Raw genomic sequence first — 42,169 nt, forward strand, 5'->3', positions numbered from 1 at the left:
TATCCAACCCCTACGGTTATCCTCACTCACAACATAAAACCTGCCCCTATACCCCATCTCAACCTTAAACTTCTTACCATCACCTAACTTCCCAATAACCCTACCATCATCATCCTCCAGCACCAACTCTCCCCTCACAACAAACACATTATCACCTCCCCAGTCTATACCTACCTCCCCCTTCTCCTCAGATACTCCTAAAAAAACCAAGACACCTACAGCTAGACTGACCGCTGAAATACTCCTAATAACACCTCTTAATACCATACTTTTTCAAGATTATCACCTAACAAACTACCATCTGGCAACTTAACAAGTTGCCTTCCAACTTCGGCTTTTCTTATATTTAGAAAGGTTTTGAGAACAAATGGCATGAGAAAACTAAGAGTAAAGTATACGGAATTTGACTATGAGAGAATAGTAAAGGAAAAGAGAAAAAGAGGTGATAGGAGAAAACCTTACGAAATAGACCGTGATAGAATAATACACAGTAGCGCCTTCAGAAGACTTCAAGCAAAAACTCAAGTGTATGGTGCAGGACTTATGGATTTTTACCGCACTAGGCTTACACATTCAATTGAAGTAGCACAGATTGCAAAAGCAATAGGCCTTAAACTAGGAATAGATACCGAACTTCTTGAAGCCATTTCTCTTGCTCACGACATAGGACACCCTCCTTTCGGACACACAGGTGAAGAATGCCTGAACAGACTCAACAATTTTGAAGGGTTTGACGCAAACGCCCACAACATCATAATCCTCTGCTTCTTAGAAACCAAGATTGAAGATAAGGGACTCAACCTAACAAGAGCTACTCTTGATGGGCTTCTAAAATACAAAACTACTAAAAATGAGAATAAACAAAAATTCCTCTACACATACGACTTCTTCAGCTCAATAATAACATGGATTGATCCTAATTGGTTGTCCAACAAACCTATTGAGAACAAAAGAAGCATAGAATGTCAGATTGTAAACTGGGCTGATAGCTCAGCTTACTCCGTCCACGACCTTGAAGATGGCATAAAAAGCGGACTCCTTAAAAGTCACTTCTTTAACAACAGTCTTCTTGAAAAAGTCATAAAACATTTTCGTGAACCACCAGACAAAATTGAGAGAATATTCGGTAGAGTAAGAAAGATAGTAGAATTTATTGAAAACTCACCCTCGGAAGTTGAAAGAAAAAGAAGACTAAAAGCCATAACATCAAAACTAATAAACGACTTCGTAATGGGAGTAGAGTTGGAAAAAGTAGACGAAAAGAACACTAGGTATAGCTATAAACTTAAAATCAGAGAAAATGTAAAGTTGAAAAACAGAGTCCTGAGAGCAATTGAAGATGAACTTATCTACAAAAGCAAAAACATCCTCAGAACAAGGGAAAAGTGTGAGATGATAATTGAGAAGTTATTTGAGGTATTTACAGATAAAAACGCAAGAAATCTTTACCCCAGAGAATACCAAGAATACTGGGATAGGTTTAATGCAAATAATAGTGAAGAATGGAGAGTAAGACTTGCTTGCTGGTATATTGCTGGAATGACCGACAATTTCGCCATAAAAACCTACAAAGAATTTTTTGATCCTAATACCCTGATAGACATATTTATAAGCGTATAGACAGACCAAAAACCCAAAATCATCCAAGCAATAATACCAAACGTTCTTTTCAAAGATTAAAACCACCTAAAAACTCCTGAAGTCTGACAAAAAGTTTCGCAATAACTTCCTGTTACTTCCAACCTACTAAAATCTATACTTCAACCTCAGACTTTGGCCTTGATATACCAATAAATCCAAAATCTTAACTAAGATGTAGTTTTCCTTTTCATTATCCTCGCAGTCCCTGTCGGGACTGGGTGAATACTTTTCTTAATAAATAAAAGGCTTAGTGCAAAGTGAAATTTGTGATTGATGAATGCTATCTAGAAACAGAGAGAGTGAGTAAACAAAAAGTTAAATCTTATCTATCACCTAACGGAAATTGGAATTTATTGTTTGATATATCTTCCTAGATGACTTGGTAAAACTAAGTTGTTTATACTTTAAATCGTGGTTAACAAGGAATTTCTAAAACAAATACCAGAAACTACTGGTGTATATGTAATGTATAGTGAGACCGGAGAAGTGTTATATATTGGAAAATCGGTAAACCTAAAAAACCGCATAACCTCTTACTTCACTTCCAAAAACCATTCAAGGAGAATTCAAAACCTAGTTAACAAAGTTGCAAAGATTGACTATATAGTTGTAAACACCGAGTCTGAAGCACTAATACTTGAAGCAAACCTTATAAAAAGACATAAACCAAGATACAATGTTTTAATGAAGGACAGTAAGTTTTTCCCCTTTGTCAAGTTATCAAAGGATGAGTTTCCTTACATAAACGCTACACGCAAATACGAACCCAGCCATGAATTTGAATACTTCGGGCCATTTACAGATAGCACCTTGCCTCATAAACTAGTGGATGTCATACAGAGAGTCTTCAAGATAAGAACTTGTAGAAAAATGCCTAAAAAAGCCTGCCTAAACTATTACATAGATCGCTGTTCTGCTCCTTGCGAGAAAAAAATCTCACCAATAGAATACATAAACAATGTTGAAAAAACCAAAAAGGTGTTGAAAGGTGAGATAGACGAAGTCATAGCGATTCTAGAAAAAGAAATGAAAGAAAGTGCAAAAGATCTTAACTTTGAAAAAGCATCCTTTCTAAGGGATAGCATAAACGCACTAAAGGAAATTGAGACACAAAAACAGTTTGTTTTTTCGGCTGATGAATTTACAACCGCTGATTATATTTCCTTCTCTGAGACCGAAGATCTCATAAACTTCTACATAGCCCACATAATAGGAGGAAAGTTCCTAGGGAAAGAAAGTATAACCTTAGAGAAGAAGGAAGAAGAGAATCCTTTAGAGAAGTTCTTATCCTCAATATACTTGTTAAGTAGTGAGGATCTCAAAATCAGTAGGATCTTTGCAGAGGTTGAGATGTTACATGGAATTAGAAGCTTTTTTGACAAGATTAAAGACAGTATCAGCTATCCTATTGATATTCTAGCTCCTCAAGAGGAGAAAGACAGTAAAATTTTGGAAATATGCAGAAAGAATTCAGAGATCACCTTAAACGAACACTTGGCTAGGATTGACATGGAGAACAAAGAATTAGAAGAGCTATGTAACATACTAGGTATTGAAAGCATCTCGGTAATAGATGGCTTTGACGTTGCAAACTATGGTGATGAAATATCAGTAGGTTCCAGCGTTAGATTCATAGATGGAGTTGCTTCAAAGAAATACTATAGGGTATTCAAGATAAAGACTGTTGAAGGGCAAAATGATTTTGGGATGATAGAAGAGATCGTATACAGAAGATATAGTAGGGAAAAGGAAGATGGGCAACTACCAGAGCTTATACTCGTTGATGGTGGGAAAGGGCAATTAAATTCTGCTACAAGATCTCTTAAGAAGTTAGAATTAAACATCCCCGTCATTGCTCTTGCAAAGCAAGAGGAGAAAATAATACTTCCTAATGGCGAGGAGTTAAAGCTCCCAAGAAGCTCCTACGCCCTAAGGTTGCTACAAAGAATCAGAGACGAGGCTCACAGGTTTGGTAATACCTTCATAAGAAACATCAAGTCAAAGAGAATGAGTAGGTAAGGATTATTATTCTTAAGAACTTTAGTAGATTTCCGAAAGTTAATAGTGCTGTGAGGGATAAACGTTATGATGAGGTCACTTTATTCGGGTGTATCTGGTCTAATTAACCATCAGGTCAGGATGGACGTTTTAGGTAACAACATTTCCAATGTCAATACTTATGGGTTTAAGAGAGAAAGAGTTACATTTCAGGACATTATCTCTCAGATGATGGAAGCATCTGCTAAACCTACTGATGAGCGAGGGGGTATTAACTCCAAGCAGGTAGGATTAGGAATGACAGTTGCAAGCATTGATAAGATTATGACGCAGGGTAGTATACAAACAACAGGAATTAATACCGATCTTGCTATTGCTGGAGAAGGGTTCTTTGTCCTGAAAAAGGGTGAGCAATTGTTTTACTCAAGAGCTGGTAATTTCTATATTGATAAAGATGGTACACTAGTCAACTCAAGTGGTTTTAAAGTACAAGGGTGGAAAGCACAGAAGCTTGAGACTGGTGAAATAATAATAAACCCATCTGGACAGATAGAAGATTTAGTTATACCCAGAGGAGCCAAAAGCCCCGCAGCAGCTACTACCATAGTCAAATACAGATCAAATCTTGACAGTAGAACACCCATCTTAACCCCAGAATCAAGCTTGCTTGACAGAGAGAAATATACCCATAAGACAAGTGTTGACATATTTGATTCCTACGGAAACAGGTATAGAATGTTCGTTGACTTTGTTAGAAGCGACCTTAACACTTGGGTTGCTACGGTAAATGTGGAAAACGCTAGCGGTGTTGTTGTTAGTGTAGGTGAAGAGAAAGTTGACAATAACAACCAATTTACCGTACTCTTTGATAATAAAGGAACTCTAAGAAGTGTATCCGACAACAGTATAAATCCTACGGTTCTGGATGCTGGAACCCTAATGGCCAATGTAAGTTTCACTTTACCTGATGGAACAAGGCAGACTGTTAAGATAGAGCTTGGAGTTGCAGGTAGTATAGAAAACAGTATCACTCAATTCTCTTCACCCTCAACTGCATCAGTTTACGACCAAGATGGACATGCTATGGGATACCTTGAAAGCTTTAAGATTGACAGTTCTGGGACAATAATAGGTGTTTTTACAAACGGTCTACAAGAGCCTCTTGGGCAAATAGCTTTAGCTGGCTTTACAAACCCTCAAGGATTAGAAAAAGTTGGAGAGAACCTTTATATTGAGACTATGAACTCAGGACTAGCGGATATCAGTCCTGCTGAGCTAAAAGGTAAAGGGAAAATATATTCTGGTGCATTAGAAATGTCAAATGTTGACTTATCTGATGCCTTCGTTGATATGATCGTTACTCAAAGAGGCTTTCAAGCAAACTCAAGAACAATAACAACTACTGACCAGATGTTACAAGAAATACTGAATCTCAAGAGATAGGTATCGCACCGCCTACTTATTAGGGGGGACATAATCCAGTCCCTCCTATCACATTAGCAGGATTTTCAGCCTGTCAACTTCTTCCATCTCAGTAATCACCTTTACAATGTATCGGTGCGGATCTAGCTGTAAATTCAGCTTTATCTTACTACTAACCCTCCCCAGCGAATTCTCTATTATCAAAACGCTTGGTTTCATTGAATACTCAGAATCTTTCTGGAGTATTACTCCCTTCTCTCCAGTATTCAACAATACAAAGGCTCCAGGAATATAAGGAGATGGTAGACCGTAAAGCTTTGACAGCTCAATTATAAACTTCTGTGCCAGAAGAGGCTCAAAGTATATTCCGGACTTCTTCATTATAAAGTCTAACGCTTGAGGTATAGTCATCCCACCCTTATACGGCCTTTCTGATGTTAAAGCATCAAAAACATCCGCTAAGCTTACAATCTGTGGATACCTACCAATCCTGTCAAACTTTATCCCCAATGGATACCCATTACCGTCGTATCTTTCATGATGGAATAAGACGATCTTCTTAGCATAAGTGCTTACAGTGGGTTCATCTTTTACCGCAAAATACCCTATTATTGGATGCTTTTTTATAACAGTAAACTCTTCTTCCGTAAGCTCTTCAGGCTTATAGAGAATAGAGGTAGGTATTTTGATCTTACCCACATCATGTAGTAAAGCACCCGTTCCTATCTCCTTTATGACAAAGTCACTAGCCCCCAAAAACTTTGAGAAAAACATTGACAGTATCGTGACATTTATAGAGTGAATATAGGTGTATTCATCGTAGTTCTTTACCACCGAAAGGTTTATCACCGCTTTCCCCAACTTCTGTATCATCTCTCTAAAAAGCTGTTCTATAATCTCTTTAACTTGCTGAATTTCTATTTTCTTATCTTCTTTTACTTGCTGTAAAACATTATCTATCACCTCCTTAGCACTTTCCTTAACCTCCTCCGAAAACATAGGAGGACGAAACTCTGAGAGATCTTTCTTTATCTCCCTGGTGTAATACAACTCTTTTATTCCTTGAGCTTTTATTTGATTTATGAAACTCTGGGTTATTGGCCTTCTAGCAGGCCAGAGTAAAACTCCTTCTTTAGAAAAAAGATCTCCCGCCAACATCATTCCCGGCTTTAGAAAATCTACCACTATATCGTGTTTAACTCTATCTTTCTCACCTTCTTGCATAAACTCTAACTTTAAATAAATTATTAATATAACTCTCATCACATTTCAAGAGAAGCCTACCCAGAGCAACAAATTCCAAATTACTTTCCTGTTTCCAACTTTCTCAAGAATTTTCTTGTTAACCCTTCCCATAGTAATTCCACGATTATGCACCTTACTAGCTATATGTATTAGAATCTTTTCTTCTTTCTTGGACCCTTTATACTCAGAAGTTGCTGGTTCCTAGATTTTTTAAATATTTGCCAAGGTGTTCTACAATGTTTTCATTCTCACCCACAACCCTAAACCAAATTACTGAGCATCATACAAAGAATTTTAGACTCTACTGCACCTAGAGTTTGGTGAATAAGACAGTTGCCGTTGAAAGAGAAAACCATTACATTTATCATTCTTATGGAATCGGAAAGGGTTTTAAACTAAGGATAACACCCTTCCGATAATCCTATAAGCAAAAGGAGGATGTTATGAGAAGAGTAGCGATTTCCGTTTTGCTCTTAATAGTAACAGTTGGAGTAGGGTTTGCAGAGATTGAAAGAACTCTCATTGACTTCGGTTCATACGAACAAAAAATTGGCCAGTATCTGGCAAGAGAGAAGCAGAATCTCCAGAACCTAGTTGATAGCTATAAGAAAGAAGGACTAGACTTATACAGAGAATGGTTCTACTCCCAGGAAAACGCCCAAAAGCTTCTGGACATTTGGTTTGATCCAGCAACATGGAAAATAAATAACTGGAAAGTTGAATTGGTCTCATCTGCAAGGTTTGTTCCAAACATTGTCAATTCATACGTGCTGAAGGTCCAAAGTGCGAAATGGGGAGATGTAATGGGTGTGAGAATAAAATTTCCAGCAACACCATTCCTCTCAAACGCTAAAATAATTCCTCCATTCAGATTTACTCCTTACTACCTTGACGGTACACCAGTAGATCCTGAAGGAGACTTCTCAAAAAAGCAGTTTACCGAGGAAGAGAAAGTAAAAAGCGGAATACTGATGAATGTTCTCCAGATCAAGAGAGTTTCCGTATGGGTTGCAGGTAGAAACTATAAACACCTTATGTCTGTTATCTTTAGAAATGAAGACGGTGCAGAAGAAGAATACTTTATGGGAGCATTATATTTCCAAGGATGGAGAAGACTAGCCTGGGAAAACCCAAATTATATTGAACAAGTCAATCAAAGAATTTTACAAAGACTTCCTTTATACCCAAGACCATTACCTTACAAAGAACTGGCTTACTTCAAAATCTACAAACCCCAGGAGGAACAAGGTGGCGACTTCGTTGTATACTTCAAGGACGTCGCTGTTTCATTTGACAGAGCTATAGTTTATGAAGAACTTGACATTGACGATGAGAAATATTGGCAAATACTCTCAAAAGAAAAGATTGAGTATACCAAAAGAATGCTAAGAAAAATAATAGACCAAGTTGAACTTGTTGAATTGGAGAAGAAGAGAAAAGTAGCATCTCAAGAACCAACTACCAGACAATAATTCTTCCTAAAGGGTAGCCTTGCTACACACCAACAGCTAGCTACCCTCTTTCTCATCTTCTATAACAGCTTCTCACCTTCCTTAAAATTCCTCAATCTCCTCAATAAAGTCTGATACTTCCGAAGTTGTAAAATCATCACTAGAAAATGAAGTAGATAAAGCCACCCTATTCCAGTGTTTCAGGTATATTGTATCAAATGGTTTCCTTTCGTTCACTATCTCAGGATACACCACAAAACATTCATCGTTTTCAAAACAAATTCTTTTTTCATACTCCGAAATAAGCTTCTCATGGATTTTCTCACCAGGCCTAGGTTTAGACTCAATAATTCTCGCCATAGGATATAATATCTTAACAAGATCCAATACCCTTGACGCTTGCATTTTAGGAATAAATATCTCTCCACCTTCCATCAAGGACAAACACCTAACTACAAACCTAGATGCTTCTTCTATAGTTATCCAGAACCTCGTCATATTTTTATCAGTCACATAAACAGGTTCCATATTTCGCTTTTTCTCTTTCACTACTTCAAAAATACTCCCCCTGCTGTTTATAACATTACCAAGCCTAACTACTGAAAATTTGGTTCTAAAGTTATTCCTTTCATCTATATTTCCAGAGATAAATATCCTCTCCGCACAGAGCTTTGTTGCTCCATAGGTGCTAGATGGCTCAACTGCCTTATCAGTGCTCACCATCATAGCCCTCTCTATCCCACTTTCAATACTTGCATCAACTAAATTCTTTGTCCCTTCTATATTAGTCTTCACTAGCTCATAGGGATAGTATTCTCCAAATTCTACCCTCTTTAAAGCAGCTGAATGAATCACCAAATCTACACCTGAGGTATACCTCTTAATAGCTTCAACATCTCTTATATCCCCTAATTTAGGAACTACCTTCCTGTAATCCTTAAGATCTTCAACCAACTTTGACAGCTTATACTCATCTCTACTTAACACTCTTATCTCCTTGACAAGCTCATAAAAGTTACTAAGTATGTATTTTAGGATACCACCACCTATAGTGCCAGTAGCACCTGTGATGAGTATTACTTTATTTTCAAATAACAACCTCTCAATGAGCATCTTTACCAAACTCCGGAAGAATTATAACACCAAATTTCTTCTCATATTCAACTATATTGTTAGACAACAGACCAGCAAGCCTCTTTGCATTCCTCGGATTAAGGACTATCCTAGACACTACTCTAGGGTTTCTGTTACCAGGCATAATCCTAGCAAAGTCAAGAATAAACTCATCCTCATTGAACGAAACTATTATCAAATTTGAATAATGAGTAACTTCTAAATTCTCTGGGACTTCCAGTTGTAGCTCCTTCTTCTCCATTACTCACCCCCAACAATAACTGTCGCAAGCTCAGTCGGACGAAGATATTCTCTTGCAACTCTCTCTATATCCTCTCTTTTAATTACGGAAATTCTTTCAACATCTTTAATAAAATAGTTCTCCTTTAGCCCAAAAAGCTTCTCATACAGTAAAAACGAAGCAATGGTGGAGAAACTTTCCATACCAAGTAGTATGGAACCCTCTGAAAAGCCTTTAGCTTCCTCTAACTCTTTCTCTGTAATACCATCTCTTACTAGACTCAAAATCTCGTTCGTTATAATTTCTACAACTCTAGAGATATTCCTACCCTCGGTTTGCGTCCCAACGAAAAAATACCCGTTGAGCTTCCTATCAATATAGAAGTTACTAAACACCCCATAAGCAAGACCTTCCCTTTCTCTTATCTTCTCCATCAACCTAGAACCAAACCCACCACCCCCGAGAATAAAATTCAACACCTTCAGCTCTACTCTATTGCGATCCTTAATATTGGTTGACAAGTGTCCAACCCTTATAGTAGCCTGCTTCAACTTCTTGCTTATCCTAACCTCCCTACTTTTGGACACATTAGTAACCTCCGGTAGCGAAACTTCAGCTCTTTTCCCTTTCCACCCGGAATACTTTCTCTTTATAAACTCCACAAGTTTCCTCTTCTCCACCCTACCAACTATCACCAAAACCGCATTATCAGGTGTGTAGAAATCCCTAAAAAACTTCTCCACATCCTCAGGTTGAATAGCACTTATACCACTTTCCTCTCCCTCAGGCTCTCTCCCATAAGGATGGTCACCATAAAGTTCCTTTAAAAACACTCTCCTCGTATACTCCCAGGGATCATCCTCCTTAACCTTAAGCGCAGAGATTATATTTGGCCTAACTATATTCAACACCTCACCATCCACTTCAAACCCAGTCAAAACATCAAATAACTTTGAAAGAGATGTGTAAATATCCTCATACAGGCACTTAATGCCTATAGTGGCTATATCATGCCCAGACGAAGTATCTATACTCCCACCCAAAGACTCAACATGGTTTGGTATCTCCAGCATTCCATATCTTCTATTCTTAAATAGAAGCACCTGCGAGGTGAGATAAGCCAACCCAGGTTTACTCTCATACAAACTACCAGCTTCAAACCCCAATAGTATATTCACACTTCTAGCATCACTAACATTCAATATCACAACTCTAAGACCATTATCAAGAGAAAAATCAGTTCTGTTTTTGCTTAAAGTCTTCAATACTTCAGAGATTCCCCCTCCCATGCCTATCTCCCCCATCAATATCATCAAAACCAATACACACCAAAATACACACCTCATAACCTGCACTAAGTATATTTAATCCTAAGTCTCCTTATCAAAAATAGCTAAGCCTGATAAGTTAAAAATACTGTAAGCAGAAAACCAATCGGTGAATTCAAACTATTTTGCATCAGCCCTAGAAATCTAGCTTAGTCTCTTATGATCGTTTTTACCAAATTCTTCCTGCTATCAAATATCTCCACCTTCATCGGCATCTGCCCGATAGCATGTGTTGAACAGGAAAGACAAGGATCAAAACATCTTATTCCAGCTTCAATTCTGTTCAGCATTCCCTCCTTTACATCCCCATTTTTTATGTATGCCTTAGCAATCTGCAAAACAGTTTTATTCATTGCAAGGTTATTGTGTCCCGTTGCAATTATAAGGTTAACTTTCTGTAATATGCCATTCTCATCAACCCAATAATGATGAAACAGCGTTCCTCTTGGTGCTTCGGAAACCCCAACACCCACCTCTTTGTTCACTCCACCATAAACTCTGTATTTTCCTTTATAAATCACAGGATTCTGCACTATCTCTTCTATCTTCTCAAGGCAATGGAGGATCTCAATAAGCCTTGCATAATGATACATGAATGAGCTTAGCACAACCCCATTCGGTGAAAGAGATTTAAACTCCTTTAGTTCCTTATCTGCTAAAGGAGTTCCCATCCTATTTACTATATTAAGCCTTGCAAGCGGTCCAACCCTATACATTCCACCAGGATATCCAACAGACTTAAGATATGGGAACTTTAGGTAAGAATACTCTGAGCTTGCCTCACCTATATACTCATAGTATTTCCTAGGATCAATTTTATCCAGAATCACATTTCCATTAGCATCAATAACTCTTAGAAGCCCATCATGATGGTTATAGGAGCCATCCTCATTCACAAGCCCAACAAAATAGCTTGAAAAGTTTCCAAAGTTCTCTACAGTATCTTTGTTTTTATCAATATAGGACTTGAAAAACTCAATTCCTATTCGCGTAGTTTCCTTTGCCTCAGGAATCTGGTCTAGTATCACCTGCTTTTTATCTTCCGATAAAGGCTCTCTAACTCCTCCGGGCACAGCCCAGGCTGGATGAATCTTTTTGCCACCAAGCATTTCTATAATATCCTGCCCAAACTTCCTAAGCCTGATACCTCTCTTTGCTAGGTCAGGAAACTTCTCTATAACCCCAAAGATGTTTCTTTTCGCTGGATCTGAATCAAACCCTAATAACAGATCTGGTGATGATAGATGGAAAAAACTAAGAGCATGAGACTGAACAAACTGTGCAGAATTCATTAAATATCTTAGAAGCTTTGCTGCTTCTGGAACCTCAATTCCCATAATATCGTCACCAGCCCTAGCAGATGCCAGAAGATGACTAACTGGGCAAATCCCACATATCCTCTGCGTTATACCTGGCATCTCGGTATACAATCTCCCTTCACAAAATTTCTCAAACCCTCTAACCTCAGTAACATGAAAATGAACATCCTCAACATTACCATTATCATCAAGATATATACTTATCTTCGCATGTCCCTCTATTCTTGTAACAGGGTCAACTATTATCCTTTTCACCATACTTACCTCCTAACCATATCTATAATGCTCTTCCGTAAACTTAGGTTGTCTACCTTCAAGCAAACATTTTATAGTATACCAGATTGTATCAGCAGAAGGTGGACAACCTGTAATAAAGTAATCAACCTTCACAACATGAGAGATAGGCACAACTTTATTCAAAAGTTTAGGAATGACTGTCTTATCTGACGGAACCTGCTGATTGTAACTCGCTTTTTCCAAATATACTGCATTCAGAACATCATCTACCCCAAAAAGATTTCTATAAGCAGGCACATTACCCGAAACCGCACAATCTCCAAACGCTATAACTAGCTTACTTCTCTCTCTCACGATCTTGAGAACTTCAACATTATCTGTATTCACAACAGCTCCTTCAACTAAGGTAATATCAACTTCTGGGTAATCCTGATACTCCTTGATAGGTGTATGGAGCTTCCAATCAGTAATTGGCGAGGACATAAACTCAGCATACTGAGCAAGCTCAAGTAGCCTTTCGTCTAGATCTAGAAACGACATATGACAACCAGAACAACCACCTAACCAAACAGTGCCTATTCTTATCTTGCCCATAGTTTAGCCTCCCTTCCTTCAAGAATTCTTTGCAAAAAGCTCCTATCTTTAACCATTTCAGATGGAGTCGCAGTTTTATCAAACAAAGCTCCCACAGGACATACCTGAACACATTTGCCACACTGAGTGCACTCTTTAACCTGCCCCCAAGGCTGATTTAGCCCCGAGACAATTCTAGTTGCAATTCCCCTACCCTTAAGATCCCAAACATGCGCTCCCTCAACCTCATCACAAACTCTTATACACCTTGTGCACTTCACACATTTACTTTGATCTGCCACAAACCGAGGATGAGACGCATCTATCTGGAAAGACTGCCAAAGGTAATCAAACCTTACATGATCCATTTCTACCATAAATCCAAGTTGCTGTAAGTCACAGTTTCCATTTACCACACAAGAAGCGCATACATGATTTCCCTCAGCAAACAGTAATTCAACTAATATCCTTCTATAAGTCCTCAGTTTCTCAGTATCCGTCTCAATAAACATTCCTTCCTGAATTTTTGTAGTGCAAGCTGGAACTAGTTTAGAAATCCCTCTGACTTCAACCAGACACAACCTGCAAGCACCCACAGGAGTAAGTCCTTTTAAATTACACAAAGCAGGAATAGGAATATTGTTCTCTCTTATAACATCAAGAATCGTCTGTCCTTCTCTTCCAGTGCACTCAATACCATTTATGGTTAAAGTTAAAACACTCATAATATGACCTCCTAAACATAAGAATTTATAGTATCAAAAGATTTTATTTCACAAACCCCAGCAATACATCTCTTTTCGTTGATATGAGCTAAATACTCTTCCTCAAAATATGTAATAGAACTTAAGACAGGATTAGGAGCAGTCTGCCCAAGTCCACACAAGCTCATCTCTCTAACAGCAAAGGCAAGATCTTTAAGATTGCGATAATCCGTCATAGTAGCCCTACCCTCTGTTATTTTCTGAAGTATATTCCTTAAAGTTACAGTTCCTACCCTACAAGGTATGCACTTACCGCAAGACTCCTCAGCGCAAAACTCCATAAAAAACTTCGCAACATCAACCATACAAGTATTTTCATCCATCACTATAAATCCACCAGATCCCATTATAGAACCAACTTGCTTCAAGCTATCGTAATCAATAGGAAGATCAATATATTTCTCAGGAATACAACCACCAGAAGGTCCACCAGTCTGAACAGCCTTGAACTTCTTTCCGCCTTGTATTCCTCCACCTATCTCGTATATCATTTCTCTTATAGTTATACCCATAGGAACCTCAACAAGCCCAGTATTATTTATCTTCCCTGCAAGAGCAAAGATCTTAGTCCCCTTACTTCTCTCAGTTCCGATAGACGAAAACCAATCTCCACCATTTTCAATGATTGCGTAAATATTCGCAAAAGTTTCCACATTGTTTATAAGAGTTGGGTATCCCCAAAGTCCTTTCTCCGCTGGAAACGGTGGCCTTTGCTTAGGCATTCCTCTCCTACCCTCAATTGACGCAATCAAAGCGGTTTCTTCACCACATACAAAAGCTCCAGCTCCAACCCTAATGTGTATATCAAAGCTAAAATCAGTATCCATTATATCAACACCAAGTAATCCAGCCCTTCTTGCTTCCTTTATAGCCTTATTTAACCTCTCTATCGCAAGTGGATACTCAGCCCTTACATATATAAACCCTTGCGTAGCACCAACCGCATAAGCTGCTATAGTCATCCCTTCTATCAATCTATGGGGCATACTCTCCATAACACTTCTGTCCATAAAGGCTCCCGGGTCTCCCTCATCACCATTACACACGACAAACTTAAGCTCAGAGGACTGTTTAGCAACTGTTTCCCACTTTATACCTGTCGGAAATCCTGCACCACCTCTCCCCCTCAAACCACTCTTTTTTACCTCCTCTATAACATCCTCCCTACTCATCTCTGTCAAGACTTTAGCCAAAGCTGAATATCCACCAGTAGCAATATACTGTTCAAGACTTGCAGGATCAACCTTATCAAAATCCTTCAACACTATATAAAACTGCTTTCTGTAAAAAGGATCATCCCTAGTTATGATATTCCTCTCATCAGGAGTCCCCCTAACAAAATGCTTTTCCACTATCTCCGGCAAATTTGCCTCAGAAACGTTAGTGTAGATCTTCCCATCTGGCTCAACAAGCATAAGTGGACCCTTTCCACAAAGTCCCAAGCAACCAACATTTATCACCGCAACCTGATCCCTTATACCATATTTCGCTAATTCATCCTCAATAACCTTCTTGAAAGAGTTACTACCCAGAGAATAACAGCTAGCCCCACTACATACCAAAATCCTATACTTATACTTACTCAAACTCTCAATCTGCTTTTCTGCTACTTCCCTCAGTTCCTCCGAAGTCACTTTTCCCTCCTCTAGATTACCTAAATTTTATATATTTTAAGCGAGAAGTTTAACGAACTTGCAAAATAATACATAACTTGTAGCATTTGTTATAAAAATTGTTAAATACAACTCAACCTTCACCAATATCAATGTGCAAGAGCCTCCTCAAAATGAGATAATTCACACACCCCTGCTCTACATATCCTTTTCTCAAAGTGTTCTTCAAACTCTTCCCTAAAATACTTAAGTGCCGAGATTAGTGGATTCACCGACCCTTGTCCCAATCCACATAGACTACACTCTCTTATAACATCTACTAGCTGGAGAAGGTTATCAAAATCCCTTTGAGTAGCACTTCCCTTAGTGATCTTGACCAATATATCTTTTATCACAGTATCTCCCACTCTGCATGGCACACACTGTCCACAAGACTCGTCTGCACAAAACTCTATGAAGAACTTCGTCACATCTACAATGCAACTACTATCATCAAGAACTATAAATTCTCCCGACCCTAGGTTAGCTCCTACCCTCCGCATACTCTCAAAATCTGCTGGCGTGTCTATCAGCGCCTCAGGAACAAAGCTACCTAAAGGTCCCCCTATTTGTAGTGCCTTAAACTTTCTCCCATTAGGAATACCCCCACCTATGTCAAATATTATCTCCCTGAGCGGAGTTCCAAGAGGAACCTCCACTAACCCTATGTTGTTTACCTTTCCAGTAATACTAAAAAGTTTGGTGCCAGGGCTATTTTTAGTGCCAAAACCCCTAAACCATTCACCGCCGTTCTCAATTATAGCATAGATGTTTGCAAATGTCTCAACGTTGTTTACTACAGTAGGACGCCCATAAATTCCCTTCTCCGTTGGAAATGGTGGCTTCTGCCTAGGATTTCCCCTTCTACCTTCAAGAAGTGAAATAAGCCCTGTCTCCTCACCTGTTATGTATGCACCCACTGCTATTCTAACATCTATCCTGAAATTGAAATTAGTGCCGAATATTCTAGTGCCCAAAACTCCTAACCTCTCGGCAGAGTTTATAGCTTTAATTATCCTATCAATCGCCAAGGTATACCTTGAGTTTATGCAGATAAACCCATGAGAAGCTCCTACCGCATACCCAGCTATTGCCATACCCTCAAGAACCCTATGCGGTAAGCTTTCTAGTATTCCCCTATCTACAAATGCACCAGGATCACCTTCCTCCGCATTGCATATTATATACTTTATCTCACCTTCCTGCTTTGATACATTCTCCCATTTCACACCAGTTGAGAATCCAGCTCCACCTCTTCCCTTTAAACCACTCTTTTTAACCTCTGAAATCACCTCCTCAGGCGTCATTTCGGTAACCGCCTTATAGAGAGCACCATACCCACCAACCGCAATATACTCCTCAATACTCTCAGGGTCAATTTCTCCACAATGATCTAATACTATCCTAACTTGCCTCTGATAGAAAGGTATATTAGTATCCAGAAGATTTCTCTCATCAATCTCCTTATCAACAAGATGCTTCTTCATTATTCTCTCAACATCATCAACAAACACTCTCTCATACACTACCCCATCAGGCTCTATCTTCACCAGTGGCCCCCGACCACACAACCCCAAACAACCAACTTGACTTACATCAACTTTATTCTCAAGATTATATCTCTTAAGAAATTCTCTTATAACATCAATCACTTTCTTACTACCCTTTAATAAATGATCACAACTTGCACCTCCACAAACTAATACTCTCTTCTCAAATCTGCTTCTCCTATCCTCAACCTTAGCTATCGCTTCTCTCAAAACTGGATCCATACCCATACCCCTCTCTACCTGAAATATAAATAAAGCCCAACTAATAGTCAATCTTTTACAATATCAAAAGTCCTCAAAAACCATCACAGCACAAAACAACAGCTAAACCTTACGCTCACAAACTTGAAAAAACTGGAAGTGCTTACTGAAAATTAGACAAGCTTAATTCCTAAACTTATGAGAAAAATAGTAAAAGTAATACCTTTGGTTGTAGTTACAAATTTTATCCTCACAAATGTTTACAGCGTAATAACCATTGACAGAACCTACATGATCTCACCTCTAAAAACACCGATTGGCGAAAAAGAATTCAACTTTCTTACCTTCACCGCTGCAACTGCCGAGTTTGGCAAATATCTCCCCGAACCTTTTACCGATTTCAACCACTTCTGGATAGCAAAAGCTAGCGTTTTTGGAGAACTTTTTAGGTATAAAAACCTCTTCAGCATCGTTCTCTTTTCTGACATTGAACTTATTGCTTCTTCAAACAACATCATCTATTTTGATCCAAGGTCATTTTATTGGCAGGAGGGAATACTATTCTCCTACAAGTATGGAACTTTTAACTTCCAAGGAAGCTTTACGCATAGGTGCAAACACGACATTGACAATGCCGATCTCGTAACACTCTATGACGAAGTCAGAGCTAGAGTCATAATATGGGATAGTGTGTGGCTTAGGTTTTTTCCAGATCCACTAGAAATATACAATCTAAACAACTTTATGGTCGTTGAAGCTATACCATTTATAAGAAACGACTTCTATGTTATGAGTGTTGATGAGACAGTGTGGTACAAAACCTACCCCTACACATCATTCAAATCAGACTCAGAATACAAAGTCAACAAGATAGTTGACTCCTTTTCAATAGGAATGATTGTAGATGTAGAGTTGTTCAAGAATTTTGGGTTCTACGCCAAAGGCTATTGGTGGTTTGATCTTTTGGGAGACAACGAGATTTGGAAATGGTCCAAAATAGAGAATATCGTCACTGAGCATTATGCAGAAATAGCGCTCTACCTCAAAGACAAAGGAGGTAAAATCTTCATATTCTTACAAAACAATCTCGTTAGAGATCCAGCTATCGAACCTTTTGACCAAGGTAGTCTAAATGTCTTTCATTTCGGAATCAGAGCGATAAGCGAGATGTTTTCATTATAGATAAGAAATGAGAGGTGCTGATATGGAAAAGCTTTTTTTGAGAGTTTTTGCTCTCCTTGTCATTTTGTCAATTACAGGGTGTATTCCCAGCAGAGAAGAGGTAAAATACATCTATGACTACGAGGCAGGTAAAACCTACACCTACGACCTCAACGTTGACGGAAGTGGCGTACTATCATACTTTATGTTCTCTTCATCTGGCAAATTCAACCTAAAAGCAAATATAGTTATCGCTGTCTCATATTACAAAGACAAGAAACTGTATACTCTAGCTATAAGTAATATCGTATTCAAACCTTCTATTGACATAAACAATGAAATCCAGAAGCTTCTAGCAACTACCAATGTAGTTATTTCCTTCTATATGGACGAGAAAGGGAATAAAGAAATTTTTGGGAATCCAATAGGAATCAAAGCAATACTAGACCTTTTAATACCAGCGCTACCAGAAGTGGGAACAACTAATGAACTCACCTTCACCTCTTTTAATTTTTCAGTAGGAGACATTGAAGTAAGAAACGAAAGTAGTAACATACTAACTGTTACATCCGGAACTCCGAGAAACTTCTACTTCCAAACTATAGGTGAACTAAGAGCTACTGAGCTTGAAACTATGGATATCACTGTGGTGAAAATAAGTTCTAAAGGAAATGGTAATGTGAAAAACTATGTCCTCTCAGAGTACGTACTAAACCTAGAATCAGAAACCACTATTCCCCTATACAAAGGTAGTCTAACTAGAGTAATAGGTTTCAAAGGCAGTGCAGTAATAGTACTTAGGTTAAATAAAGTTCTCTAACCAGATTCCTAGATTCGGGGCGCCCGGACTTGAACCGGGGACCTCATGCTCCCAAGGCATGCGCTCTAACCATCTGAGCTACGCCCCGAACAGTGAAAAACTAATTCAGCTCTATACCATGTTTAGAAATAAAACTAAATATTCTTGATTTTAACCTTGCAACCTTGTTCTTCTTGAAAACATTCTTAGTATAGGTTTTGTCAACCAGAGACTGATACTCCTTCAACATCTTCTTCAATTCCTCTTTATCAATATTTCCAGATAGAACATACTTCACTATCTTTTTCCTAAGCACCTTCACCTTCTCTTTCCACACCCTGTTTCTAATATACCTTTTCCTACTTTGCCTTGCCCTCTTCTCATTTGACTTTATATTAGCCATTACTCCCTCCTTGCTATGAGAATTTTAAACAACTATAAGGAAATCTAACAACTTATCAATAAGTTCCACAACAAAGTCCAATTCATAGTAGATAAGGTTTTAAACTTTTTGTCTGCTTACTTCCCCAATTCTAGACAGTATTCGTCAATCACAAAACTCCGCTTCACACTGAGCCCCTTAGATGCCTACTTAAGAAGAGTATTCACCCAGTCAACAGTGATGCAAGAAGAAGAATAAAAGAAAAGCATTAACTAATCGTTAAATCTTGGAATTTATTAGAAAATGTCCAACATAATCTGTAATTTACGATTGGGTATAGTTTCTTCTTTCCTTTGCAACTCCTGAAAATCGGATAAATACTTTTAAAAACAAAGAAGCTTTGTGCAAAGTGAATTTTATAAGCAACGAGCACCTTAGAGGCAAAAGGAATAGACAAGCAGAAAGCTTAGATTCTCAGCTACTCACCTAACGGAAACAAAGACTGCGAGAAAAACAAAAGAAAAAATCATACCTATTGGAATTTATTGACACCTTCTTGGTTGATTTGAAAAGAAGAATACTTGACCTTAATAATAGTAATAAACAAAATATGTTTGAACTTCTTATAGCTCAGATCCTCAATGGTATAACACTTGGAAGCATTTATGCACTAATAGCTCTTGGATACACAATGGTTTACGGAATATTGTTTATGATAAACTTTGCTCACAGTGAGATTTTTATGCTTGGTGCATACATATCCCTGGGAACCTTTATTCTTCTCTCTACCCTTTCCACAGCTTTTGGCATTATTCTCCCAATTTCGGTGATAGTCGCTGCAACAATTGTAGGAATGGTAGGAGTAATGATAGAAATAATCGCTTACAGACCTCTTAGAGCATCACCAAGACTTACACCACTTATAAGCGCTATAAGTGTCTCAATAGTGTTACAGAACATTGTTTTCATATTCGTCAGTAGTTATGCAATACCTTACCGTATCATTTCAGATTTGTTCCCTCAGGGAAATTTCCTAGGATTTGAGTACAAGGGAATTTTAATCACTTTAGTAACTCTTCTCCTGATGCTAGCACTAGCTTTATTTTTATCAAAAACAAAGCTTGGCATAGCAATAAGAGCAACTTCTCAAGATAGAAATACCGCAAGTCTTATGGGAATAAGTATCAACAAAGTAATATCCTTAGTGTTCTTCATTGGGGCATTCTTGGGAGCAGTAGGTGGTTTCTTCTACGGAGCTTACTACTCTATGATAAGGTATGACATGGGATTTATACCAGGGATAAAGGCTTTCACATCTGCAGTTGTTGGTGGAATAGGCAGTATCCCGGGAGCTGTATTAGGAGGTTTCCTGATAGGTATATTTGAAATCTTCGCAGAAACTTACATATCCTCCGCATACAAGGATGTAATAGTGTACTCAATACTCATACTAACTCTTCTCCTAAAACCAGAGGGAATATTAGGAGAGAAAATGACAGAGAAAATCTAAGGTTAGGAAATATGAAAAAAACGAACTTTTGGAGTGCAGACATAAGATTCCTATCGGAAGAGGAAATATCAGAGAAAGTTTTTAAAAACCTACTTACTAAAGAGAAATTCTCTATCCTCTTTCTAGAACCTAACACAATGTATCATCTTCTTTTTGATAGAGAATTTCAAAATGCTCTACTTCCTCACACTATTTTTGTTCCATCCTCAAAGTTTATTGCATCGCTTGTTGGTAATCTCAAAGAGTCCAACAATGTTACGTATGTCAAGGAGTCCTCTGCTATTTTTAGGTCACTCAGGCATATCTCGGATTACCACTACCGAATACTTCTTATAGACAGCTCAGACAAGATCGTATCAAGATTTAAAAAGAATATTAATTCCTCAATTCGTGGTTCTTCGCTAAACATCATTGGTATCCACAATATATACACCAAGAAGCATAAGAACCAAAAAATTGAAACAATCAGGAAAATTGAACCCGATATAGCCATAGTTGGAGATAATGTAATCAAGTTCATCAAACTTATTCACAAAGATAGAGAGCTCCTAAAGAATTCTTCTCTCATATTTTCCAATAGTGGTGTTAAAATCATAGCAGGAAGCTTCGGAATTAAAACGATCTTTAGCAAAGCGAAAAGATTTCTTGAATCAGTGATGATATTCCTCTGGTTTCTTAAGGAAAGAATTCTTATCACCTTACGAGGCAAAAAATGGAAGTGATAGATTACCGAAGAGGTGTCCTAAGAATACTTGACCAAAGGTTACTACCTGAGAGAGAAATCTACCTAGAGTGTAGGACCATTGAAGAAGTAGTCTCTGCTATAAAGAGTCTAGCAGTGAGAGGAGCGCCACTCATATCAATCTCTGCTGCTTATGGAGTATGCATAGGACTTTTTCAGTATAAAACACTAGAGAAGCTTGACTACATACTATTCTCGCTGAGAAACTCCAGACCCACAGCTTACAATATCTTCACAATCCTTGATAGGATTGAGAATAGGATAAGAACTCTCAATACCAACGATTACGAGAAGGCGCTTGAATTAGCTGAAGCTGAAGCAATAGCTATCCACAACGAAGATAGAAACCTATGCAATAAAATTGCAAAAAATGGTCAAAAGGTAATACCAAACAATGCTAATGTAGTAACAATATGTAATACTGGCATGCTTGCAACTGGTGGTATAGGCACAGCACTAGGAGTAATATATGAAGGGTTTCAAGATGGAAAAATAAAGCACGTCTTTGTCTTAGAAACTCGTCCACTTTTACAGGGAGCAAGACTAACCGCCTACGAACTTGCAAAAAACAAAATCCCAGTTACCCTTATAACCGATAACATGCTGTCATTTCTATTTTCAAGAAGCAAAATAGACCTAGCAATAGTCGGTGCAGACAGGATAGTCAAAAATGGAGACACTGCAAACAAAATAGGAACACTCAACCTAGCAATAGTGTGTAAGTATTTCGGAGTGCCATTTTACGTCGCTGCACCATACACAACAATAGACCTCAGCCTAGAAGATGGATCGCAGATACCAATAGAGGAGAGGGATCCCAACGAGGTAAGATTCTTCCGAAACCAACTTATTGCTCCTCCGGAAGTAGAAGTTTGGAATCCTGCTTTTGATATTACACCAGCAAGCCTTATCACTGGAATAATAACTGATAGAGGTATCTTCAAACCTAATGAGATCTTTGCACTAAAAATTCAATAAAGCTTAATTTCAACAGTGTCACTTTACACCAAGCTTCAAGATTTTATTGAGAGGACATCACCTCCGGTCCCGAAAGAGACTGTGGCAAGGGAAGTAAAGGGAAAAACATACCTAGTTGTTAAATCTTGGAATTTATTGCTGAAAATTTAACAGATCTGACTATAAGGTTATAAGCTCGGTTCCTAGTTTCGTCAAAGTTTCACAGGAATTCTTCCTTATCAAGACCATATTTTCTGTCCTTATTCCAAACTCGCCAGGAATGTAAATACCAGGCTCTATGGTTATTACCATCCCTTCCTTCAACTCTTGAGAATTGTCCTTACTGATAAAAGGAAATTCATGTACCTCTAACCCTACACTGTGCCCCGTTGAGTGTGTAAAGTGTTCTCCAAATCCATAGCGCTCTATAACGCTTCTAACTTTATTATCAAGGTCCTTTGCCAGAACACCTTCTTTTGCAAAAGATATACCTTCACTAAGAGCCTCAAGCACCACATTGTAAGCATCTTTAAACTTTTGAGGAGGAGTTCCCAAAAATACTGTCCTGGTCATATCTGTACAATACCTGTCCTTCTTTATACCAAAGTCTATCACTATGGGTTCATTGTTTGATACTACTTTTGAAGAAGCTCTAGCATGTGGCAAAGAGGATCTAGTTCCAGAAGCAACTATAGTTGGAAAAGCCATCTCTTCAGCTCCCTTAGACTTTAGATAGTATTCTAGCTCTGCACATATCTGAGCTTCAGTCACCCCAGGCTTTATGAACCTGAGAATGTATAAAAACCCCTCATCGGATAAAAGATGGTTGTCTTTGATTATTTCAATCTCCCCCTCTTCCTTCACCATCCTAACTTTGTGAGTCAAATATTCCTTAAAATACACCTTTATATTCCCCACAGCAAAGTGATCCTCCCTAAGAGAAAGAAGTTTTTTATTCAACCCCAGAAGTTTCTTTTCCTTAGCTAACTCTATCACAGATATAAACTCGTTTAGCTTAGTATCCGTTGAAGAGATAAAAATCTCACCTATCTCTAAACTTGTGAGTATCTCTATTATCCTAGAAGGTATCTCCTTCTTATCAGTTATATGCACATCAAATATAGAGCTATCAACCTCCTTTAAAACATTCTCCTGAAACATTTTAGTAGTTATTATGTAAGACTTAGGTTGTGAAATAATGACAGAGCCACAATCACCAGTGAAGCGGGAAAAATAAAAAAGATCTTCGCACTTGGAGGTTATAAACGGATTACCTGCAGTGCTGATCAAAAGTTTGTCAATTCTGGATCTAATTACAGACCTCATTTTACTTCACCAAAGGGTATTGCAGAAATTATAAACCCTCTAAGTCCCCTTTAGCAAGTAGAAAGCTTTGATCACTCATATTCCTTTCTCTTGCAGTCTACTTTGCAAACCAAGTAAGCACTATACTCAAATTTCGCTATTTAGAAAAATTCCAAAGATGTTGTATATAATTGTTTCAGAGATGAACAAAATAAGCGCCTACAGTTTAATAAAAGCAGGAAAGATAACAGAAGCATTGAGATTCTTTGAAGACACACTCAGAAAAGGTGTAGACGAAGAGTCAGAGTGCGGTATAAAGATAGTAAAGTATATTCTCTCAAAAATCAAAAGGATAAGAGAGATGGGTGATCCTCACAAAATCGGAGATATGTTGATAATTGAATGGAAGAACCTACAGCAGTGGATTAACACAAATAACTGTAGCAGGTTTTCCGACCTTGTTGAATCTATGAAGTACTACATTTTTTTACTTGCGTTGAAATATTACCAATCAATAGTTGATAATATAAATGCGAACAACAGTGGTAACGTTATAGATATTGATCTGATGGTGAAGGTCAGTAAATGCTACAGGGAGATAGGGGAAGTTGTCAGATGTATTGACATATTGGAAGATGTTAGGGAATACAGACCTTACGACTCAGGAGTTCTAGCTAATCTTGCGGACGCTTACTTTGAGATCGGTGAGATAGACACTTCAAAGCTTCTCTTTAGAGAATCTTTTTTCTGGAATCCTCAGGAGGTGGAGATATTTGAGATGAAGTCTATGATAATAAAAGGGCTTATAAAAATAGTGGTAAGCAATGGCTATAGGGCAGAAGAGATAAACGAGTGGATACCCATCTACGGAGTAATAGAAAACCTATTTGACGTAAGAAGAGAACTATCTCAAGAGGAAGTAAACTTGATTTTAGAGAGAGTTAAGACAATGGAAAGAGAATACGAGAGCAATAGAAGGTGGAGAAACATCCTTGAGCCTAGACTCATCAATAGCTACATATGGCTTATAGATTACTACTCTTTGCAGATTGAGGACTACGCTCTTGCAAAGGAAGTTGGCAAAATTCTGCAGAAATTCTCTCCAAACATATATAACAAACTAAAGTTGGGGGTATATAAATGGCTTTGACTAACACTAATGTTGAGTATAATGAAGAAATGATCAAACTTCTTAACGAAGAAAGACTATCAAAGCATTCTCTTGATGACTACTCTAGAAAAGACTTTGTCAAAATTGAGAGCATAGTTGATCAGGTAATACTGGCAGGAAAGGAAAAGGATCTTCAATTTCTATGTGAAGAGCATCTTAAAGAAAATCCTAACAGCATATTTGCTCTTTACACTGTAGGCTTGATACTACTGAAAAAAGGTTCAATTGATACCTACTATATGCCTGAGATCTTACTAAGGTTTAGCGAGCACAAAAAACTCTCAATGTCAGTATTCGTTGCTGAGAAGATTCTTTCCTACAGAGAGGAGAAGTATGCGCTAAAGCTTCTAGAAGAGTATTACAAATCTGAAAACCGAAAAGATGAGCTTGTTGACATAAAAGAAAGGCTAGTTAAGGTAGACTCAAAAGATGCTTACACACCCAAATCTCTTGCTGAGTATTATGAGGATGAAGGAAATATCGTCAAGGCTGTGTATTACTACAAACTCTCTCTGGAAAGGTTTATAAACTCAAAAAACTCCACTTCTGCCCTAGCAGTGTTTGAGAAGCTTCTGTCCCTACACCAAGGACTTGATGTAAAGTACGTTCTTAACGTATCTCTCAGACTTCTGGATCTAGTATCACATGAAAAGATAGGAAGGTTACTACACAAGTTTGCAATGCATTTTAAAAAGAAGGAAATGTACGAACATGCGCTGGAGGTGCTGAAGTTTATTGTCTCTAAGTGCATGCCAAACGACGCAGGAGTAAGAAATGACCTTAGAGAAGTCTATAAGTCCCTATACCCTACCCACTCACTACTACCAAAGTATTGGAACGAATTTATGGAATTTATAAAGCGTAAACTTCACTCACATGTCAGAATCAGTTCCAGCGAAATTCTAGACAAATTAGGAGAGTTTGAGAAAAAGCTAAAGTTTGATATAGGTGTGTATGTATACCACAAAACCTTTGGCGTTGGAATAGTATCTGATGTTCAAGATGAATGGGTTGTAATTGACTTCGCTAAAAAGAAACAGCACAAGATGGCTAGCAATATAGCGTTTTACTCACTTGACTTTCTCTCGCAAGATGACATAAGGGTATGGAAGGAATATAGAAAAGATGAGCTAACAAAGCTTATAGAAAGCAATTCACCAGACGTAATAAAAAGCGTCCTAATCTCCCTTGGTGGGAAAGGTAATGTCAAGGAGATAAAGGAAGTCCTTAAAGAGTTTATGTCCGATAAGGAGGTTGACGATTTCTGGAATAAGGTTAGGCACTCTCTAGGTCAGGTTAATGTAGTTGTATCGCCCGAAAGTAAGAATACCTATATTTACATAAGTGGCAAAAAACTTGAGGAAAACATAAGAGAAGAACTTGAGAGCTTACCAACACTTGAGGAAAAGATGAAGTTTATTTACAACTTCTTACAGCAGGTTGACAGTTTGGATGGGCCACAAGCTCTGCCTATCGTTGAATTCCTAACTAGCATAGTAAAAAGCTCAAGTGTCAAGACTGAAATAGTTGAAGCTGGTATCATCCTAATGCTTAAGTATAGAGACTTAGCGCAAGAGATCAAGGAAAAGGTCCTTGAAACTGTCAGAGGCATGAAGGAAGAGGAAATAATAGAATTTGTTAAATCGGTAGAGTTTGCTGAAGTAAGAAAGCATCTGCTTAATATTGTCAAAGGAATGTTTGATAATTGGTCGGAGATTTTTACTAAAATCCTACTCTCAGTTGATACCATAAGACTGAACAACTACATTTTATCCGAGCTTGTAAGTTATGACAAAATGGATGCAATCAAAACCGTGGTTACAAATATAATTGATTCAGTAAGTAGTCCCACCGGAAACAGGTTTAAAGCATATCTGAAGTTCATGTGGCTTGCAAAGATGATATTTCAGAGAGAATATGAGGATGTTTTTAGAAGTGTTGGGATCAACAAAGTTAGCATCCTTCTCAGTATTGCAAACATTCTCTCATCAATCCAATACAGTTTTGAGGAGAGAGGAGAAAAAGGAGTATCTAAGAGAATATACTCTCTTGCTAGAGAAGTCTTTAACAACTACCAAGAAATAGAGAAAGTTGTTCTTGAATCAGGCAAAGACACCTCATTCGTTCTACTTTCCCAAATCCAAGAGTTTGATCTTCTTGAGGTAAAGGAACTCTCCACCTTAAGGCAAAAGCTTTACTACAAGTATCCAGACCTTAAAGATATGGAGGATACCAGAGACAGAAGGAGTGCATTCATGATAACAAGAGCAACCTATGAGAAGATAAGAGAGGAGTATAATAGAATACTTAACGAAGAATTACCAAAAGTCTCAAAAACGATTGCTTCCTCTCCAACTCCAGAACTTCTTGAGAGAGAAGAGGAGCTAAAAGCAATAGCTGAGCAAATGGCAAAAGAACTTCTGGAGTTTAAAGTTATAAACCCTGACGCAGTTTCCAGAAATTACGTTGATGTAGGAACAAAAGTAGTGCTTAAATCCAAGAAAACAAGCGAAGAATTCATATACCACATTCTGGGAGACAAAGACGCAGACCCATCAAAGAACATAATCTCCTACAGATCTCCTATGGGTGTTAAGCTGATTGATAAGGAAGTTGGAGAAACTGTGGTTCTAAACATCAGAGGGCAAGATGAAGACTTTGAAATAAGATCTATCTCTCTCTCCGAATACGTTTAATGAAAGAAGACTCTCTGTCTCAAATAATAAAGCATACAATTGAAAAAATAGGAAAAATCCCCCAGACTACCCTAGTCAAACTCCTTGAAGAACTCTGGGAAGAGAGAGAAAGGTTCCTGACTATTCTCAACTTTTCCCTAAGAAGAGCAGTCTTCGTGGTAAGTTCTCTAAAGGAGATAATCTTTTTCAATGACTTTTGTATAAAGCTTGGTATTTTAGAAGGCACAGAAGGAAACTGGATTTTTGAAGAAAACTTTGGAGAACACATCAGCAGAACTCTAGAGAACATGATCAAAGAGAAAATCAGTTTCTACTCTGTAAGCGTAAAACTAAACTCCAAGTGGGATCTTGGAGAAAGTGTCTTGAAGGAAAGAACCCTTAAGATAGAATGCTCTACAAAAAACTTTGAAGTTTTTTACTTTGTCGTAAGTGACATAACTGAAGAAACTATAGCAAACCTTGACAAGATTCAGGAAGAATCTCTGACCTCACTTTCTAATGTTGCATCAAGCATAGCACATGAAATAAAAAACCCTCTCTCTGCAATGTATCTTCATGCTAAAGTGCTTAGAAAAATTCTTGAAAAGAAAACATTTAACAGAGAATATGCACTGAGGGAGATAGATGTAATCCTTTCGGAGATAGATAGACTTAACAATGTAGTAAACGAGATGATGTTCTCTCTTAGACCCTATAAATTTGCGGAGAAATATGAAAACATAAACTCAATAGTAAACGAAGTGGTTGAGTTCTTTTTGCCCGAGTTTAGAGAAAGAGGGATAATTATAGAAGTAATGCTAGACGAATTCCTTCCAATGGTTTTGTGTGACAAGAACCTTATAAAGCAAGCACTAGTTAACCTCATTAAGAACTCAATAGAGGCTGTGAAGGACGGAGAGGGGGTTATAGAGATAAGGACCTATTTTATCAGCAAATTTGACGGGGATTTTGTTGTCATTGAGATAAAAGACAACGGTTATGGAATACCAGAAGAGGTAAAACAAAGAATATTTGAGCCTTTTTTCACAACAAAAGAGAGTGGTCTGGGTATCGGATTAAGTATAGTATACAAGATCATAAAGCTTCATAAAGGCAATATTGACTTCTCATCTAGACGTGGTGAGACTGTCTTTAGAGTTTCTTTACCAGTTGCCATGAGAACCAAAGAGCTAAGGTACGACAGAAGGTAAATGCTCAACCTAAAGCAAATCCTTTTTTCCAAAACAGAAGGGTAATCATTTAGAATTTTAAATATGATAAGAAATACCGTGGGGGTTATAGTTTTTCCTGGGGCAAACTGTGATGCTGATACTCTATACGCTCTAAGCAATATTTTGGGAGTAAAGGCAAGGTATGTATGGCATTCCGAGACTGATCTATCTGATTTAAGAGCAGTAGTGCTTCCTGGCGGATTCTCTTACGGAGACTACCTTAGGGCAGGAGGACTTGCCAGATTCTCTCCGGTAATGAGAGAGGTAAAAAACCTTGCGGAAAAAGGATACCCTGTTCTAGGAATATGCAACGGCTTTCAGATATTAGTTGAAGCTGGACTTTTACCCGGAGCTTTTCTAAAAAACAAAACCCTGAGGTTTGTATGCAAGTTTCAGCACATAAAGGTGGTAAACAATAGAAGCATCTTTACGAGAAAGTATAAAAACGGTCAGATACTCACCATGCCTATAGCTCACGGGGAAGGGAATTACTATCTTACGGATGATCAGCTTAAAGAAGCCCTAGATAACGAACAGATCCTATTTCAATACTGTGACAAATTTGGCATAGTAAATGAGGAGAGTAACCCAAATGGTTCAACCTACAGTATAGCAGGAATCCTAAACAAAACAAAGAACGTTCTAGGTATGATGCCACACCCAGAAAGAGCTTCCGAAATCTCCCTAGGGTCAGTGGATGGCAAAGCAATACTTGAAGGGCTGATTTCTTAGCAAAGCCTTCAACCAACACATACTAAAGTTCACACTCAGGCGTGCGGGTGAGCATTAGTGTAGACCTCTTTCAGTCTCTTAAGAGAAGTGTGAACATATCTCTGGGTGGTGGCTATTGACGAATGTCCTAGTATCTCTTGTATCACTCTTATGTCGTTTCCATCGTTAAGCAAATGTGTAGCAAAAGTATGCCTTAACCCATGAGGTCCTAACTTTTCACCAACTAGCGACGTATACTTATAAACCAAATTCCTTATCTGTCTAATGCTCAAACCTCCATTTCTGGAATTACCAACAAAAAACAGCTCCGTTTTCTTAACCTTAATCTCATCCCTTATAGAAAGATACAATTTTAGCTTTTCCTTGAGAACAGGATGCATCGGCACTAATCTTCTTTTTCCACCCTTGCCCTTAACAATAATCACATCGCTTGTAAAGTTGACATCACTAAGAGTAAGATTGGTAACCTCTGAAACCCTAAGTCCCGTAAGATAAAGACAAAATACTACTGCAATATCACGGATAGCCTTAACTCTCCTTTCTACCTCAAAGCTTTTATAAACACTGTCCTCAAGATTACTAAGAAGAGATAATACCTCATCTTCATCTAGAAACTTTGGTAGTTCGGACGGCAGTTTAGGATACACTATATATTTTCCAAAGTTCTTTGAGACGAGCCCATTTTTGTACAAAAACCTTGAGAAGGATCTTACCGAAGATAAAAGCCTTCTTAGAGAACTTGGTTTAAGCTTCCTTGTAGAGTTTATGTAAAGAGAAAACTCCCTCATAACTTTAGGATTGACCTCCTCCAACGAAATTCCCTTACTTTCAATAAACTCAAGGAAATACCCAATGTCTCTAGAATAACTTTCAATAGTAAGCTCAGAGTAGCTTCTATTGAGCCTAAGGTATTCCAAAAAGCTGTCTAAAAGCTCATACATACTCTATCATTATCGTCAACCTAAGAGCCAAAACGCAAAAAAACAAAACTAAGTTTCCTAGGTGTTCGTTGAGAGAAGTGTCTACCCAGCCCCGACAGAGACTGTGAAAAGAATAAAAGAAAAACCATACCTATTGTTAAATTTTAGACTTCATTGGAGAATGAGTCAAAAAATTGTTTTTTCGCTAACATTCTGAATAAAATATCACCGTTAGTGAGGTAACCTATGGTAGAGGTAAGAGTTTGCAAAAACCCCAATGAGTTTATAAAGGTTGCTTTCTATGTTCAAGGTAATAATCCTAATTGGACTCCTCCACTGATCATGGATATAAGAAAAAAGCTTGACAGAAGAAGGTCATCTTTTCTTAAGCACAACGAAGCAGAATTTTTTATAGCCTATAAGAACGGTAAACCTGTTGGCAGGATCTCAGCTATAAAAAACAACATTCACAATGAAAGATACAAAAAGAAAGATGGCTTTTTTGGCTTTTTCGAGAGTATAGATGATCAAGAAGTTGCAAACGCTCTTTTTGACAAAGCTATTGAGTGGTTAAAAAGCAAAGGACTAGACACAGTATATGGTCCCGCAAATTACTCAACGAATGATGAGTGGGGACTACTGGTTGAAGGATTTGATAGCCCTTCGTTTGTAATGATGCCTTACAATCCCGAATACTACAAGCACCTTATTGAGAATTATGGCTTCAAGAAAGCTAAGGACCTTTATGCATGGTATTACGACCCTACTTTGCCGATAGATGAAAAACTTCTAAACCTAGCAGAAAAAATCCTAAAAAGGGGCAATTTCAGAGTAAGATACGCAAACTTAAAAGACATTCATAATGAAGTAGAGAGGATAGTGGAGATATACCATGATAGTTGGTCTGAGAATTATATGTTCATTCCCGTTACTGAGGAAGAGAAGAAGGAGATAGGCGAGTTTCTTGGCTCAATAGCATATCCAGACATGGTGGTGATAATTGAGAATGACAAAGGTGAGGCTGTAGCATTTTCTGTAGCAGTGCATAACCTAAACGAAGTGTTAATAAAATATAGAACCTCAAATCTCTTCTTGCTCAATATTCAGCAGATGCTAGCTTTGGCATATAGGCTCTACATTAAACCCAAAAACAAGTTTGAAACAGGTAGATTACTGTTAGCAGGCGTTAAAAAGGATTACAGAAGATTAGGACTGGACCTAATACTCTATATCCAGACATACCAAAACGCAACCAAAAGAGGATACAAGTATGGAGAGCTATCTTGGACTCTGGAGGATAACAGACTCATCAACGAAGGAATTGAAAAAATGGGAGGAAGGATCCACAAAATATACAGAGTATATTCTAAGGAGATCTAAAAACTTGCTCCTAATCCCAAACCAACTACAGTATTACTACTACCTACAAACATTACTTCTACCGGGAGTAGTAGTTGGAAATACTGAGTATCTATCAAGATTTCTAAACCGCTTGCAAGGAAATAAGAGCTCCGCAAGGCAAAAAAGCCACCCATTCCTAACTTTAGTTCTAACCAACCAAACGGTTCATAACTAATCCCGTATCCACCCACGAAACCCAACCAAGCTCTACCTAAGTAAAAGGTAAAATTACCTCTGTTGAACAATCTAGCCCTTACTCCAGAAATAAACATAGGATAGAAATTCAAAAAATCATAACACAAACCTATACTCAAAAGAAATCTGACTTTCCTATCTACCTCACTTTCGGATGTAACATTATTGACTGAAACATTGGTAATACTGTTTGTGAAATAGTTTGTTACAAAGTTAGTGAAGCCAACAAAGTTAGTTATAACTTTCAAAACTTCGTTAGTTATTGATACATAATTTGTGATAAACACAATACTTTGGTCTGGAATTAAAGTTTTAAGACGCACTTCCTTTACTTGAGATCTTCTAACAATATGCTCCCCAAAGGCAGTTTTCACTATTATTCCTTCTTTCGTCTCACCTACTTCCACTCCCTTAACCCTTTTACCGTTTAATTGAACTTCAACAACTTTATCAGATACAAACTCTATCACACCTACTTGCTTTTCATCTATACTCACAGTCCTACCATCCTCCGTTCTAAAAACTAAAGTATTACTCTCCTTTGATAGTACCTTTCCCTTCAAAACCTCATCATTCTTAAGAATTATGACATCACAAATCCCTTGTAAATTTGCAAAAAAACTTACGAAAAGGAAACTAGTAAGAGTACTTAATCTTCTCAACATCCTTTTTGTAAAACTCCCTTATTCCCCCATCTGTCTCAAAAATTATAACATCTTCCTTTATTCCTATCAAGTTCCCCTCTATTTCTCTACCATCCTTAAGGAAGATTACATTTCTATACTTCTTGCCAAAAGCCACTGGCTTAATTTCCCTACCATCTACAAATAACTTTCCTCCACTTATTGTTGCCTTCACCTGCGCTGTTTGGAATCTATACTCTTGGTTACCAATTACTAGGACTACCCCACTCACACCAGAATCCGGAAAAACATAGACCCTACCTCTATCAATCTTAGGAAGATATACAAAAATTGTGTTACTTTCCTCCTTAAGCTTTACTCCCTCAACTTTGTGATGAGTCGCAATTTTCACAATATTGTTCCCTACAGAAAAAGAAGTAGTTTGAAAACTCATCTCCTCAGTTGTAAAGAAAAAGAATATTGAAAACATCACTATCACAAGAAAAGACAATGCAACACCTAAAGCATACTTTATCAGATTCACTCTGCTAAATTTTTCGGAAATAGTTACTCTATTCCCAATCTTACCAAGTGTTTTCATCTCTCTGAACTTTAACAAAACACTCTCTTTCACCTTTGAATCTATTATCCCAATTATACTATTATCTACCTGAATATTCACTGACTCATACAGCTTCCTACACTGCTCACAACTTCTTATATGCTCCATTCTTTTCTCATCAAGTTCTGACAATAACATTTCTTCCAAAGTCACATGCCTCATATATTCCCTCCTAACCCTAGTTTTGACTTTATCTCATTTATTGTTTTTTTCAAAATTCTCTTAATTGTCCTAGAACTACAACTTTCCATTTCGGCAATTTCTTCTATTTTGTATCCTTCCAACCTAAGAAGGAGAATTTCTTTCTCCCTATCTGGTAGAGAATCCACAATGCACATCATCTCTTCCTTCATGTTATCCCCATTAGACACACATCCACTGTTATAGGCTATTTCCTCAATAACTTTTCTCTCCCTTTTTTCTCTTCTTTTTCTGTCTCTAATTATATTCAAGGCTGTTTTAAAAATAAAGCTTTTGAAGCGACCCTTAGGTGAGTAAGTATTGATATTCTCTATAAACCTTACGAATGTCTCCTGAACTACATCAATAGACATATCCACATCCCTCGTATACTTATACACAAAGCTAATAAGTGACTTGCTATATTTGTTATATAACTCAGCGAACGCATTCTCGTCTCCGCAGACTATTCGGTATATCAACTCTGCTTCGTTTTCCATAGTTGATATGTTAAAAGAAGTCTAACTACCGTTTCATTCATCCAAATTCTTCCAATCCATATAATTTAACGGATTTAACCTAAAAATCGTGACAAAAAAAATAAATCTGCCTCCATAATAAAAAAATTAGGTCAATAAAGGCCAGAACTTACAACTAGGGGTAGTTTTTTCATTTTTTCGCAGTCTTTCTTGGGACTGGGTAAGTATCCTCTCAACAAAGGTTAGAAGCTAGATTTTGCTAACTTGAATTGCACTTTAGATGTATAAGCTAAGTAAAGCGTATTCTTCCTTTTATTTCTTATCGGTTTCCAGTGGAAGTTTATTGAAATTCCAGTAGACCATTTGTTAAATTTCTTACGAGAATGCGAACAAGGGTATGGATAGTTTTATAACCACTGATGTATTGGTGATTGGGCTAGGGATAGCTGGAGGCATCTGTGCTTACAAGCTTGGAAAGGAAGGTCTTGATGTAACTGTCTTGCTGAAGGAAACAACTGAGGACGATGGTAGCACGCATTATGCTCAGGGAGGAATAGTTTACCTTGGTGAAGATGACTCTCCGGAAAAACTCTACAATGACATAATTCGGGCAGGAGCAGAAGTAAATAATCCCGAGATTGTTAGGCTGGTGGCGTATGAAGGTCCTAGAGCTGTTAAGGAGATTCTAGTGGATGAAATTGGTGTTGAATTCGTTAAGGATGACAACGGAACATTTGAATTCACCGAGGAAGGGGCCCATTCTGCAAGAAGGATAATATTTTCTGGCGATAAAACTGGTAAGGCGATAATCTCTAAAATCATCTCTAAGCTCAACGAACTTAAAAATGTGAAGATCCTACAGAAACATTTGGCAATAGATCTAATAACTTGGCAGTTTCACTCTAGAGACAGGTTTAGGATGTATAAAGATAAAACTTGCTTAGGTGCCTATGTTCTAGATCTATCTACTGGAAAGGTTAAGAACATTTTGGCGAAGGTAACAGTTTTAGCAACAGGTGGAATGGGGAAGATATACCTACACAACACTAATCCAGAGACTGCAACTGGAGATGGGTATGCAATGGCTTACAGGATAGGAGCAGAGCTGATAAATATGGAGTATACACAATTTCATCCTACAACTCTCTACCATCCCCTGAAGAAGAACTTTCTCATATCCGAGTCTGTGCGAGGTGAGGGAGGAGTGATAGTAAACTCCAAGGGTGAAAGGTTTCTTCTCAAGTATGACCCAAGAGGTGAACTTGCACCTAGGGATATAGTAACAAGAGGGATAATATCAGAGCTGACGGAAAGCAAAGAAGAGTGTGTATTCCTTGATGCAAGCAAGATAGGAAGCAAAGACAAACTTAGAAAGAGATTCCCAACTATATTCTCTACTCTTGAAGAGGTTGGCATTGATATGTCAAAAGAGCTTATTCCGATAGTTCCTGCTTTCCACTTTCAATGCGGTGGAATCAAAACCGATAGTTTTGGCAAAACGAACATAAAAAGGCTTATGGCAATCGGAGAAGTTGCATGCACTGGATTACATGGTGCTAACAGACTTGCAAGCACTTCACTACTTGAAGGCGTATTTTTCGGATCCAGATGCACAAAATTTATTCTTGAAAACCTAAACAAAGACATGTTCAACGAGTTTCCCGATGTTATACCATGGACAGACACTGGCACAGAATATCCAGACCCAGTTCTTATAAAACAAGACTGGGACTACGCAAAAAACATCATGTGGAACTACGTAGGGCCTATAAGAACTAGAAATAGGCTAAAGAGGGCACTAACAGACCTCAAAAACCTACTTAACGACATTGAAGATTTCTATAAGGATGTGAAGATAAACAGAGACATAATTGAATTAAGAAATGGTGTACAGACAGGATTCATAGTAGCACTTTCCGCTTGGTCCAACAGAGAAAGTATAGGAACTCACTATAGAACAGACTAACCGAAAAATAAAGATCAACTCACCTTAGACTTAAGCTCTTCCAAAATCCTCAACGCTTCTACAGGCGTAATAGAATCAATATCTACCCTCCTAATATACTCAATCACCTCCTTTATCTTCTCGGGCATATCAAATACAAAAAGTGAAGGTTGAAGAATTCCAATATCCTCCTTCTTAATCTTCTCCCTAACGAACTTCTGGGATTTCTCAAGTTCAAGAAGAATCTCATTTGCCTTATCTACTATCTTCTCAGGAATTCCAGCAATCTTAGCAACAAATATTCCGTAACTTTTGTTAGCCACCCCCTTTACAACCTTCTTTAAAAAGACAACTTCGTCCTTATACTCTCTAACAGCCATTGTGAAGTTTTTTATTCCCCTTTTCTCATCATCGCCAAGTTTTGTAAGCTCATGATAGTGCGTAGCAAAAAGTGTTTTCCCATACTTATGAGGGTTATTAGCAATATAATCAATGACAGCCCAAGCTATTGACACACCATCAAAGGTTGAGGTTCCTCTACCTACTTCGTCCATAACTATAAGACTTCTGGGAGTAGCATTCCTAAGAATGTTTGCTACTTCTATCATCTCAACTAAAAATGTACTCTGACCCAGTGCAAGATAATCACTTGCTCCAATCCTCGTGAATATTTTGTCAATTATCCCTATCCTACACTCCTTCGCAGGCACGAAAGAACCAACATGAGCCATAATAGCGATAAGAGCATTTTGTCTAAGATAAGTAGATTTTCCAGCCATATTTGGACCTGTAAGAATTATTATCCTGCTATCTCTGTTATTCATGTTAGTATCATTTGGAACAAACTCACCCCTAGAAAGGTATCTCTCTACAACGGGATGTCTACCCATCCTAATAACAAATTCATCGCTATCTACAACCTCCGGTCTTGAATAATCATTCTCAACTGCTAAAAGCCCCAAACCAGAAAAAACATCAATCTCCCCAACAAAGTCCGAAACCTTCTTTAGCTCCCCATAATACTTTGAAAGTTCAGAAAGAACAAAGTTAAACAATTCTCTCTCAAGAACTACTACTCTCTCGGAGGCATACATAAACTTATACTCTAGTTCCTTAAGTTCGGTGGTCACGAATCTTTCCGCGTTTACCAGTGTCTGTTTTCTTTCATAGTCACTGGGAACCAAATGGAGATTAGCCTTAGAGACCTCTATGTAGAACCCTATGACCTTATTATAGCCAACCTTCAGTGACTGGATACCCGTTCTTGCCCTTTCCCTTTCCTGAATCCTCTCAATATACAGCTCAGAGCTACTCTTTATAGTTCTAAGTTCGTCAAGTTCTTTACTCACTCCTTCTCTTATGACTCCTCCTTCATCAAAACTATTTGGAGGATTGTCATTTATCGTCTTATCCACTAGAGTGTAGATCTCAGAGATACTTTCGGGAATCTCAATGCCAAACTTCTCCATATAATCTGCTATGAGCCCAATAATTTCGGAAAGCGCTCCAATGGAATTCTTTAGGTTAACTAACTCCTTCGGTGTTGCTCTCTTGAAAAAAATTCTATTACTTATCCTCTCAATATCCGCAATCTCGGAAAGTTTCTTCCTAAGTTCCTTGGTTCTAGAGTAATTGTTGAAAAAGTATTCAACTTTATCTAATCTAGTCCTAATGACATTAAGCTCAACTGAAGGATTAAGAAGCATCTTCCTAATGAGTCTTCCTCCCATCGGTGTTGTTGAGTTATCCAGAACCTCAAGAAGAGTATATTTCTTAGTGCCATCCAGTAAATTTGAAACTATCTCCAGATTTTTTATTGAAAATTCGTCTATCTCCATATACTTTCGGTTATCAATAAACGATATGCTTGATACACCTATATCCTCGGTAAGTTGAGTCTCCTCAAAGTATCTAAGTATCGCACCTATTACTGTTTTCTCATCTTCACCAAACGGAAAATCCATCTGTGCCTTACCACTGTGCTTATTGAATATCCTCACGCAGTCGGTCCTATCAAAAAACCACTCAGGGTAAGAGGTTATAGTAATCCATTTGAACTCAGAAAGCACAGAAGATATCAAAGAATTTGACAAAAGAGTGTTGCTAATAAGAACTTCCGAAGGCTTATATTTCGTCAACAACTCCCTAAGTTCCTTCTTAAGGAGGTATATTTCCTCCTCATCATGGATCTTATCAATATCTTCAGAAAGTTTTATTCTTTCAATGAGTATCTCACCGGTGGATATATCTCCAAACGCAGAGAACAAATTCTCCCCTATGCTTTGAATACTCATAAGGAAGTTGTTGGACCTACTCTCAAGAACATCAACATCTGTTATCGTTCCCGGAGTTATTATTTGCACAACTCCCCTTCTCACTATTCCTTTAGCCAGAGAAGCATCTTCAAGTTGTTCACAGATAGCCACCTTATACCCGCTTCTAACAAGCTTATATATGTAATTGCTAGCTGAGTGTGCAGGAAACCCACACATGGGTAACTCATTTCTAGAGGTAAGAACTATATTCAGAACCCTAGAAGCTTCGTAGGCATCATCCCCAAAAAGCTCATAAAAGTCACCAAGCCTAAACAGTAGAAGCTTATCCTTGTGCTTCTCCTTTATTGAGAAGTATTGACGAATCATCGGAGTTGAGACTTTTACCTCCTCAAAGAGTCTCTCTTCCTTCTGCATAAGATAAATTATAAAAATGCATAAGCCATGTTTTTTAGTTTAGAGAGAAAAACCTAACAAATTCCAAAACCTAGCATTAGGCGTGGCTTCCTTTTGTCTTTCCTTTAGAATCTTGCCAGTTATCAACCGAAACCGGAGTTTATTGTATTCTGAAGTCACTAAATTGAAAAAGTAGGTTTAGGTGCTTTACAATCTAAAAAAAGAGGTCATGTTATGTTTAAAGTTGAGAAAATAGGAGATGTAGTTGTAGTAAGGTTAGGAGGCAGAATAGATGTCCAATCAGCACTTGAACTAGAAAGACAGATAAATGAAATCTTAGGAATGAATGTAAACAAAATAGTCTTTGACTTCACAGATGTCCAACATCTTTCAAGTAGTGGAATAAGGGTACTGATCTCCTCTCTAAGGAGAACCACTGCCAACAAAGGTGGAATAAAACTTTCTAACGTTAGCCAATCTGTTAGAAAAATACTTAAGTTAGTTGAACTAGAAAACTTGTTCAATTTCTACAACTCTGTTGATGATGCTTTAAAAGCATTTGAAGAAAAAGTGTAATGCTTATTGAGAGATTGAAACTATTCTTTTCAAAGAAATTCTCTCTCGTTTCTAGATTTGATTTTTGGTTCATTTCCAAGGTTATAAAAATAAGATGTAGCTTTCTAACAATTTTCTTCAAGATCATTTCTACCTTATGTGACTGGTGGGTTCTTTTAATTATAACCATTGTTATCCTCCTTATAAACTCCGACCTAGGAGTGTTACTAGCTATATCGTTGATAATTCAAATTCTTTTACAGAAAACTGCAAAAAACATCGCAACCAGAAAAAGACCCTATATAAGATACAGAGAGGAAGTAAAGAGACTAATAGTTCCTCCAGATAGATACTCCTTTCCCTCAGGTCACACTGCAGGAGCCTTTGTTCTATTTTTCTCGGTAAACACCTTTTCTATTGAAATTTCAATTCCTATTTTAGTTTTCGCCATTCTTGTAGGATTTTCCAGAATCTACCTAGGAGTCCACTATCTCACAGATGTAATAACCGGAATTCTTTTAGGATTCATCTCAGTTGAGATTACAAAACTCTTTTACCAAGACATAGCTAAGCTGATTAAGCAGATAATCCCTTACCTACCTCATTTACAGCTCTCCCTAGAAGAGTATCATGTGTTTGTATAGTCTTAGAGTTTGCTTCATATGCTCTTTCTGCAGAAATCATTTTTACCATTTCCACTACCGGATTGACATTTGATGTTTCTAAAAAGCCCTGATGAACTTTCGGTCTTTTATCTTCTTCAATACTCTTCATCTCACCAGAGAGCTCAGTAGTGCTGTAATATGAATGCCCTTCCTTCTTAAGATACCTTGGAAAATCAACAGTAACAATCATAATTCTATCAACTACTTCCTGATCCTTGATATCACTTCGGTCTGTCGCAACAAAATCATCAAGAATCGCCGGATCGTGTGACATATCTATGAGTATATTACCCTGCTTGTCAACCTTGAAGTTACCAATTTTCACCCTTATATACCCATTCTCACCAAGCACCTTAAAACCTTCTTTCGTAACCAGATAGTTATCATTACTTATTTTGAAAGCTCCATTTCTAGTAAGCTTTAATCCTTCCGGTGTCTCAACTACAAAAAATCCTTCTCCCTCAAGCGCCAAATCAAAATGGTTCTCCGTCTGCCTCAAAGAACCTTGCTCAAATATAGTCTGTATCTCGTTTATTTCAACTCCTGTGCCGAATTTCCCCACTACTGGAGCTTTATCATACGAACCAAGTGGAAATGTTACAACACCGTTGTCATTCACCCTTCTTGCTAACATCTCCGGAAATGCCTTGAATAAAGAAATCTCTCTTTTGTATGAAGTAGTATTTATATTCGCAAGGTTGTTCGCAATAGTGTTTATGTTATCAAGTTGAGCTATCATTCCTGAAGCTCCAGTATATACCCCTCTTACCATTTTAACCCCCTATTTTAATTTTCGTAGCAGTAAATCTTTTCTTCAGATTTTACAAACTACTTCCCAAAACCTAAACCTCGGTCTCATTCCCCGGGTATGAATTCCTTTTGTTGTATTGATAAACGAAAGAGTAACTACAACAATAAGACACTAACGAGTAGATAGCAAAACAAATCCAGAGTATAAATCAACCCCCAAAGCATATCTCAACACTAAGACATACTCTCTAACTACCAAGGTTCTCAGAAAAATATGGTAAAGTCCAAATAACGCCTGAAGATTCTGTAGTTAGAATAGCAGATTTTATTTTTTTATATCCTCGTATCTCTCAGTTTTCTTTTCTACTATTGGTATTACTGATATAGTATGGGTTCCATCAGATGAGGTTCCAACTATTGGGATGTTTCTTATACCATCAGGCAGATACATCTTAAGGTAAAACTTACCATCTTTATCAAGCTTAATTTTCTCACCGAATATGGTTACTGTTGCATCTGGTTCAGTCTGACCGTATACTGTAAGTTCGGTATGCACCTCAAGCCAGAAACCTTTTTTCTGGGGTGGTCTTTCAGGTATAGCAAATGAACTCATAAACTCTGCTGATGATATATTAAACGGCATTTCTAAAGCTCTGATCATCATCCCAGAACCTACAACCTCGTGAAGCATTCCTAGACCTGAAGCCCTCAAGATGTCATCAGTAACTATCATCCACTCTTCGTCATAATAAGGAGAGACACTACCTCTAGGAACCCTTATTATATTGGACCTTGCTATAACTATAAAATTCCCATCAATCATTACACCTAAGTCTGCACAATAGCTTTTATCATATTCAGGAACGTTGATATACCAATTGTTCGTATAGTCGTTTACATAAACATCAAAGAAAGAATTTGCGTTAAGACCATTAAATATGCTTTCAACTCCTGTAATATCATAAACTCTGACTACCAACTGCTTGCCATGCTCTCCTCTAGGAAGAAGTCCCAGCTCTTCTCTTTTTTGGTGAGAAATTTCCCAATACACATGTGTCCAGTATGGATCTTGAACCAGAAATACTATTTTTGTCTCTCCATACTCATGAGGAAGCTCCCTTGAAGGTTCAACAATATATACGATTCCTGTTTCACGCTCATAAACTTGTGGCGATGAAACAACTGTCTCAATAGAACGCTCTATTTGCTCTAGTATTTTCTTCGTCTTGGATCTGCAAGAAGACCTCTCCTTACCCTTAGCTGAAACCTTTGCTTTCTCTCCCTTCTCTAAAAGGCTAACTATATCAGATTTCTTCATTTTAGAATTGACACTAAACCCTCTCTCCTTTGCAACCTTTAGTAGCTCTTCCTTAGTCATTGAAGAAAAATCTTTCATACCAAACCTCCATTTCGTATCAGTATATTAACAATTATAAAGAATACTTTGCGAATTTTCAACAAAAACCCCGAAGGGGCAATAAATTCCAAAATTTGAGAGTTATGTGGGTATGGTTAATACTTTAAGTGTCCATAAGCCCTTATTCTCATCCTCAATCCCATCAATCACCACAACCCTTTCGCTCCTTCAAATTCCTTACCCCTCCCTCACACCCCCAAGCAGACAGAATTATCTCATACCCGTTGAGGTTAGTAAAGAAAACAGGGAAACCAAAGAGTGTGATACACTAAGAACATCCATCTCATACCCCTGAACTATATTATGAATCTCCACACAAAAAATGTTAGACTTAAGTGATTTACTAC

The 42,169-nt window shown here is 37.8% G+C and carries 36 protein-coding genes and 1 tRNA gene; 17 read left to right on the forward strand and 20 right to left on the reverse strand.

Annotated features, from left to right (window positions below; all coding sequences use genetic code 11):
* Positions 1-267 (reverse strand): hypothetical protein (locus ABDH28_04695; GenBank protein MEN2998314.1); only part of this gene is annotated, 267 nt, incomplete at its 3' end.
* A gap of 105 nt (positions 268-372) precedes the next feature.
* On the opposite strand from ABDH28_04695, the gene dgt reads away from it, so the two are divergent.
* The 3 genes from dgt (at position 373) to flgE (ending at position 5,082) form a co-directional block, all read left to right on the forward strand.
* Positions 373-1,620 carry a dGTP triphosphohydrolase gene (gene dgt / locus ABDH28_04700; protein MEN2998315.1) on the forward strand — a complete coding sequence of 416 codons (1,248 nt, stop codon included), beginning with the start codon at positions 373-375 and terminating at the stop codon, positions 1,618-1,620.
* A gap of 432 nt (positions 1,621-2,052) precedes the next feature.
* Positions 2,053-3,660 carry an excinuclease ABC subunit UvrC gene (gene uvrC / locus ABDH28_04705; GenBank protein ID MEN2998316.1) on the forward strand — a complete coding sequence of 536 codons (1,608 nt, stop codon included), beginning with the start codon at positions 2,053-2,055 and terminating at the stop codon, positions 3,658-3,660.
* A 66-nt stretch (positions 3,661-3,726) separates the two neighbouring features.
* Complete coding sequence (gene flgE, locus ABDH28_04710; GenBank protein ID MEN2998317.1) at positions 3,727-5,082, forward strand: flagellar hook protein FlgE; 1,356 nt, start codon at positions 3,727-3,729, stop codon at positions 5,080-5,082.
* Between the two features lie 48 nt (positions 5,083-5,130).
* On the opposite strand, the gene ABDH28_04715 is transcribed toward flgE, so the two are convergent.
* Positions 5,131-6,285 carry an HD-GYP domain-containing protein gene (locus ABDH28_04715; protein MEN2998318.1) on the reverse strand — a complete coding sequence of 385 codons (1,155 nt, stop codon included), beginning with the start codon at positions 6,283-6,285 and terminating at the stop codon, positions 5,131-5,133.
* Between the two features lie 464 nt (positions 6,286-6,749).
* On the opposite strand from ABDH28_04715, the gene ABDH28_04720 reads away from it, so the two are divergent.
* A complete protein-coding gene (locus ABDH28_04720; protein MEN2998319.1) occupies positions 6,750-7,778 on the forward strand; it encodes a flagellar filament outer layer protein FlaA in 1,029 nt (342 codons plus the stop codon).
* Positions 7,779-7,859: 81 nt separating this feature from the next.
* Here the strand turns inward: ABDH28_04720 and ABDH28_04725 are convergent, their stop codons facing one another.
* The 8 genes from ABDH28_04725 to ABDH28_04760 form a co-directional block, all read right to left on the reverse strand.
* On the reverse strand, positions 7,860-8,870 hold the full coding sequence (locus ABDH28_04725; GenBank protein ID MEN2998320.1) for a polysaccharide biosynthesis protein: 1,011 nt from the start codon (positions 8,868-8,870) through the stop codon (positions 7,860-7,862).
* The gene (locus ABDH28_04730; GenBank protein ID MEN2998321.1) at positions 8,860-9,132 is read right to left on the reverse strand and encodes a DUF3467 domain-containing protein; all 273 of its coding nucleotides are present in this window, start codon (positions 9,130-9,132) and stop codon (positions 8,860-8,862) included. Before ABDH28_04730 ends, ABDH28_04725 begins: the two co-directional genes overlap by 11 nt.
* Positions 9,132-10,457 (reverse strand): pitrilysin family protein, encoded by a 1,326-nt coding sequence (locus ABDH28_04735; GenBank protein ID MEN2998322.1) that lies wholly within the window; start codon positions 10,455-10,457, stop codon positions 9,132-9,134. The genes ABDH28_04730 and ABDH28_04735 overlap by 1 nt, the downstream gene beginning before the upstream one ends.
* 131 nt (positions 10,458-10,588) lie before the next feature.
* Positions 10,589-12,016 (reverse strand): Ni/Fe hydrogenase subunit alpha, encoded by a 1,428-nt coding sequence (locus ABDH28_04740; GenBank protein ID MEN2998323.1) that lies wholly within the window; start codon positions 12,014-12,016, stop codon positions 10,589-10,591.
* A gap of 9 nt (positions 12,017-12,025) precedes the next feature.
* Positions 12,026-12,589: an oxidoreductase gene (locus tag ABDH28_04745; GenBank protein ID MEN2998324.1), complete on the reverse strand. Its 564-nt coding sequence runs from the start codon at positions 12,587-12,589 to the stop codon at positions 12,026-12,028.
* Positions 12,577-13,293 (reverse strand): bidirectional hydrogenase complex protein HoxU, encoded by a 717-nt coding sequence (hoxU, locus tag ABDH28_04750; protein ID MEN2998325.1) that lies wholly within the window; start codon positions 13,291-13,293, stop codon positions 12,577-12,579. Before hoxU ends, ABDH28_04745 begins: the two co-directional genes overlap by 13 nt.
* An 11-nt stretch (positions 13,294-13,304) precedes the next feature.
* Positions 13,305-14,918, reverse strand: coding sequence for an NADH-quinone oxidoreductase subunit NuoF (gene nuoF, locus ABDH28_04755; protein ID MEN2998326.1), 1,614 nt, complete (start codon positions 14,916-14,918; stop codon positions 13,305-13,307).
* 176 nt (positions 14,919-15,094) lie between these two features.
* Complete coding sequence (locus ABDH28_04760; protein ID MEN2998327.1) at positions 15,095-16,756, reverse strand: NADH-ubiquinone oxidoreductase-F iron-sulfur binding region domain-containing protein; 1,662 nt, start codon at positions 16,754-16,756, stop codon at positions 15,095-15,097.
* A 177-nt stretch (positions 16,757-16,933) separates the two neighbouring features.
* Between ABDH28_04760 and ABDH28_04765 the strand changes: the two genes are divergently transcribed.
* Entirely contained in the window at positions 16,934-17,917 is a 984-nt protein-coding gene (locus tag ABDH28_04765) for a hypothetical protein (GenBank protein MEN2998328.1), read from the forward strand.
* 22 nt (positions 17,918-17,939) lie between these two features.
* Positions 17,940-18,716 (forward strand): hypothetical protein, encoded by a 777-nt coding sequence (locus ABDH28_04770; protein ID MEN2998329.1) that lies wholly within the window; start codon positions 17,940-17,942, stop codon positions 18,714-18,716.
* Positions 18,717-18,730: 14 nt separating this feature from the next.
* Here ABDH28_04770 and ABDH28_04775 read toward each other — a convergent pair.
* Together ABDH28_04775 and rpsT are read right to left on the reverse strand one after the other, a co-directional pair.
* Positions 18,731-18,804, reverse strand: a tRNA-Pro gene (locus tag ABDH28_04775).
* 12 nt (positions 18,805-18,816) lie between these two features.
* A complete protein-coding gene (rpsT, locus tag ABDH28_04780) occupies positions 18,817-19,098 on the reverse strand; it encodes a 30S ribosomal protein S20 (GenBank protein ID MEN2998330.1) in 282 nt (93 codons plus the stop codon).
* Positions 19,099-19,687: 589 nt separating this feature from the next.
* Here rpsT and ABDH28_04785 point away from each other — a divergent pair.
* From ABDH28_04785 to mtnA, 3 genes are read left to right on the forward strand one after another with little or no spacing between them, the layout of a single operon-like run.
* Positions 19,688-20,587: a branched-chain amino acid ABC transporter permease gene (locus tag ABDH28_04785; protein ID MEN2998331.1), complete on the forward strand. Its 900-nt coding sequence runs from the start codon at positions 19,688-19,690 to the stop codon at positions 20,585-20,587.
* Positions 20,588-20,598: 11 nt separating this feature from the next.
* A complete protein-coding gene (locus ABDH28_04790; protein MEN2998332.1) occupies positions 20,599-21,309 on the forward strand; it encodes a WecB/TagA/CpsF family glycosyltransferase in 711 nt (236 codons plus the stop codon).
* Positions 21,300-22,307 (forward strand): S-methyl-5-thioribose-1-phosphate isomerase, encoded by a 1,008-nt coding sequence (gene mtnA / locus ABDH28_04795; GenBank protein ID MEN2998333.1) that lies wholly within the window; start codon positions 21,300-21,302, stop codon positions 22,305-22,307. Before ABDH28_04790 ends, mtnA begins: the two co-directional genes overlap by 10 nt.
* Positions 22,308-22,466: 159 nt before the next feature.
* Here the strand turns inward: mtnA and ABDH28_04800 are convergent, their stop codons facing one another.
* Positions 22,467-23,612 carry a M24 family metallopeptidase gene (locus ABDH28_04800; GenBank protein ID MEN2998334.1) on the reverse strand — a complete coding sequence of 382 codons (1,146 nt, stop codon included), beginning with the start codon at positions 23,610-23,612 and terminating at the stop codon, positions 22,467-22,469.
* Between the two features lie 157 nt (positions 23,613-23,769).
* On the opposite strand from ABDH28_04800, the gene ABDH28_04805 reads away from it, so the two are divergent.
* From ABDH28_04805 to purQ, 4 genes are all read left to right on the forward strand, one after another.
* A complete protein-coding gene (locus tag ABDH28_04805; GenBank protein MEN2998335.1) occupies positions 23,770-24,741 on the forward strand; it encodes a tetratricopeptide repeat protein in 972 nt (323 codons plus the stop codon).
* Complete coding sequence (locus ABDH28_04810) at positions 24,732-27,458, forward strand: GreA/GreB family elongation factor (GenBank protein ID MEN2998336.1); 2,727 nt, start codon at positions 24,732-24,734, stop codon at positions 27,456-27,458. The genes ABDH28_04805 and ABDH28_04810 overlap by 10 nt, the downstream gene beginning before the upstream one ends.
* Positions 27,458-28,648 carry an ATP-binding protein gene (locus ABDH28_04815; protein MEN2998337.1) on the forward strand — a complete coding sequence of 397 codons (1,191 nt, stop codon included), beginning with the start codon at positions 27,458-27,460 and terminating at the stop codon, positions 28,646-28,648. The genes ABDH28_04810 and ABDH28_04815 overlap by 1 nt, the downstream gene beginning before the upstream one ends.
* 63 nt (positions 28,649-28,711) lie before the next feature.
* A complete protein-coding gene (gene purQ, locus ABDH28_04820; GenBank protein MEN2998338.1) occupies positions 28,712-29,401 on the forward strand; it encodes a phosphoribosylformylglycinamidine synthase I in 690 nt (229 codons plus the stop codon).
* A 35-nt stretch (positions 29,402-29,436) separates the two neighbouring features.
* Here purQ and ABDH28_04825 read toward each other — a convergent pair whose 3' ends face one another.
* Positions 29,437-30,342, reverse strand: a complete 906-nt coding sequence (locus tag ABDH28_04825; GenBank protein ID MEN2998339.1) for a tyrosine-type recombinase/integrase — start codon at positions 30,340-30,342, stop codon at positions 29,437-29,439.
* 225 nt (positions 30,343-30,567) lie between these two features.
* On the opposite strand from ABDH28_04825, the gene ABDH28_04830 reads away from it, so the two are divergent.
* On the forward strand, positions 30,568-31,701 hold the full coding sequence (locus ABDH28_04830) for an N-acetyltransferase (protein ID MEN2998340.1): 1,134 nt from the start codon (positions 30,568-30,570) through the stop codon (positions 31,699-31,701).
* Here ABDH28_04830 and ABDH28_04835 read toward each other — a convergent pair.
* The 3 genes from ABDH28_04835 to ABDH28_04845 are packed head-to-tail and all read right to left on the reverse strand — an operon-like array spanning position 31,698 to position 33,842.
* Complete coding sequence (locus ABDH28_04835) at positions 31,698-32,582, reverse strand: hypothetical protein (protein ID MEN2998341.1); 885 nt, start codon at positions 32,580-32,582, stop codon at positions 31,698-31,700. The two genes, ABDH28_04830 and ABDH28_04835, sit on opposite strands and share 4 nt — an antisense overlap.
* Positions 32,554-33,324, reverse strand: a complete 771-nt coding sequence (locus tag ABDH28_04840) for a hypothetical protein (protein ID MEN2998342.1) — start codon at positions 33,322-33,324, stop codon at positions 32,554-32,556. The genes ABDH28_04835 and ABDH28_04840 overlap by 29 nt, the downstream gene beginning before the upstream one ends.
* The gene (locus ABDH28_04845) at positions 33,321-33,842 is read right to left on the reverse strand and encodes a sigma-70 family RNA polymerase sigma factor (protein MEN2998343.1); all 522 of its coding nucleotides are present in this window, start codon (positions 33,840-33,842) and stop codon (positions 33,321-33,323) included. Before ABDH28_04845 ends, ABDH28_04840 begins: the two co-directional genes overlap by 4 nt.
* Before the next feature lie 376 nt (positions 33,843-34,218).
* On the opposite strand from ABDH28_04845, the gene nadB reads away from it, so the two are divergent.
* On the forward strand, positions 34,219-35,787 hold the full coding sequence (nadB, locus tag ABDH28_04850; GenBank protein ID MEN2998344.1) for an L-aspartate oxidase: 1,569 nt from the start codon (positions 34,219-34,221) through the stop codon (positions 35,785-35,787).
* A gap of 14 nt (positions 35,788-35,801) precedes the next feature.
* Here nadB and mutS read toward each other — a convergent pair whose 3' ends face one another.
* On the reverse strand, positions 35,802-38,456 hold the full coding sequence (gene mutS / locus ABDH28_04855; protein ID MEN2998345.1) for a DNA mismatch repair protein MutS: 2,655 nt from the start codon (positions 38,454-38,456) through the stop codon (positions 35,802-35,804).
* Between the two features lie 213 nt (positions 38,457-38,669).
* Here mutS and ABDH28_04860 point away from each other — a divergent pair, with 213 nt between their 5' ends.
* Complete coding sequence (locus ABDH28_04860; protein MEN2998346.1) at positions 38,670-39,011, forward strand: STAS domain-containing protein; 342 nt, start codon at positions 38,670-38,672, stop codon at positions 39,009-39,011.
* On the forward strand, positions 39,011-39,634 hold the full coding sequence (locus tag ABDH28_04865) for a phosphatase PAP2 family protein (GenBank protein ID MEN2998347.1): 624 nt from the start codon (positions 39,011-39,013) through the stop codon (positions 39,632-39,634). The genes ABDH28_04860 and ABDH28_04865 overlap by 1 nt, the downstream gene beginning before the upstream one ends.
* On the opposite strand, the gene flgF is transcribed toward ABDH28_04865, so the two are convergent.
* Complete coding sequence (flgF, locus tag ABDH28_04870; protein ID MEN2998348.1) at positions 39,567-40,427, reverse strand: flagellar basal-body rod protein FlgF; 861 nt, start codon at positions 40,425-40,427, stop codon at positions 39,567-39,569. The two genes, ABDH28_04865 and flgF, sit on opposite strands and share 68 nt — an antisense overlap.
* Before the next feature lie 303 nt (positions 40,428-40,730).
* Positions 40,731-41,801, reverse strand: coding sequence for a DUF4912 domain-containing protein (locus ABDH28_04875; protein ID MEN2998349.1), 1,071 nt, complete (start codon positions 41,799-41,801; stop codon positions 40,731-40,733).
* Positions 41,802-42,169 lie beyond the last annotated feature (368 nt).

This window comes from Brevinematia bacterium (genome assembly GCA_039630355.1).
Lineage (GTDB): Bacteria > Spirochaetota > Brevinematia > DTOW01 > DTOW01 > SKYB106.

Coding starts and splice junctions, on each gene's coding strand:
- ABDH28_04830 (MEN2998340.1), top strand. CDS start 30,568: ATGGTAGAGGTAAGAGTTTGCAAAAACCCCAATGAGTTTATAAAGGTT.
- ABDH28_04835 (MEN2998341.1), bottom strand. CDS start 32,582: ATGTTGAGAAGATTAAGTACTCTTACTAGTTTCCTTTTCGTAAGTTTT.
- ABDH28_04745 (MEN2998324.1), bottom strand. CDS start 12,589: ATGGGCAAGATAAGAATAGGCACTGTTTGGTTAGGTGGTTGTTCTGGT.
- ABDH28_04740 (MEN2998323.1), bottom strand. CDS start 12,016: ATGGTGAAAAGGATAATAGTTGACCCTGTTACAAGAATAGAGGGACAT.
- ABDH28_04735 (MEN2998322.1), bottom strand. CDS start 10,457: ATGAGGTGTGTATTTTGGTGTGTATTGGTTTTGATGATATTGATGGGG.
- ABDH28_04730 (MEN2998321.1), bottom strand. CDS start 9,132: ATGGAGAAGAAGGAGCTACAACTGGAAGTCCCAGAGAATTTAGAAGTT.
- ABDH28_04715 (MEN2998318.1), bottom strand. CDS start 6,285: ATGCAAGAAGGTGAGAAAGATAGAGTTAAACACGATATAGTGGTAGAT.
- ABDH28_04800 (MEN2998334.1), bottom strand. CDS start 23,612: ATGAGGTCTGTAATTAGATCCAGAATTGACAAACTTTTGATCAGCACT.
- ABDH28_04785 (MEN2998331.1), top strand. CDS start 19,688: ATGTTTGAACTTCTTATAGCTCAGATCCTCAATGGTATAACACTTGGA.
- ABDH28_04875 (MEN2998349.1), bottom strand. CDS start 41,801: ATGAAAGATTTTTCTTCAATGACTAAGGAAGAGCTACTAAAGGTTGCA.
- flgF (MEN2998348.1), bottom strand. CDS start 40,427: ATGGTAAGAGGGGTATATACTGGAGCTTCAGGAATGATAGCTCAACTT.
- ABDH28_04765 (MEN2998328.1), top strand. CDS start 16,934: ATGAGAAAAATAGTAAAAGTAATACCTTTGGTTGTAGTTACAAATTTT.
- ABDH28_04840 (MEN2998342.1), bottom strand. CDS start 33,324: ATGAGGCATGTGACTTTGGAAGAAATGTTATTGTCAGAACTTGATGAG.
- flgE (MEN2998317.1), top strand. CDS start 3,727: ATGATGAGGTCACTTTATTCGGGTGTATCTGGTCTAATTAACCATCAG.
- ABDH28_04865 (MEN2998347.1), top strand. CDS start 39,011: ATGCTTATTGAGAGATTGAAACTATTCTTTTCAAAGAAATTCTCTCTC.
- ABDH28_04805 (MEN2998335.1), top strand. CDS start 23,770: ATGTTGTATATAATTGTTTCAGAGATGAACAAAATAAGCGCCTACAGT.
- rpsT (MEN2998330.1), bottom strand. CDS start 19,098: ATGGCTAATATAAAGTCAAATGAGAAGAGGGCAAGGCAAAGTAGGAAA.
- ABDH28_04860 (MEN2998346.1), top strand. CDS start 38,670: ATGTTTAAAGTTGAGAAAATAGGAGATGTAGTTGTAGTAAGGTTAGGA.
- ABDH28_04790 (MEN2998332.1), top strand. CDS start 20,599: ATGAAAAAAACGAACTTTTGGAGTGCAGACATAAGATTCCTATCGGAA.
- nadB (MEN2998344.1), top strand. CDS start 34,219: ATGGATAGTTTTATAACCACTGATGTATTGGTGATTGGGCTAGGGATA.
- ABDH28_04845 (MEN2998343.1), bottom strand. CDS start 33,842: ATGGAAAACGAAGCAGAGTTGATATACCGAATAGTCTGCGGAGACGAG.
- mtnA (MEN2998333.1), top strand. CDS start 21,300: ATGGAAGTGATAGATTACCGAAGAGGTGTCCTAAGAATACTTGACCAA.
- ABDH28_04770 (MEN2998329.1), top strand. CDS start 17,940: ATGGAAAAGCTTTTTTTGAGAGTTTTTGCTCTCCTTGTCATTTTGTCA.
- mutS (MEN2998345.1), bottom strand. CDS start 38,456: ATGCAGAAGGAAGAGAGACTCTTTGAGGAGGTAAAAGTCTCAACTCCG.
- ABDH28_04825 (MEN2998339.1), bottom strand. CDS start 30,342: ATGTATGAGCTTTTAGACAGCTTTTTGGAATACCTTAGGCTCAATAGA.
- hoxU (MEN2998325.1), bottom strand. CDS start 13,293: ATGAGTGTTTTAACTTTAACCATAAATGGTATTGAGTGCACTGGAAGA.
- ABDH28_04760 (MEN2998327.1), bottom strand. CDS start 16,756: ATGGATCCAGTTTTGAGAGAAGCGATAGCTAAGGTTGAGGATAGGAGA.
- ABDH28_04810 (MEN2998336.1), top strand. CDS start 24,732: ATGGCTTTGACTAACACTAATGTTGAGTATAATGAAGAAATGATCAAA.
- dgt (MEN2998315.1), top strand. CDS start 373: ATGAGAAAACTAAGAGTAAAGTATACGGAATTTGACTATGAGAGAATA.
- purQ (MEN2998338.1), top strand. CDS start 28,712: ATGATAAGAAATACCGTGGGGGTTATAGTTTTTCCTGGGGCAAACTGT.
- ABDH28_04815 (MEN2998337.1), top strand. CDS start 27,458: ATGAAAGAAGACTCTCTGTCTCAAATAATAAAGCATACAATTGAAAAA.
- ABDH28_04720 (MEN2998319.1), top strand. CDS start 6,750: ATGAGAAGAGTAGCGATTTCCGTTTTGCTCTTAATAGTAACAGTTGGA.
- ABDH28_04725 (MEN2998320.1), bottom strand. CDS start 8,870: ATGCTCATTGAGAGGTTGTTATTTGAAAATAAAGTAATACTCATCACA.